A 56,825-nucleotide genomic window follows, 5' to 3' on the forward strand; every position below is an offset into this window, starting at 1 on the left:
CGCGAGGCGGACGGGGCAGGCGCGCCAAGCCCGCCGAAGGCGAGGCGCCGCGCGAGAACGCCGGCAAGCGCCGCGGCCGCGGCAATGCCGGCCCGAATGCAGGCCAGAACGCTGGCCAGAACGCCGGCCAGCAAGCCGGCGCCAGGGCCGAGGGCGCACGGCCGGAGAGCGAGGCCGGCAACAACGGCCAGCCGCGTCCGGGCGGCAAGCGCAAGGGCGGCAAGAACGCGGCCCGGCCCGCCAAGGGCGCCGGCAAGTCTGCCGCGCCGACCGCCGACAAGGGCGGCGCCAGGCCGGCCGCGAAGGGCGACAAGAGCGCCGCGGCCGAGGACCTGTTCCGCTTCGTGATCTCGGGCCAGTACGACGCCGATGGCGGCGCTGCCGGGGCGGCGCGCAAGGCCAAGCCGGTGCGCGAGCTGTCCGCCGAGGACGATGCGCCCAAGCTGCACAAGGTGCTGGCCGAAGGCGGTCTCGGTTCGCGCCGGGAAATGGAAGAACTGATCCTGCAGGGCCGCGTGTCCGTCAACGGCCTGCCCGCGCATATCGGGCAACGCATCCTGCCGACCGACCAGGTCCGCGTCAACGGCAAGCTGATCCACCGCCGCGTGACCACCAAGCCCCCCCGCGTGCTGCTATACCACAAGCCGTCGGGCGAGATCGTCAGCCAGTCGGATCCGGAAGGCCGCCCGACCGTGTTCGACAGCCTGCCGCGCCTGAAGACCGCCAAATGGGTGGCCGTGGGCCGGCTGGACTTCAACACCGAAGGCCTGCTGATCTTCACGACATCAGGCGATATCGCCAACCGCTTCATGCATCCGCGCTACGGCGTCGAGCGCGAATACGCGGTGCGCACGCTGGGCGAGCTGGCCGAGGCGGATCGGCAGCGCCTGCTGCACGGCATCCAGCTCGACGATGGCCAGGCCAACTTCCTGCGCATCGTCGACGGCGGCGGCGAGGGGGTCAACCACTGGTATCACGTGGCGCTGACCGAGGGCCGCAACCGCGAGGTGCGCCGCATGTTCGAGGCGGTCGGCCTGACCGTGTCGCGGCTGATCCGTACCCGTTATGGCCAGTTCCTGCTGCCGCGCGGCCTCAAGCGCGGCCGCTGGCAGGAGCTCGAGCCCGAGGAGGTGCGCGCGATGATGGCCGCGATCGGCCTGAAGGCGCCGGCCAAGCAGGCCGGCGCACCGAAGGGCGCGACCAAGGTGGGCGGGCGCAAGCAGCGCGAGCAGGCCGCGATCGAGGGCAAGCCGATGCCGACCGGCATGGATGGCCTGCCGCGCTTCAACAAGGAAGGCGGCCGCGGCGGCGCCAATCGCGGTCAGCCCGATCCGATGCAGACGTCGATGGGCTATATCACCGCGCCGACGCTGCTGACCTCGCACACGGGCAGGTTCGCGGCGGGCGTCAGCATGCCGCAGCAACCCGGCATGCGCGGTCCGGCCGGCGGTGGCCGCGGCGGTCCGCGTGGCGGTGCGCGCGGCGCGCAGGGGCAGGGCGGCCAGGGCCAGGGACGTCCGCAGCGGCGCGGCGGCGAGCCCAACGGCAATGTGATTCCGAAGGCTGGCAAGCCGAGCGGCCCCGGGCGGGGACGCCCGCGCGGCGGCAAGCGCTGAGGCGCACGCGCGCCCGGCCGCGAGGCGGCACGGGGCGAGGGCGGGCACAATTCGTGCCCCCTTCGCTCGGCTTTGCCTTTTGTGGCCCTAGCGCGTATAATGCGAGTCTATTCAAAAAGTCATCCTCCAGGGGATGGGCGAATGATGGGCGTTCCGCCCATTTTTTTTTGGTTCGTCCGATCGTCCGAACACGCGGAAAATCGCGATGTGGGGCTCCGCCGGAGATGACGGCAGGCAGCCGGCCATTCGCCGCGGCCTTGCCCGGTAGTTTGATGGCCATTTTTCGGAACGACAGTGCATCTGGCAGATTTGATCGAAACCACACTGACCGGCATGGGGTATGAGCTGGTCGAACTTGAACGCGCCCCAGGCGGGTTGCTGCGCGTCTATATCGATCAACCTGACACCGGCATTGCCATCGAGGATTGCGAGAAGGTCAGCCGCCAGCTGACCCACGTGCTGACCGTCGAGAACGTCGATTACGAACGGCTCGAGGTCTCCTCTCCGGGACTGGATCGTCCGCTTAAGAAACTGGCCGACTATGTTCGCTTTGCCGGCGAGGAGGCGCGCGTGACGCTGCGCCTGCCGATCGACGGCCGCAAGAACTTCGTCGGCATCCTGCAGCCGCCCACCGGGGAGCCCGGCGCCGAGAAGATCGGCCTGGAATTCGAGGGCAAGGATGGCCCCGCGCTGCTGGAATTTACCGTATCCGATGTCGACAAGGCGCGCCTGGTGCCGGTAATCGACTTCAAAGGAAATCAGAGAAAAGGGAACAAGCAATGAGCCGCGAAGTTCTGTTGCTCGTCGATGCGCTTGCGCGCGAGAAGAACGTCGACAAGGATGTGGTATTCGGTGCGCTCGAAGCGGCTCTCGCTTCGGCCACCAAGAAGCGTTTCGAGGAAGACGTCGATATCCGTGTGCACATCGATCGGGAATCCGGCGAGCACGAGACTTTCCGCCGCTGGCTGGTGGTGCCCGACGAGCAGGGCCTGCAGGAGCCGGACAAGCAGATCCTGCTGTTTGAAGCCCGCGAGCAGGACCCCAATATGGAACTCGGCGATTTCGTCGAGGAACAGATCGAGTCGGTCGAGTTCGGCCGCATCGGCGCGCAGGCCGCCAAGCAGGTGATCCTGCAGAAGATCCGCGACGCCGAGCGCGAGCAGATCCTGAACGATTACCTGGAACGCGGCGAGAAGATCATGACCGGCACGGTCAAGCGCGCCGACAAGAAGGGCCTGATCGTCGAGTCCGGCCGCGTCGAGGCGTTGCTGGGCCGCGACCAGATCATTCCGAAGGAAAATCTGCGTACCGGCGACCGCGTTCGAGCGTATATCCTGAATGTGGACCGCACCGCGCGCGGCCCGCAGATCGAGCTGTCGCGCACCTCGCCGCAGTTCCTGATCAAGCTCTTCGAGAACGAAGTGCCCGAGATGGAACAGGGCCTGCTGGAGATCAAGGCGGCCGCCCGCGACCCGGGCGTGCGCGCGAAGATCGCGGTGGTGGCGCACGACAAGCGCATCGATCCGATCGGCACCTGCGTCGGCGTGCGCGGTACCCGCGTCACCGCGGTGCGCAACGAGATCGGCGGCGAAGCGGTCGACATCGTGCTGTGGTCGGAAGACCCGGCGCAGTTCGTGATCGGCGCGCTGGCGCCCGCGCAAGTGCAGTCGATCGTCGTCGATGAAGAGAAGCACAGCATGGATGTCGTGGTCGACGAGGAAAACCTCGCCGTCGCGATCGGCCGCAGCGGACAGAACGTGCGCCTGGCGTCCGAACTGACCGGCTGGCAGATCAACATCATGACGCAGGAAGAATCGGCGCAGAAGCAGGCCGAGGAAAGCGAAGTGGTGCGGCGCCTGTTCATGTCCAAGCTGGACGTGGACCAGGAAGTGGCCGACATCCTGATCGAGGAAGGCTTCTCCTCGCTCGAGGAAGTCGCCTACGTGCCGATCAGCGAGATGATGGAGATCGAGGCCTTCGACGAGGACACCGTCAACGAGCTGCGCAATCGCGCCCGCGATGCGCTGCTGACGATGGAGCTGGCCCGCGAAGAGAAGGTCGAGTCGGTGTCGCAGGATCTGCGCTCGCTGGACGGCCTGACGCCGGAGCTGATCGGCAAGCTCGCCGAAGGCGATATCCACACGCGTGACGACCTTGCCGAACTGGCGGTCGACGAACTGGTCGAGATGACCGGGGTCAGCGAAGAAGAAGCCAAAGCGCTGATCATGAAAGCACGGGAACACTGGTTCAACTGAGGGACACGTTCGCATAGAGCGCGCTTTCCGCACAAGACTGTCCCGACGTAGAAACCGAGCATTGAAAGGGTTTGAATGGCAAGCACAACAGTTGCCCAACTGGCCGCAGAACTGAGTCGCAGCGCAGCTGCCCTGCTGGAACAATTGCAGGCAGCTGGGGTGGGCAAGTCCAAGCCTGAGGACGTGGTCACCGAGACCGACAAGGCCAGGTTGCTGGACTACCTGAAGCGTTCGCACGGTCAGGCCGATGACGGCTCGCGCAAGAAGATCACGCTGACCAAGCGCGAAACCTCGGAGATCCGCCAGGCGGATGCGACCGGGAAGACGCGCACGGTGCAGGTCGAGGTGCGCAAGAAGCGCGTGCTGATCAAGCGCGACGAGTCGCCCGCCGATGGCGCGGCCGACGGCCAGGAAGTTTCCGAGCCGGTGGTCGACCAGGCCGAGCTGGCGCGCCGCGCCGAAGAGGAACGCCGCCAGGCCGAATTGCTGGCGCGCCAGGAAGCCGAGCTGAAGGCCCGCCAGGAGGCGGCCGAACGCGAGGAGGCCGAGCGCCGCGCACGCCAGGAAGCGCTGGAGGCAGAGGAACGCCGCCAGGCCGAGCTGGCCGCCCGCAAGGCCGAGGAAGAGGCCGCGGCAACGCGCGCCGCGAGCGAGGCCAACGAGGATTCGGATCGCAAGAAGGCCGAGGACGACAAGACGCGCCTGGCGGCCGAACGCGCCGCCGCGCAGAAGGCCGCCGACGATGCCAAGGCCGCCGCCGACAAGGTGCGCGCCGAGCAGGATGCGGCCCGCAAGCGCCGCGAGGCCGCCGAGGCCGAGGCCCGCGCGATCCAGCAGATGCTCAATGCGCCGGCGCGCGTGCTGAAGGCACCGTCCGAGCGCAAGGCCGAGGAAAAGAAGGCCGAGCAGAGCGGCACGCTGCACAAGCCGGTCAAGCCGGCCGGCACGGTCGAGGCCAAGAAGGACGAGAAGAAGCCCGCGGTGGCTACCACGACGGTCGACAAGAAGACCGGCAAGGTGGTCAAGGGCTCCTCGACCTGGCAGGACGAAGGTTCGCGCAAGAAGGGCGGTGGCCTGAAGACCCGCGGCGATTCGTCGGGCGGTGTCGGCGGCTGGCGCGGCGGCCCGCGTGGCCGTGGCGGCAAGCATCAGCAGGACGATCGCAGCGGCTTCCAGGCCCCGATGGAGCCGGTGGTGCGCGAGGTCCATGTGCCCGAGACCATCTCGGTCGCGGACCTGGCCCACAAGATGGCCGTCAAGGCCTCCGAGGTCATCAAGCAGATGATGAAGCTCGGCCAGATGGTGACCATCAACCAGGTGCTGGACCAGGAGACCGCGATGATCGTGGTCGAGGAAATGGGCCACAAGGCGCTGGCGGCCAAGCTGGACGATCCGGAAGCGCTGCTGATCGAAGGCGGCGAGGACCAGTCGGACGCCGAGCAGCTGCCGCGTCCGCCGGTCGTCACCGTGATGGGTCACGTCGACCACGGCAAGACCTCGCTGCTGGACTACATCCGCCGCACCAAGGTCGCGGCCGGCGAAGCGGGCGGCATTACGCAGCATATCGGTGCCTACCATGTGGAAACCGACCGCGGCGTGATCACCTTCCTCGATACGCCGGGCCACGAGGCCTTCACGGCGATGCGTGCGCGCGGTGCCAAGGCGACCGATATCGTGATCCTGGTGGTGGCCGCCGATGACGGCGTGATGCCGCAGACAAAGGAGGCGATCGCCCACGCCAAGGCGGCCGGCGTGCCGATCGTGGTGGCGATCAACAAGGTCGACAAGCCCGAAGCCAACCCGGACCGCGTCAAGCAGGAACTGGTGGCCGAGCAGGTCGTGCCGGAAGAGTACGGCGGCGATTCGCCGTTCGTGCCGGTGTCGGCCAAGACCGGCCAGGGCGTCGAAGAGCTGCTGGAACAGGTGTCGCTGCAGGCCGAAATCCTGGAGCTGAAGGCACCGGTGGACGCGCCGGCCAAGGGCCTGGTCGTCGAAGCGCAGCTGGACAAGGGCAAGGGCCCGGTGGCGACCGTGCTGGTCAGCAGCGGCACGCTCAAGCGCGGCGACGTCGTGCTGGCGGGCAGCGCCTACGGCCGTGTCCGCGCGATGCTCGACGAGAACGGCAAGCCGACCAAGGAAGCCGGCCCCTCGATTCCGGTCGAGATCCAGGGCCTGTCCGAAGTGCCGGCGGCCGGCGAGGAAGTGCTGGTGCTGCCCGACGAGCGCAAGGCGCGCGAAATCGCGCTGTTCCGCCAGGGCAAGTTCCGCGACGTCAAGCTGGCCAAGCAGCAGGCGGCCAAGCTCGAGACCATGCTGGAACAGATGACGGAAGGCGAAGTGCAGACACTGCCGCTGATCGTCAAGGCCGACGTGCAGGGTTCGCAGGAAGCGCTGGTGCAATCGCTGCAGAAGCTGTCGACCGACGAAGTGCGCGTGCAGATCGTGCACGGCGCGGTGGGCGGCATCACGGAGTCCGACGTCAACCTGGCCACGGCCTCGAAGGCGGTCATCATCGGCTTCAACGTGCGTGCCGACGCCGGTGCGCGCAAGCTGGCCGAGAACAACGGCATCGACATCCGCTACTACAACATCATTTACGATGCGGTAGACGAGATCAAGGCGGCGATGTCGGGCATGCTGGCGCCGGAGAAGCGCGAAGTGACGATCGGCCAGGTCGAGGTGCGCCAGGTGTTCCGCGTGCCGAAGATCGGCGCGGTGGCCGGCTGTATGGTCACCGACGGTCTGGTCAAGCGGGGCGCCTTCGTGCGCGTGCTGCGCAACAACGTCGTGGTGTTCTCGGGCGAGCTCGATTCGCTCAAGCGCTTCAAGGACGATGTCAAGGAAGTCAAGCAGGGCTTCGAGTGCGGTCTGTCGATCAAGAACTTCAACGACGTTCAGGAAGGCGACCAGCTCGAAGTGTATGAAATCACCGAGGTCGCGCGCACGCTGTAAGGCGGCGCGCCGCGGCGGCGAACCTTCACCGGTTTGCCGCCGCCGGCCCATCCACGCCGTCGGACCCATCGCCTTCGCTGGCGACGCCGCTGGCAAAGTCGTATCGCATGGCCAAAAAAGGCAATATCTCTTCCCGTAATCTGCGCCTGTCCGATCAGATCCAGAAGGATCTGGCCGAGATGATCCAGCGCGAGCTGCGCGACCCGCGCCTGGGCCTGGTGACGCTGCAGTCGGTGGCGCTGACTCCGGACTACGCGCACGCCAAGGTCCACTTCACGGTGCTGGGCGCCGAACCGGCCGATGCCGAGGCGATCCTCAACGAGAAGGCCGGCTACCTCCATTCGCTGCTGTTCAAGCGGCTCCATATCCATACCGTGCCGACGCTGCGCTTCGTGCACGATACCTCGGTCGAACATGCGATCGAGATGTCGAAGCTGATCGACCAGGCCAACGCCACACGGGCCAAGGACGAGTAAGTCCGTGGCGCCGGCGCGTCCTGCGTCGTCGCCTCTCCCGAGCCGCGCAGCCGGGTGGCACGCCGATATGGCAGGCGCGCCGATATGGCAAGCGCATTGCCGCCACCGCTTCCACCGCTCTCGCCGCCGCTCCTGCCGTTTCATTCCCCATGACCGATTCCACCGCTCCACGTCCGCCTCGGCTGCCGCGCCGCGACGTGCATGGCGTGCTGCTGCTCGACAAGCCGCTCGGGCTGTCGTCCAACGATGCGCTGATCCGCGCCAAGCGGCTGCTGCGCGCGAACAAGGCCGGCCATACCGGCACGCTCGATCCGCTGGCGACCGGGCTGCTGCCGCTGTGCTTCGGCGAGGCGACCAAGTTTTCGCAGGATCTGCTCGATGCCGACAAGACCTATGAGGCAACGGTGCGACTGGGGCAGCGCACCTCGACCGGCGATGCCGAAGGCGAGGTGATCGCCGAACGTCCGGTCAGCTGCGATGCCGCGGCGCTGAACCAGGCGCTGGTGCGTTTCGTCGGCCCGATCGAGCAGGTGCCGCCGATGCATTCGGCGCTGAAGAAGGATGGCCGGCCGCTGTACGAATACGCGCGCGCGGGCCAGACGGTCGAGCGCGCGGCGCGCAGCGTGACGATCCACGAGATCGCCTTGCTGAGCTGCGAACTGCCCGGGGCGCCCGTGTTCGCGATGCGCGTGACCTGCAGCAAGGGGACGTACATCCGGACGCTGGCCGAGGACATTGGCGAGGCGCTGGGCTGTGGCGCGCATCTGACCGCGCTGCGGCGCACCGCGGTCGGCGATCTGACGCTGGACGGCGCGGTCACGCTGGAGCAGCTCGGCGAGCAGGACGACGCGGCGCGTCCGGCCCTGCTGGCGCCGGTGGACGCGCTGCTGCAGCGCTGCGCGCCGGTGACGCTCGACGCCGCGGCGACGCAGCGCTTCCTGCAGGGCCAACGCATCGCCGGACGCGATCTGCCTGCGGCGGTATTCAAAGGTGCGGGATTGCGTGAAGACGCGCTGGCGCGCGTCTATGGCGGCGAGCCGGCGCGGCTGCTGGGCGTGGCCAGATGGCGCGAGGGTGCGCTGCGGCCGGAGCGGTTGGTGCGGTTGAACGCGCCCGACTGACGACCGCCCGGGATTCCCTCTGCCCGACCCTCTCCCGCGCGCGGGAGAGGGGGAACACCTGGAGAGGAGGGGACGCAGCAGGTTTGCGCCCCTCTCCCGCATGCGGGAGAGGGGCGGGAGAGGGGCGGGGGAGAGGGCATGCAGCGGTCGCCGTTCTGCCGAGCCTGAGCGCCCGATCAACGCCTCATCGATGCGCCCTCAGTGCGCCCTCAGTGCGCCCTCAATGCGCCCCCATGGCATCCGCGGACCCGCCGCCACCGCCCTTGGGCTTTGTCAGCCAGACGAACACGATCAGCCCGAAGAACATCACCCCCGAAATCCAGAAGATATCGTTGGCGCCCAGCATCGACGCCTGCTGCGAGATGGTGCGCTCGATCACGCCGACCGCCTGCATATGGCTCATGCCCTGCTGCATCAGGTGCTCGACCTGGGCGTTGTAGATCGGGTTGTAGGGATTGACCTGTTCCACCAGGTGCGCATGGTGCATCGCCGAGCGGTTCTCCCACACGGTGGTCGACACCGAGGCACCGATCGCGCCGAAGGTGATCCGCACGAAGTTCGACAGGCCCGAGGCCGCCGGAATCTTGTCGGGCGGCTGTCCCGACAGGATGATCGACGTCAGCGGGATGAAGAACATCGCCATCGCCGCGCCCTGGATCAGCGTCGGGATCATCAGCGTGGTGGTGTCCACGTCGATCGTGAACCGCGAACGCATCAGGCTGACGATGCCGAATGTGATGAACGCCGCCGTGGCGACCCAGCGCGGGTCCATCTTCGGCAGATTGCGCCCGATCACCGGCGACAGCAGGATCGCGAAGATGCCCACCGGCGCCATCACGATGCCGGCATCGGTCGCGGTATACCCGACGATCGTCTGCAGCCATAGCGGCAGGATCACCAGATTGCCGAAGAACAGCCCGTAGGCGACCGAGATCGCCACCACGCCCGCGCTGAAGTTGCGGCCGTTGAACAGGCTGATATCGACGATCGGATGCTTCTCGTAGCGCTCCCACGCCAGGAAGAACAGAAAGCCCACCACCGCGACCACCGTCAGCGTGACGATCTCGGTCGAATGGAACCAGTCGAGCTCCTTGCCCTTGTCCAGCATCAGCTGCATCGAACCGACCCAGATCACCAGCAGCGCCAGGCCGATGGTGTCGATCGGCAGCACCCGCGTCGGCGTTTCGCGCTCGCGATAGATCGCCCAGGTCGCGTACGCGGCCAGGATGCCCACCGGGATGTTGATGTAGAAGATCCACGGCCACGTCATGTTGTCCGAGATCCAGCCGCCCAGCAGCGGACCCATGATCGGCGCGACCAGCGTGGTCATGCCCCATAGCGCCAGCGCCATCGTGCTCTTGTGCGGCGGATAGCTCGACAGCAGCAGCGACTGCGACAGCGGGATCATCGGCCCGGCCACCGCGCCCTGCAGGATCCGCGCGGCCAGCAGCACCTCCAGGTTGGGCGCCACGCCGCACAGCCACGACGACAGCACGAACAGCAGGATCGACGTGACGAACAGCCGCACCGCGCCGAAGCGCGTGGTCAGCCAGCCGGTCAGCGGCACCGAGATCGCGTTGGCGACCGCGAACGAGGTGATGACCCAGGTGCCCTGGTTCGGCGACACGCCCAGGTCGCCGGAGATCGCGGGAATCGACACGTTGGCGATCGACGAGTCGAGCACGTTCATGAACGTGGCCAGCGACAGCGCGATCGTGCCGACGATCAGCTTGGCGCCCGACAGCGGTTCCTGGTGCGCGGGGCGCGCAGGGGCCGCTGGCGATGTGGGCGCGGGTTCGGCGCCCTCGCGGGCGGTCAGGGTATCGGCCATGATCAGGCGTGCGTGGTCGCTTTCTTGGCGGTTGTCGCGGAACTGGCCGTCGACGCGCGGGCCGCCGAGGCCGGCGCCGCGGGCTCGGCGCCCTGGCGGCCGCTGTTGGTCGCGATGATGCGCGCGATCAGCGCATCGGCGTCGTGGCCGACCTTGTCATAGACGTCCGTCTGCATCGGCTTGCTGGCGGTGGTGGTTGTCATCGCCGCGCCTTCGGTCTTGCGCACGTCGACGGTGACGTTCATCGACAGGCCGATGCGCAGCGGATGGTCCTTCAGCTGTTGCGGATCGAGCGCGATGCGCACCGGCAGGCGCTGCACCACCTTGATCCAGTTGCCGGTGGCGTTCTGCGCCGGCAGCAGCGAGAACGCCGAGCCGGTGCCGGCCGAGAAGCCGGCCACCTTGCCGTGGTATTCGACGTCGGAGCCGTAGACGTCCGCATGCAGCGTGACCGGCTGGCCGATCCGCATATGCGTGATCTGGACTTCCTTGAAGTTGGCGTCGACCCAGACCTGGTCGAGCGGCACCACCGCCATCAGCGGCGCGCCGGCGGCCACCCGCTGGCCGACCTGCACCGAGCGCTTGGCGACATAGCCGGTCACCGGCGCCGGCAGCTGCGAGCGCGCGTAGTTCAGGTAGGCGGCGCGCACGTTGGCCGCGGCGCGCTGCACGTTGGGGTGCTTCTCGACGGTGGTCTGGTCGGTCAGCGCCTTGTTCGACGCGAGCTGCTCGCGCGCGGCCTGCAGCGCCGATTCGGCGGCCTGCAGCGTGGTGCGCGCATGGGCCAGTTCTTCGGAGGAAACCGCGCCCGAGCCGGCGATGGCCTGGCGGCGCTTCAGGTCTTCGCGGGCCCGCGCGACATCGGCCTGGCGCAGCGCCACGTTGGCCGCCAGCGAGCCGTTGTTGACGTACAGCGTGCGCACCTCGCGCACCGCCTGTGCCAGCTGTGCCTCGGCCTGGGCCAGCGCGACCTCGCTGTCGGCGCGGTCGAGCTGGATCAGCGGCTGGCCGGCGTTGACCAACTGCGTGTCGTCGGCGCCAATGCCCACCACCGTGCCCGGCACCAGCGGGGTCACCTGGACCACGTTGCCCGCCACGTAGGCGTCGTCGGTGCTTTCGAAATGCCGGGCATACAGGGCCCAGTAGCCGCCGTAGGCCAGGCCCGCGACCACCACCGCGGCGGTCAGCGAGAGCAGCAGGCGCTTGCGCTTGCCGTTGTTGTTGTCGGAGGGTTGCGTGCGGGTGGCCGCGTTCTGGTTCTGTTGTTGGTCGCTCATGATGTCGGTCGCTTGATGTCGGTCGCTTGAACGGTTCGACGTTGTCGTTGTTCTTCGCTGTCGTGTTGTGGCGGGGTGGTGGGGCGCGTCAGCCGTGCGCCGCGGCGCGGCGCGGCGCGGGTGCGGCCGTGGTCGTGGCCGTGGCCGGCTTTCCAGCCTGTGCCGGCTCCGGATGGGCGGACTCGCCGGGCTCCTGGTAACCGCCACCCAGCGCCTTGACCAGCGCCATCTGCAGATCCAGACGGCGCGCCTGCAGATCGGTGGCCAGGCGCCGCTGCTGCAGCACGTTGCTCTCGGCGTTCAGCACGGTCAGCTGCGTGCCCAGGCCCGCCTTGTAGCGCGTGGTCGCCAGCGCATAGGCATGCTCCGCAAGCTCCAGCGCCTCGCGTTGCGTCTGGATCTGCTGATCGACGCTGCGGATGCTGGTCACCGTATCGGCGGTCTCGCGCAGCGCATCGACCAGCGTCTGGTTGTAATTGGCCACCGCCAGGTCGTATTGCGCGTGCTTGCCCTTCAGGTTCGCGCGCAGCCGTCCGCCTTCGAAGATCGGCAGGCGCACCGCCGGGCCGAAGCCGAACTGGCGGCTGATGCCGAGCAGCAGGTTGGACGGATCGAGCGAGGCCAGGCCCGCGAAGGCGCTCAGCGTGACATTGGGCAGGAACTCCGCGCGCGCGACCTCGATGTCCTTCGATGAGGCCTCGACGCGCCAGCGCGCCGCGACCAGATCGGGCCGGCGGCCGAGCAGGTCGATCGCCAGGTTGTCCGGCAGCGTCGGCGTGGCATGCGCCAGCAGCGTCGGCCGCTGGATGGCCAGGCCCCGGTCCGGACCCTTGCCGAGCAGCGCCGCGATCTGGTTGCGCGCCAGCGCGATCTCTTCGTCGATGCGCTGCAGATCGGTGCGGGCCGACGCCACCGTGGCGCGGGCCTGCGTGGTTTCCACCTGCGTGTCGAGACCGGCCGACAGGCGCTGGCGCGACAGCTCGGTCAGGTCGCCGCGCTGGGCGATGGCGCGCTCGGCCACATCGCGCTGCGCGAACAGCGCGGCCAGCCGCGCGTAGTTGCGCGCCACCGCGGTGGTCAGCAGCAGCCGCGAAGCCTGGCTTTCGGCTTCGGCGGCACGGTCGTCGGACAGCGCCGCTTCCAGCGCCGAGCGGTTCTTGCCCCAGAAGTCGAGGTCGTAGGACAGGCCGGCCTGCAGCCGCGACAGGTTCTGCCACGAGCCGGCACGCGGCGTGCCTTCGTACAGATCGGTCTCGGAGAAGCGCTGGCGCGACAGCGAGGCGTCCAGATCCAGATGCGGATACAGCGCGCTGCGCGTGGCGTCGGCCATCGCGCGCGAGGCTTGCACCCGGGCGAGGGCCGCCTGCAGGTTGGGGCTGTTCTGCACGGCCTCGTCGACCAGCGCGCGCAGTTGCGGATCGCCAAACTGGTCGACCCAGTCCTGCGACGGCCACTGGCCATGCTGGCCCGGCAGCGTCTGCGCGGTGGCCAGCTGCGCGGGCTCGGTCATGACCTGGGTGGTGTGGGAGTTGCCGAAGGCGGCGCAGCCCGCCAGTGCGGCGGCGGCCAGCGCGCTGAGCGCGAAGGCGCCGAGACGGCGGGCCGGTTGCCGCGCCGGAGCGCGGCGGGAAATCGAAATTTGAGGGTTCATGTTGGGCGACAACGAAATGCCGAAAATGCGAGGGCGGCGGTCGGGTGCCGATGGCACGGACCGCGGCGGCGAATCTGGCCGGCTGGCGGCGGGAGGCTGGCTAGGGCGCTATCCGGTGTTGTTGGCGATCACCCGCTGCAACATGTCGCGGAACTGGGCGATCTCGGCCTCGGTGAAGCCGCGGAAGCGCCGGTTCAGCACGCGGCAGAAGATCGCGGGCAGCTGGTCGACCAGCGCGTGGCCGGCCGGCGTGACGCGCAGGTCGACGATGCGCCGGTCGGCGTCGCTGCGCTGCCGCTCGACCAGGCCGCGTTTTTCCATGCGGCTGATCAGGCGCGTGACCGAGCCCATATCGGTGTTCAGCTCCCGGCCCAGATCGGTCACCGTACGGGCGCGGCCGTGCGCCAGCATCACCAGGCAGGAGGCCTGGGCGTGCGTGATATCCAGCGCGCCGACCTCCTGCTCGACGTCGCGCGACAGATCGCCCTTGGCCCGCGCCATCAGATAGCCGACGCTGTCGCAGATCCGATAGGAGGCGGGATCGAAGGGGAAGGTGTCGTCGGTGCCCGGGGCGTTCATCATTTGCCTATGCAATCTTTGTCGTGGCAAATATATGCACGTGCTGAGAAAACCGCAAGAACGTCAATTCGTCATTTCTGATTTGGAAATAGTGCGCTGCAAGCCCTTGCAGCAACGCGATAGACAGACCGAACGGCCGCCCGCAGTTTTGCGTCGCAACATGCTAGAATGGCGGGTTGAATTTTTGATGCCCAGCTGCAAGCGAGAGCCGCAATGACCCGCGCAATCCGCAATATCGCCATCATCGCCCACGTCGATCATGGCAAGACCACCTTGGTGGACCAACTCCTGCGCCAGGCAGGCACCTTCCGTGAGAACCAGCAGGTTGCGGAGCGGGTGATGGACTCGAACGACCTGGAAAAAGAACGCGGGATCACCATCCTGGCGAAGAACTGTGCGGTCGAGTACAACGGCACCCATATCAATATCGTCGACACCCCGGGCCACGCCGACTTCGGTGGCGAGGTCGAACGCGTGCTGTCGATGGTCGACGGCGTGCTGCTGCTGGTCGACGCGGTCGAAGGCCCGATGCCGCAGACCCGTTTCGTCACGCGCAAGGCGCTGGCGCTGGGCCTTAAGCCGATCGTCGTGATCAACAAGATCGACCGTCCGGGCGCCCGTCCGGACTGGGTCATCAACCAGACCTTCGACCTGTTCGACAAGCTGGGCGCGACCGACGAGCAGCTCGACTTCCCGGTGATCTACGCCTCGGGCCTGAACGGCTACGCCGGCCTGACCGAGGATGTGCGCGACGGCGACATGAAGCCGCTGTTCGAGACCGTGCTCGACAAGGTTCCGGTCCGTAACGACGACCCGGACGGTCCGCTGCAGCTGCAGATCATCTCGCTGGACTACTCGAGCTACGTCGGCAAGATCGGCGTCGGCCGTATTTCGCGCGGCCGCGCCCGTCCGCTGCAGGACGTGGTGGTCAAGTTCGGCCCCGAGGGCAACCCGATCAAGGGCCGCATCAACCAGGTGCTGAAGTTCCGCGGCCTGGAGCGCGAGATCGTGCCCGAGGCCGAGGCCGGCGACATCGTGCTGATCAACGGCATCGAGGAACTGGGTATTGGCTGCACCGTCTGCGCGCCCGATGCGCAGGACGCGCTGCCGATGCTGAAGGTCGACGAGCCCACGCTGACGATGAACTTCTGTGTCAACACCTCGCCGCTGGCGGGCCGCGAAGGCAAGTTCGTCACCAGCCGCCAGCTGCGCGAACGCCTGGACCGCGAACTGAAGTCCAACGTGGCGCTGCGCGTGGCCGAAACCGGCGACGACACCGTGTTCGAAGTGTCGGGCCGCGGCGAACTGCACCTGACCATCCTGCTGGAAAACATGCGCCGGGAAGGCTACGAGCTGGCCGTGTCGCGCCCGCGCGTGGTGTTCAAGGAAATCGACGGCGTCAAGCACGAGCCGTACGAGCTGCTGACGGTCGACGTCGAGGACGGCCACCAGGGGGCCGTGATGGAAGAGCTGGGCCGCCGCAAGGGCGAACTGCTCGACATGGCGTCGGACGGCAAGGGCCGTACCCGCCTGGAATACCGCATCCCGGCCCGCGGCCTGATCGGCTTCCAGGGCGAGTTCCTGACGCTGACGCGCGGCACCGGCCTGATCTCGCACATCTTCGACGACTACGCGCCGGTGCGCGAGGGCGGCCTGGGCGAGCGCCACAACGGCGTGCTGATCTCGCAGGACGATGGCGAGGCCGTGGCCTACGCGCTGTGGAAGCTGCAGGATCGCGGCCGCATGTTCGTCAAGCCGGGCGACCCGCTGTACGAAGGCATGATCATCGGCATCCACAGCCGCGACAACGACCTGGTCGTGAACCCGATCAAGGGCAAGCAGCTGACCAATGTGCGCGCCTCGGGTACCGACGAAGCGGTGCGCCTGGTGCCGCCGATCCAGATGACGCTCGAATACGCGGTGGAATTCATCGCCGACGACGAGCTGGTCGAGATCACGCCGAAGAGCATCCGCCTGCGCAAGCGCTTCCTGAAGGAACACGAGCGCAAGCGCGCGTCGCGCGAAGGCGCATAAGCGCAAGCGATACGCTGCCCGCAAGGGGAAGGGCCGAGTCCTGTGGTGAACGGGACTCGGCCCTTGTCGTTTGTGGGCGCCGAGGCGGGGAGGACGCTGTCCTCAGAGGTGGCAGAGGATGTTCACCAGCCTGCCGAACGGATCGCGAACGAAGAAGCGCCGCACGCCCCAGGGCTCCTCGGCGATGCCGTATTCGATCCGCAAGCCCGCCTGCACGGCCCTGGCGTGGACCTCGTCGAGGTTGTCGACCTCGATCGACAGGTCGGGCACCGGGGTACCGGAGCCGCCCTCGGTCGCGATGCTGATCTGCGGCGTGGTGTCTTGCCCGGTCGCATAGGTCCGGATCCAGCCGTGATCCATCACGACTGCCATGCCAAGCAGGTCGCCATAGAAGGCCTGGGCCGCCTCGATGTTCGGGGCGGCGATGTTTGCGACGACTCGCTTGACGGTCATGGTGGCTCTCCGACGATGGAATCCGGCGATTCTACGGCCCATCGTCCGCTTCGATAAGCCGGCCGCGATGGGCAATGCGTGATGGGCAATGCGTGATGGGCAATGCGCGATGCGCAATGCGCGATGGGCAATGCGCGATGGGCGATCCGATTCGTGCATCCGCCGGATACACAGTCTTTCCTTTCCATGCCGTCAAGGAACGCGCCGGCGCGCCGTTGATAGCGGGGCGGCAAACATGCCGTGATCGCACGATAAGAACGGGGAGCTGGAATGTTTCGCAACACCACCATTGGCGCCAGATTGTGGAGCCTCATTGTCGTTACCAATTTGATCCTGCTGATCGTCGGCGCCTTTGGCTGGCTCGGCATGTCGCGCAGCAACGACGCGACGCGGCAGATCCATCAGCATCAGCTGGCCGCCGCGATGCATCTGTCCGAGGCGCGCGCAAACCAGTTGCTGGTGCGCGTGCTGCTCGACCAGGCGACGTTCGCCACCGATCCGGCCGATGCGCTGGCGCGTGCCGATACCGCGGCCGGATTCGCGCGGGCCTCGGAGACGGCGTGGAAGGCCTATCTGGCACTGCCGCGCGGCACGGAGGAAGACCGCGCTGCCGAGCTGGTGTCGGCACGCCGCGAGGCGCTGCACAAGCAAGGGGTCGAGCCGATGATCGCCGCGCTGAAGGCGGGCGATCGCGAGCGCGTGATGGCGCTGGTGCTCGAGACCATTCCGAAGCTCGATATCGCCTTCACGTCGGCCAATGCCGAGCTGAACAAGCTGCAGACGGCAGCGGCCGAGTCCGTCTATCAGGAGTCGCAACATCGCTATGCGAAGCTGCGCGCGTGGTCGCTGGTGCTGCTGGCGCTGGGCCTGGCGTTCAGCACCATCTTTGCGTGGCGGCTGTGCGGCTCGATCGTCGGCCCGCTCGAGACCGCGATCGCGCGTTTCGAGCGGATCGCGCGCGGGGATTTGAGCGCGGCGCGCGCCCTCGATACGCCCGGGCAGCAGGGTCATCGTGCTGCGGATAGCGGGGCCGGCATCGCACAAGAGGTGAGCCGCAACGAGGTCAGCCGCAACGAGACCGGCCGCATGCTCGCCATGCTGGCCCGGATGGAAGCGAGTCTGGCGGGCATGGTCGGCGAGGTGCGTACCGGCGCCGACGCCATCGCCGCGGCGAGCCGGCAGATCGCGCTGGGCAACGCCGATCTGTCCCAGCGCACCGAAGAGCAGGCGGCCTCGCTCGAGCAGACCGCCTCGAGCATGGAGCAACTGACCGGCACGGTACGGCAGACCGCGGACAATGCCCGCGAAGCGAATGCGCTGGCGGGCGACGCCAGCGGGCTGGCGGAGCGGGGCGGGGAAGCGGTGACGCGCGTGGTCGACACCATGCGGGCAATCGACGCCAGCGCCAACCGGATCGTCGACATCATCGACGTGATCGAGAAGATCGCCTTCCAGACCAACATCCTCGCGCTGAACGCCGCGGTCGAGGCCGCGCGTGCCGGCGAGCATGGCCGCGGCTTCGCGGTGGTGGCGGGCGACGTGCGCGATCTGGCGCAGCGTTGTGCGACCGCGTCGAAGGAAATCCGCGGGCTGATCGACGAATCGGTGCGCAATGTTCGCGCCGGCAGCGATATCGTCGCCGATGCCGGCCGCGCGATGGAGGACATCGTCGGGGCGGTGCGCCGCGTCAGCGCGATCGTCGGCGGCATCAGCGCCGCCTCGATGGAGCAGTCGCAGGGCATCGAGCAGGTGAATCAGGCGGTCACGCAGATGGACGGCATGACCCAGCAGAATGCCGCGCTGGTCGAAGAGGCGGCCGCCGCGGCGACCTCGCTGGAGGACCAGGCGCAGCGGCTGACCGGCCTGATGGCGCGTTTCCGTCTTGCCTGAATTGGCCGGCATCCCCAGACATCCCCGGGGTCCCCTGGCATACCTCGGTATCCTCCCGGCGTTACGGACTGCGGGCCGGCATGGCTGGTGTACAGTGGCGGCCTGCATTTCGTCACCACAGGAACAGGAGACATGACCGAGTTTGTTGCAACCGAAGTCGTCGGCGGTGTCGGCTATCTGACGCTGACCCGGCCCCAGGCCCTCAATGCCCTGTCGCTCGACATGGTGCGCGCCTTGACGCAGGCGCTGGACCAGTGGGCGGCCGATCCCGGCGTCGTCGCCGTGGTGGTCGCCGGTGCGGGCGGCAAGGCCTTCTGCGCGGGCGGCGACATCCGTTTCTTCCATCAGGCCGCGCTCGCCGGCGATCCGACGCTGGACCAGTTCTTTGTCGAGGAATACGCGCTCAATCACAAGATCCACCGCTATCCGAAGCCCTATATCGCGCTGATGGACGGCGTGGTGATGGGCGGCGGCATGGGCATCTCGCAGGGCGCGCGGCGGCGCCTGGTCACCGAGCGCACCAAGATGGCGATGCCCGAGACCAATATCGGGCTGTTTCCGGACGTGGGCGGCGGCTGGTTCCTGGCCCGCACCCCGGGCCGCCTGGGCGAGTACCTGGGCCTGACCGGCAACGTGATTCACGCGGCCGACGCGCTGTACGCCGGCCTGGCCGACGCCTTCGTGCCGAGCAACGCGCTGGCCGAGCTGGTGGCGTCGCTGCGCGCCGGCAACTTTGCCAGTGGCGACGAAGTGCTGGCCGCGATCGATGCCTGCAGCGCTGGGCATCGCGCCGCCTGCGATCCGGCCGCGAGCATGCTGGCGCGCCAGCGCGAGGCAATCGACGGGACCTTCGGCGCCGCCACGGTCCAGCAGATCGTTGCCATCGTCAGCGATGCCAGCGACGACTGGTCCGCTCAGACGGCCGCCGCCTTGCGTACCCGCTCCCCGCTGATGCTGTGCGTGACGCTGGAGCAGATCCGCCGCGCGCGGACCATGGCGCTCGAGGACGAGCTGCGCATGGAGCTCGACATGATGCATGACGTGTTCCGCTACGGCGACGGCGTCGAGGGCATCCGCGCGCTGGCAATCGACAAGGACCACGGGCCGAAGTGGCGGCCGGCCCGGCTCGACGAGGTCGAGCGCAACAAGGTGCTCGCCTTCTTCGACAGTCCGTGGCGCGCCGAGGCGCATCCGCTGGCCGGATTGCAGGCCTGAGCGGACGCGCGCGCCGGTGCGGGCTCCGTGCGCGCCGATGCCCTCGCGGCAGGCGCGCGCACGGCCGACGCCACATCGGGTTAGAGTGTGGTCTGGGCGCCGGCCGGAGATGGCCGGTCCCGCCGTTTTTCGGCAGTCTTTCCTTTCCCCGTCTCTCTCAGAAAAGGAAGCACGATGAGCACTCCACGCGACGTCGCGGTACTGGTGGGCAGTCTCCGCAAGGATTCCTTCAATCGCAAGCTGGCATTGGCGCTGGCGCAGCTGGCCCCGGCCGAGCTCAAGCTCGACATCGTCGAGATCGGTCAGCTGCCGCTCTACAACCAGGACGACGATGACAACCCGCCGGCGGCCTGGACCGCTTTCCGCGACCGGATCCGCCGCGCCGACGCGGTGCTGTTCGTGACCCCCGAGTACAACCGCTCGGTGCCCGCGCCGCTGAAGAATGCCATCGACGTGGGGTCGCGTCCCTATGGGCAGAGCGCCTGGGATCGCAAGCCCGGGGCGGTAATCAGCGCCTCGCCGGGCGCCATCGGCGGGTTTGGCGCCAACCACCATCTGCGCCAGTCGCTGGTGTTTCTCAATGTGCCGGTGCTCCAGATGCCGGAGGCCTATATCGGTGGTGTCGACAAGCTGTTCGATGCGCAGGGCAATATCGGCAACGAATCGACACGTGCCTTTCTGGGCAAATTCCTGACGACCTTTGCGGCCTGGGTGGAGCGCAACGCCGCAAGCTGACCGTGACGGCGCGGCCGCCGCCTCGGCCCCCTCTCTCGTAGGGGAGGTCTAAAGATGGCAAAAACCGCGCCGACAATGCTGATATGGATGCAAGCGACAATTCCTCCGACTTCCCGGAAGGTGCGGCCAACGCCGAACTGGTCGGGTGCTGGGCCACTGCCTCGCCGCAGTTGCTGGCCACCGTGCTGAACCACGCCATCGACGCCGAAGACCTGTCCGGCTTCGCGGCGCTGCTGTCCGACATCGCCCGCGACCGCGGGCTCAAGGGCAACCGCGGCGCGCACCAGTCGATCTACGACATGCCGTATTCGAGCCTGCTGCCACGCCAGCAGCACCTGCTGGCCGATGCCTTCGACCTGTTCGTCAAGCTGGGGCTGGAACTGCAGCCGCGGCAGCAGCGGCTGAACGACTGAGCGCGCTGAGCCGCTGAGCCGCTGAGCCGCTGAGCCGCTGAGGGGGCTGAGGGGGCTGAGGGGGCTGAGGGGGCTGAGGGGGCTGAGGGGCGGAGCAGCTTGTGTCACTGCGCCGACTTGCCTCCCGCCGGCGGCGCGGCGGCAGCGTCCCCGGGTGGCCGTCCGACGCCCATTGCCGCGTGAAGAAGGAGGGCGATGCGATGCGCCTCCGGGTGGTAAACTTCTGGGTTTTCCTCGTTCCCGTCGACGGACGGGATAGACGACCCAAGTCATGTCCGAATCGCTAGCCGCCAGCGCGGCGCCGGCATCGGCAGGTCCGCAGAAAGTCAATCCGCGGCGCATTTCGGTGGCGCCCATGATGGACTGGACTGACCGCCACTGCCGCACCTTCCATCGCCACCTGAGCCGCCACACCTGGTTGTACACCGAGATGGTGACGACCGGTGCGCTGCTGCATGGCGATGTCGCGCGCCATCTGGACTTCGATGCGGCCGAGCAGCCGGTCGCCCTGCAACTGGGCGGCAGCGAGCCGGCCGATCTGGCGGCCTCCGCCAGGCTGGGCGAGCGCTGGGGCTATGCCGAGATCAACCTGAATTGCGGTTGCCCGTCCGAGCGGGTCCAGCGCGGGGCGTTCGGCGCCTGCCTGATGGCCGAGCCGCAACTGGTGGCGGACTGTGTGCGCGCGATGCGCGACGCGGTGTCGGTGCCGGTCACCGTCAAGCACCGGATCGGCATCGACACGATCGAGCATTACGATTTTGTCCGCGATTTCGTCGGCACGATCGCGGAGGCGGGTTGCCAGACCTTTATCGTCCATGCGCGCAACGCGATCCTGAAAGGGCTGAGCCCGAAGGAGAACCGCGAGATTCCGCCGCTGCGCTATGAGGTGGCCTACCAGCTGAAGCGGGAATTCCCCCAGCTCGAAATCCTGATCAATGGCGGCATCACGCGCTACGACGAGATCGACGCTCACCTGCAGCATGTCGACGGCGTGATGGTCGGTCGGGAGGCCTATCACCAGCCGTTCCTGCTGGCGGAGGTGGATCGCCGCTACTACGGCGATACCGCGCCGTCGCCTTCACGTCTCGACGCCGAACTGGCGATGCAGCGTTATATCGGCGATCTGGTGGAGCGGAGCGGTTATATGGGCGCGGCGACTCGGCATATGCTCGGCCTGTATCGCGGCGTGCCCGGCGGGCGGGGCTGGCGGCGTGTGCTGTCCGACGCGCGCCGGATGAATGCAATCCGTACGCGGGACGGTGTCGATGCGCTGTTCGAGGAGGCGCGTAGCCATCTGCATGCGGAGCGGCCGCTGCAGGCGGCATGATTGGCGGCCGGGAGTCGGGAGTCGGGAGTCGGGAGTCGGGAGTCGGGAGTCGGGAGTCGGCAGTCGGTGAGGGGCCGTTGCTGGAGAGGCAGTCGCTGACAGGCAGTCGCTGACCGGTAGTCCGTGACAAGGAGCCGGTGACAAGGAGCCGGTGACCGGTACCGGTGACAGGTGATCGGCAGCCGAGCGGTCGGCGCTCGGCGGTCGAGCGGCGGTAGATGGCCGCCGCCGATTGGAGTGCAGACTCTAATTTCGAATCGGGCATGGTCCCGCACCCGCCGTGCCGCCGCGTTGCAGCCACTTTCCGCGCCAGTGCAGGCGATAGCAGGCACCAGGAAAGGGATTCCCCTAGATAGCCAAGCCGATTCCGATTTTCTTAAACTGTCTGTGCCCTCGAATACAGGGCTTTCTTCAACTGATTTTGGAGCCCGCCTAGTGCGGGCTTTTTTTGTCCTGGAGCCGGGCGTGTCCGGGGTCGGTCGCCGGTCCTTTCGTTTACCCGAATAGTGCTTGGCGGCGATGACAGTTACATTGCAATTGCCTTCAGGGCATTGAGATCGCAAGAGTTTAAGAGTCCGCCGTGTGCGGACTTTTTTTTGCACCGCATTTCCCCGCCGCTTCCGCCTTCTGCTTTCCCTTCCTCCGCCGTCCGCCCCGTTTCCCTCCCGCCTTGCCGCTGCCGGCGTGATGCCGTCGAGCAACGTCCCCGCGAATCATTCTCGTTTGCCTGCTGCAAAGAGGTGACCCCCCAACCGGGTGATGGCAAGATGTAGCCAAAAACGACAAGAAGGTCTGGCCTCGGAGGGTGGAATGGAAGAAGACGGCTTGTTTGGTGTCGCGTTCGAAGGCTTCCGCGTCGTCTGGGTGGTCGAGCGGTTGCAGAACGGTACCTGGACCGCCCGCTACTGCTGGCATCGCGGCACGGATGCGGCCGCGGCCGCGGCACTGCAGACCGATGTGCTGAACGGCAGGAGCCGAAGACTGCCTGGTACGTATCAGTCCGAGGAAGAAACGATCGAGGCGATCCGCGAGGCGATCCGCCTCGAAGCCCGCTGGTCCTGATGCGCCGTTCGACTACGCACGAAAATTTTTGTGCGTAGTACTAGCCATCGCCAAACGAAGTTTGTATAATCTTGGTTTCCGTCGAGCAGTACTGACGACGGCGCTACGGTGGCTGTAGCTCAGTTGGTAGAGTCCAGGATTGTGATTCCTGTCGTCGTGGGTTCGAGTCCCATCAGCCACCCCAAGATCCCATGCAAAACAGCCGCTCATTGAGCGGCTGTTTTGCTTTGTGGCGAGCATCATCGGGCGGGCCAGCGCCTCAAGTCGGTCCTCAAACCAGCCTTGCAGCGGCCTTGGTGATCGTCCACCCGACACCCATGCACAAGGCGATCCAACCCGCTGCGATCAGTGCCACGTCGTGCCAGTTCATGGTGCGGCGACCGGGGCGAAGCAGCTTGACGGTGTCGTCTGACGAAGGCATGGCCGTCTCCTTCGAAAAGCATGGGAACAGGCTAGGCCATGCGTTAACGAATTCACGGTCCGAGTTGTAAAGGTTTGTTGCGATGCGCGAGAGCCGTCGCTTTCGATCGGGCTGCCATATCCCGCGTCTCGCGCGGACGCGCGTGCAGGCGCTCAACGCAGTCGATCTTGTCGCTGCGATCGCACGAACGCGGCTTGCCTCGCACGTTCGAATTCACGCGCCAGACCTCCCGCGCTAGACCGCACGCGATCAACCTCACGCATTCAACTTCACCCCCGGCTGATCGAGTTCGAGCATCCGGCAGATCGCCGCCATGCTGCCGACCATGGTGCGGCGCTGCGCGCCCTGGTAGATGCGGACACCTTTGGACTGGCGGAACGGCGTGGGCTTGACGGGGTAGCGGGTCAGGGAGCGGTCGGCTTGCAGCATGGTGGTCCTCTTCGGTAAGGCGTCAGCGGAAGTCTTGCGGCAACACGGGGCCCTGCGGCTCGTGTGGCTGCATGACTGAGGTTGGCGCCAAGGCGGCGCCTGCCGGATTGCTTCGTTAGGCTAGAAGCCGGACTGGCGGATCAGTCCGACGGCGATGCCTTCAAGCGAGAATTCCTCGCGTCCGGGCCGCACGATGATGTTGGCGAAGTCCGGGTTCTCGGCGATCAGCTCGATCGCGTCGCCGCGATGCTTGAGCCGTTTCACGGTCACGTCCTCGCCGATGCGTGCCACCACGATCTTGCCGTTGGCGGCATCCTGCGCGCGTTTGACCGCGAGCAGGTCGCCATCGAAGATGCCGGCGTCGCGCATGCTCATGCCGCGTACGCGCAGCAGGTAGTCGGGGCGTTCGTCGAAGACCGAGGCGTCGACCTGGTATTGCCGGTCGATATGCTCGGCCGCCAGGATCGGGCTGCCGGCGGCGACACGGCCGACCAGTGGCAGCGTCAGCTGCATCACGCCGGCCATCGGCAGCGAGAACTGGTCCGGCATTTCGGAGTCGCTGCGATTGACCTTGAGCCGGATGCCGCGCGAGGCGCCGGGCGTCAGCTCGATCACGCCCTTGCGAGCCAGCGCGCGCAGATGTTCTTCGGCCGAGTTCGGCGACGAAAAGCCGAATTCCGCAGCGATCTCGGCGCGGGTCGGCGGAATGCCGGTCTGCCGGATGGTGTTGCGGATCAGGTCGAAGATCTGCTGCTGCCGGGGTGTCAGAGTCGCCATGGCTTGTCCGTGTTGTTGTATCCCGTGGCGGTCCGGCCGGTGGCGCGCGCTGCGAAGCGTGCAGGCCGTCGGTGGCCGCCATGTGCAACACTGTACGTTTGAACAGTGTGCTGTGATTTTATACAGTATCGATCGAAGTGCAAGAGGAATTTGCATCCTCGTCCACTTTCGGGGCCGGACGGTCGGGCCGCGGGGCAGGGCAAGACCGTAGGGGAGCGGGCCGTCGCGGCGGGTACAATCGCCGCCTGTTTACGGATATCTCGTGCCCATGACCTTGCCTCGCGTGATCGTTCTTGCCACTGGCGGCACCATCGCCGGTTCCTCGTCCAGCGCCGCCAGCAGCGCGCGTTATCAGGCGGCGACCGTGCCGGTGTCGGCGCTGCTCGAGGCTGTCCCGGCGCTGAAGGACGTCGCGCGGATCGAGGCGGAGCAGGTCGCGCAGATCGACAGCAAGGACATGTCGTTCGGCCTGTGGGCGCGGCTGGCGGCGCGGGTCCACCACTGGTCCACGCAGGACGACGTGGCCGGCATCGTGATCACGCACGGCACCGATTCGCTCGAAGAAACGGCGATGCTGCTGCATCTTGCCGGCGTGGCCAGCGTGCCGGTGGTGCTGACCGCGGCGATGCGGCCGGCGACCTCGCTGTCGGCCGATGGCCCCCTGAACCTGCTCGATGCCGTACGCGTCGCGGCGCATCCTGACGCGGCGGGCAAGGGCGTGCTGGTGGTCATCAATCAGGAGATTCATGCAGGACGCGACGCGGTCAAGGCGCACACCTCGGCCGTCGACGCGTTCGCCTCTCCGGGCACTGGGCCGATCGGGCTGGTGCAGGACGCGCTGGTGCGCTTCACGCGTGCGCCGCTGCGTCTGCCCCGGCAGGCCCTGCCGCTGCCGCAGAACTGGCCCGCGGTCGAGATCGTCGCCAGCTATGCGCAACCGGGCCGCGCGGTGGTCGATGCGCTGGTCGCCAGCGGAGTGCGGGGCCTGGTGGTCGCGGCGGCCGGCAATGGATCGATCCACGAGACGCTGGTGGCAGCGCTTGCCGACGCGGCGCGCGCCGGTGTCGCGGTGGTGCGCAGCACGCGCACCGGTGCCGGTAATGTGATCGCGCCGGCGCAACCCAATCCGTCGGCGGGCGCGTTCGTATCAGCCGGCGATCTGAATCCGTACAAGGCCCGGGTCGCGCTGCTGCTGGCGCTTGGCGCCGATCCCGCGCTGGCCGGCGATCCGGTGCGTTTGCAGCAGTTCTTCGCGCTGATCTGAGGCTGGCGGCGCAAGCCGGAGCGCCGCAGATCCAGCCGGGACCTCATGCGGCTTGCCGCCGTGGCCGTTCCGGGCTATACTCGCGGGCTATTTAACCCTTGCTGCACCGGACTTGGCGCCCGGGCGGCTTATCCCAAAAGGAGCGTCAATGCGTCATTACGAAATCGTATTCATCGTCCATCCGGACCAGAGCGAGCAAGTGCCGGCCATGATCGAGCGTTACAAGACGCTGGTCACGTCGCAGAACGGCCAGGTGCACCGCGTGGAAGACTGGGGCCGTCGTCAACTGGCCTACATGATCCAGAAGCTGGCCAAGGCTCACTACGTTTGCCTGAACATCGAGTGCGGCAAGGACACGCTGGCTGAGCTCGAGCATGCGTTCAAGTTCAACGACGCCGTGCTGCGCCACCTGATCGTCCAGACGAAGAAGGCCGAGACCGGCCCGTCGCCGATGATGAAGGAAGTCCAGCGCGAAGAAGCCCGCAAGGCTTCGCAGCAAACCAGCGAAGGCCAGGCCGCCTGAGTGCGGTCTGCTGTGTGCGGTTCGCTCCGGCATGACCGGGGCGGCATGCGAGAGGCGGTGGCGCGATGAACCAGCTGAGGCTGCACGCCACCCTCGTCGAGCGCGACGCGTTGCGCTACACGCCGGCCGGCATCCCCGTCGTCAATTGCCTTCTGCAATACGGCGGCGAGGTGGTCGAGGCGCAGACGCCGCGGCAGGTCGAGTTCGCGATCGCCGCGATGGGCGTCGGTCCGGTCGGCCAGCACTTGGAGCGCACGCCGCTCGGCACGGTGCTCGACTGCGAAGGCTTTCTCGCCCGCAGGCACCGCAACAGCAAGGCTCTCGTCTTTCACATCACTGGATGTAAAGCATTCGTAAAGGATTGAACCATGGCATTCGTCAAACGTGACAACAAGAACAAGAAGCGCTTCCAGCAGCAGAACCCGCTGTTCAAGCGCAAGCGCTTCTGCCGCTTCACCGTGGCCGGCGTCGAACAGATCGACTACAAGGATCTGGACACGCTGAAGGACTTCATCGGCGACAACGGCAAGATCACGCCGGCTCGTCTGACCGGCACCAAGGCGCACTATCAGCGTCAGCTCGACACGGCAATCAAGCGCGCCCGCTTCCTGGCGCTGCTGCCGTACACCGACCTGCACAAGAACTGATCGCCTGGTCGCTAAGGAGAAAACACGATGCAAGTCATTCTGCTGGAAAAAGTCGTCAACCTGGGCAACCTGGGTGACATCGTTCGCGTCAAGGATGGTTACGCCCGTAACTTCCTGATCCCGTCCAAGCGTGCCCGCCGCGCGACGCAGACCGCCATCGCCGAGTTCGAGGCCAAGCGCGCCGAGCTGGAAAAGGCCGCCGCCGAGAAGCTGGCCGCTGCGCAAGCCGAAGGCGAGAAGCTGAGCGGCCTGACCGTCCAGATCACGCAGAAGTCGGGCGTGGACGGCCGTCTGTTCGGCTCGGTGACCAACGCCGACATCGCCGAAGCGCTGGCTGGCCAGGGCTTCAAGGTCGAGAAGGCGCAGGTTCGTCTGCCGAACGGTCCGCTGAAGATGGTCGGCGACTATCCGATCAGCGTGTCGCTGCACACGGACGTCGCGGTCGACATCACCGTCTCGGTGCTGGGCGAGCACGTCTAAGCCTGCCGGCCGCGACCGGCGCGACATCCGTTCGCGCCGCCGCGGCCCGGCCAGGCCAGCAAAAGGCAGGAGCAGGCTGACAGCCGCTTCTGCCTTTTTTCTTTGTGGCGCCCGCACGCATGCGCGTTGTGCGCGGCGCCACCATCATCGGGTCCTCCGCCGGCCGAGATTCGCTCGGCCATGCGCGGGCGGGCCGCTATAATTGCCCCCCATGAACGCGCCCGTCGCCGATCCCCAACTCGACAATCTCAAAGTCCCGCCGCATTCCATCGAGGCCGAGCAATCGGTGCTGGGTGGCCTGCTGCTGGATAACGCGGCCTGGGACCGCATCGCCGATTTCCTGTCAGAGGCGGACTTCTATCGCTTCGACCACCGGATGATCTTCCAGAGCATCGCGCGGCTGATCTCGGACACCAAGCCGGCCGACGTGATCACGGTCTACGAGATGCTGCAGGTGGCCGGCAAGGCCGAGGAGGTCGGCGGTCTCGCCTATCTGAACTCGCTGGCGCAGAACACGCCGAGCGCGGCCAATATCCGCCGCTACGCCGAAATCGTGCGCGAGCGCTCGGTGCTGCGCAAGCTGGTCACGGTGGCCGACGACATCGCGACCTCGGCCTTTGCGCCGAAGGGCCGCGAGGTGCGCGAGCTGCTGGACGAGGCCGAATCCAAGGTCTTCGCGATCGCCGAGGAAGGCTCGCGCGGGCAGAAGGGCTTCCAGGAGATACAGCCGCTGCTGACGCAGGTGGTGGAACGGATCGACGAGCTCTATCACCGCGACACCAATACCGATGTCACCGGCGTGCCGACCGGCTTTCTCGACCTGGACCGGATGACCAGCGGCATGCAGCCGGGCGACCTGATCATCGTCGCCGGCCGTCCGTCGATGGGCAAGACCGCGTTCTCGCTGAATATCGGCGAGCACGTCGCGGTCGAGCAGGGCCTGCCGGTGGCGGTGTTCTCGATGGAAATGGCCGGCACGCAGCTGGCCATGCGTATGTTGGGCTCGGTCGGCCGCCTCGACCAGCATCGCCTGCGCACCGGCCGGCTGCTCGACGAGGACTGGCCGCGGCTGACGCATGCGATCCAGCGGATGAACGACGCGCAGCTGTTCATCGACGAGACGCCGGCGCTGAACCCGATGGAGCTGCGCGCGCGTTCGCGCCGGCTGGCGCGCCAATGCGGCCAGCTCGGCCTGATCATCATCGACTACCTGCAGCTGATGTCGGGCTCGGGCGGCGGCGAGAACCGCGCCACCGAGATCTCGGAAATCTCGCGTTCGCTCAAGGGCCTGGCCAAGGAGCTCAACTGCCCGGTGATCGCGCTGTCGCAGCTGAACCGCAGCCTGGAGCAGCGTCCCAACAAGCGTCCCGTGATGTCCGACCTGCGCGAATCGGGCGCCATCGAGCAGGACGCCGACGTGATCCTGTTCATCTATCGCGACGAGGTCTACAACCCGGACTCGCAGGACAAGGGCACCGCCGAAATCATCATCGGCAAGCAGCGTAACGGTCCGATCGGTACCGTGCGGCTGACCTTCCTGGGCCAGTTCACCAAGTTCGACAACTTCAGCGGCGGCCCCGCGTTCTTCGACAACGATACCTGACCGCGCGGGCGCGGCAGGCGGGTGGCGCGCTGTCGTGTTGCGCCACACAAAGCGTACGTCACGCGCCGACTACCCTGTAGAATATTGCTTTTCCGTGACAGCCGGCGGCAACGCCGGCTGTTGCGCAATCTCTCCCGCAATCCAGTCATTCCCAACGAGACGGCGCGCCAGCGCGCCGCGACAAGGAACAGCCATGTTCGGCCGATTCATGCCCACCGAGGGCAAGTTCTTCGAATACTTCAACCAGCACGCCGACTGCGCGGTCACCGCATCGCGCGAACTGGAAACGCTGATCAACGATCTCGGCAATGCCGAAGCCCACGCGCGGCGCGTGCAGGCCACCGAGAAGAAGGCGGACCGGATCACGCACGACACCATCGATCTGCTGCACAAGACCTTTATCACGCCGCTCGACCGGGACGAGATCCACAAGCTGATCACGACCATGGACGACATCCTCGACCTGATGGAGGACGTGGCCGAGACCATCACGCTGTACGACGTCACCAGCCTGACCGACGAGGCCCGCAAGCTCGCCTCGATCTGCGTGCAGTGCTGCGAACTGGTCAAGATCGCGGTCGGCCTGCTCGAGGACATGGGCAACGCCAGCACGATCCTGAAGACGGCCCAGCAGATCGATCAGCTCGAATCCGAGGCTGACCGGTTGATGCGCGGGGCGATTTCCAAGCTGTTCCGCGACGAGACCGACGTCAAGCGGCTGATCAAGATGAAGGCCATCTTCGAGCAGCTCGAGACGATCACGGACAAGTGCGAGGACGTGGCCAACATCATCGAAGGCATCGTGCTGGAAAACGCCTGAGCGCGCCCACCGGAACTCCGCATGCAGACTGTACAAATGAGCTTGTGGGTGATCGTCCTGCTGGTGACGCTCGCCCTGCTGTTCGATTTCATGAACGGCTTTCACGATGCCGCGAACTCGATCGCGACCGTGGTATCGACCGGCGTGCTCAAGCCCCATCACGCAGTGGCGCTGGCCGCCGTCTGCAACGTGATCGCGATCTTCGTCTTCCATCTGAAGGTGGCGGCCACGGTCGGCACGGGCACCATCGACGTCAATATCGTCGACCACTATGTGGTCTTCGGCGCCCTGGTCGGGGCGATCGCGTGGAACCTGATCACCTGGTACTACGGCATCCCGTCCTCGTCCTCGCACGCGCTGATCGGCGGCCTGGTGGGCGCGGCGGTCGCCAAGGCGGGCACCGGCGCACTGGTCGCCAGCGGCCTGCTGAAGACCGTGGCATTCATCCTGATCTCCCCGCTGGCGGGCATGCTGCTCGGCTCGCTGCTGATGCTGGTGGTCGGCTGGACCTTCTTCCGTACGCCGCCGTCGCGCGTGGACCGCTGGTTCCGCCGCCTGCAGCTGGTGTCGGCCTCGCTCTACAGCCTGGGCCACGGCGGCAATGACGCGCAGAAGACCATCGGCATCATCTGGATGCTGCTGATCGCCAGCGGCCACGTGATGCAGAGCGACAGCGCGCCGCCGACCTGGGTCATCGTCAGCTGCTACGTCGCGATCGGCATGGGCACGCTGTTCGGCGGCTGGCGCATCGTGCGGACCATGGGTCAGAAGATCACCAAGCTCAAGCCGGTGGGCGGCTTCTGCGCGGAGACGGGCGGCGCGATCTCGCTGTTCCTCGCGTCCACGCTGGGCGTGCCGGTCTCGACCACGCATACGATCACCGGCGCCATCGTCGGTGTCGGCTCGGTGCGCAAGACCTCGGCGGTGCGCTGGGGCGTGGCCGGCAACATCGTCTGGGCCTGGGTGCTGACCATTCCGGCGTCGGCCTTCATGGCGGCGATCGCCTGGTGGATCGGGCGGCATCTGCTGTGAGGCTTGCCCGCAAGGGCAGGCGATGAAAGACAAGGCCAGGCATTTGCCTGGCCTTTGTCATTGGGGCTCCGTTTTTCGGCTGGGCGCCGGTCCACCGGCTCAGTGTGCCGTGGGCCAGGCCAAGCGGCTCAGCGATTGGCGAAGGCGGCGATGGGATCGTCGTCTTCCGGGACCGGCGCCGGGGCGGGCGCCGGCGAAGGCGCTGCGGGCGGCGGCGGGGAGACGGGCACAGCCGGCACCGCCTGCGGAACCGGCGTGCTCGGCGCGACCGGTACCGCGGCGTTGGCGATGCGCCGCGCGCCGTTGTAACGCGACGCCCAATAGGACTTGGTCATGTCCTCCAGCCGCACGGTGCCGCCGCTCGACGGCGCGTGCACGAAGCGGTTCTGGCCGACGTAGATGCCGACATGCGAGTTCGCCCGCCCCGTGGTGTTGAAGAACACCAGATCGCCCGAGGCCACCTGATCGCGCGATAGCGGCGTGCCGCGCGTGCCCATCGCCTCGGTGGTGCGCGGCAGATTGACGTTGGCCGCGCGCGACACCACGTAGCGGACCAGGCCGCTGCAGTCGAAGCCGGAATCGGGCGTATTGCCGCCGTAGCGGTAGGGCGTGCCGACCAGCGACATCGCCTGGATCGAGATTTCTTCGAGGCCGGCGCTCGGCTCGACGATCGGTGCGCGCGGCGTGTTGCGGGCATGGCCGCCATAGCGCGAGGGCGGCGTGCTGGCGCAGGCCGCCAGCAGCAGGGCGAGGGCGCCCACCAGCAGCCGGCGCGTGTCAATCACGGCGGATCGAATCGACGACAGTGTCGAAGGCAGCGTCGAGGGAAGCGTCGAGGGAAGCGAAGAAGGAAGGCCGGTGCTGGTCGATCGCATGGACTGGTGGGCCAGCCGGTGCGGTCCTTCGACCGGGGCATCGCTGCGCGATGCCCGGATGGCTACCAGCGCAACTGCGCGTCGTAGGTGCCGGTGCCGACGGTCATGGACTTGGGCTGGCCGTTGTAAGTGGCGTGCACATTGTAGCGGCCCTCCGGCGCCTTGATCAGGCAGCGCGGCCCTTCGGTACGAAATCGCGCCACTTCGTGGCCTTCGCGCATCAGTCGGACCTCGACATCGGCCAGGTATTCACCGGTCGCGCCCTGCGTAAACAGCACGCCCATGTTGAACTGTTTCTGGCGTGCGGCCAGCCGCCGTTGCTCGTCCTCGCCGACGCCGCCGCAGACATAGCTGACCGCGCCGACGGTGCGGATCACCGGCTCGTTGACCGGTGGCGCGACCACTGGCGCAGGGGCTGGCGTGGGCGGCTGAACGGATGGCGGTACCGCGCCGGGCGCCGGCGCGGTCGCGCCCGGGGGCGGCGCCGCGGCCGGTTCGAAGATGGCCTGCGCACGCAGCAGCCCCGGCGCGGTGACCGCGCTGGCCGCCATCAGGCAGGGGATCAGCGCGCCGGAGGCGCGCTGCCAGCGATCGCTTCGCATCGCTTGCCTCCGTCCGCTCACAGCACGTCCGCCGCGTGGTCGGCCAGGCGCGAACGCTCGCCGCGCGCCAGCGTGATATGGCCGCTGTGGCTCCAGCCCTTGAAGCGGTCGACCACGAAGGTCAGGCCCGACGAGCCTTCGGTCAGGTACGGCGTGTCGATCTGCGCGATATTGCCGAGGCAGACGATCTTGGTGCCAGGGCCCGCGCGCGTGACCAGCGTCTTCATCTGCTTGGGCGTCAGGTTCTGCGCCTCGTCGATGATGACGAACTTGTTGACGAAGGTACGGCCGCGCATGAAGTTCATGCTCTTGACCTTGATGCGCGAGCGGATCAGTTCCTGCGTGGCGGCGCGCCCCCATTCGCCGGCGCTGTCGTCGCTCTTCTGCAGGACCTCGAGGTTGTCGTCGAACGCGCCCATCCACGGCTGCATCTTTTCTTCCTCGGTGCCCGGCAGGAAGCCGATGTCCTCGCCGACCGGCACGGTCGCCCGCGTGACGATGATCTCGTTGTACAGCTTCTGGTCCAGCACCTGCTCCAGCCCCGCGGCCAGCGCCAGCAGCGTCTTGCCGGTGCCGGCCTGGCCCAGCAGCGTGACGAAGTCGATGTCGGGGTTCATCAGCAGGTTCAGCGCGAAGTTCTGCTCGCGGTTGCGTGCGGTCACGCTCCAGACGTTGTTCTTGTGGTGCGTGTAGTCCTTCAGCGTCTGCAGCAGCGCAGTCTTGCCGTTGATCTCCTTGACCTGCGCGTACAGCGGCAGGCTGCCGTCCATCGGTTCCAGGTAGACGAACTGGTTGACGAGGAAGGAGGGCACCAGCGGGCCGGTCAGCCGGTAGAACATCGCGCCGGTCTTCGGGTCCTGCCAGCTCTCGACGCCCTTGCCGTGCCGGGTCCAGAAATCGTTGGGCAGCACCATCACGCCCGAGTACAGCAGGTCCTTGTCCTCGAGGACCTGGTCGTTGAAATAGTCCTCGGCCGGCAGGCCCAGCGCCCGGGCCTTGATCCGCATGTTGATGTCCTTGGACACCAGCACGACGTCGCGTTCCGGATGCTGCTGCCGCAGCGCGCTGACCACCGCCAGGATCTGATTGTCGGCCTTGCCCTCGGGCAGCCCTTCGGGCAGCTTGGTGTCGTTCAGCCGGGTCTGGAAGAACAGCGTCCCCTGCGCGTCGCGGTTGCCCAGCTTGGCCAGCGGCAGGCCTTCGTCGAGCACGCCGTCGGTGCCGGCCACCAGCGCATCGAGCGTGCGGCTGACCGCGCGCGCGTTGCGCGCGACTTCGCTCATGCCCTTCTTGTGGTTGTCCAGCTCCTCGAGCGTCATCATCGGCAGATAGATGTCGTGCTCCTCGAAGCGGAACAGCGAGCTGGGATCGTGCATCAGCACATTGGTGTCGAGCACGAACAGCTTGGCTGGGCCGGTGTCCTTGCGCTGCCGGCGGCTGGTGGTGCCGGTGCTGGTCTTGACCAGCGACACGGGCGAGGCCGGCGTCGTCGACACCGGGGCGGTCGGCACGTCTTTCGCGCGGGCGCGCGTGCCGGCGGCACGGGCCTCGACCGCGGGCGCGGCGGCTTCGCTGGGTCCGCTTTCAAGCAGGGCCACGCGTTCCAAGGCCGGAACGGGCTTTCTTGCCTGCGTCGCGGACTTCGGCAACCTTGCAACCGGAGCGAACTCGCTCGGGTCCAGCAGTTGTGCAGGCTTGGCGGGCATGGTCGGCAGCGGCATGCTGGGCGTTCCTTTCAGGGGGAGGGGAAAACGGGCGGGGCCGCGCACAGACGAAAAAGCCGCCGGGCCCGTTGAGCGGGCGAGGCGGCTTGTCTTGTGCGGGCGGACGGCACGGCAGTTCCGCTACCGGCCCTGGGCATCGTGCGCCTGGGCCGGAGGGGAGAAGCAGCGTGGCAACCAGAATCTGAACTCATTACGGGGCAATGTATCCGAACGATTTCCGTTTGGCAATTGCCCTGTGAAGGTCACATCGCGCGCACCAGTTCGAGCACTTCGTCGACGTGGCTGGGCACCTTGATGCCGCGCAGTTCATGGCGCAGCTTGCCCTTGCCGTCGATCACGAAGGTGCTGCGCTCGATGCCGCGCACTTCCTTGCCATAGAGTTTTTTCATCTTGATGACGTCGAACAATTGGCACAGCGCTTCGTCGGCATCGGAGATCAGTTCGAAGGGAAGCTCCAGCTTGGCCTTGAAGTTCTCGTGCGATTTCATGCTGTCGCGCGAGATGCCGAACACCACCGCGCCGGCGGCCTCGAAGGCCTCGTGCTGGTCGCGGAAGTCCATCGCCTCGTTGGTGCAGCCGGGGGTGTTGTCCTTCGGATAGAAGTACAGCACCACCGTCTTGCCGCGGTAGTCGGCGAGGCGGAAGGTGCCGCCGGTGGCCGGTGCGCTGAAATCGGGAACGGCCTGGTTGAGACTCACTGTCATTCTTATGGCTCCTGGAGGAAGCGGCGCTGGGGAAATCGGCTCGCCGGGGACCGGCCCCGCGCCGGCTCGGGCGGGGGCCGGTCGCGGCGGGCGGGGATCGCGGGCATGGCCGTGCTCACGGCAAATGAGGGCGCGTCGGCATAGTTCAAGCGTGGCGTCGGGCAGACATCGGCCGACCGCAGGGACGGCCGCTTCAGCCGCCCGCGGCCGCGTCTTCGAGCAGCAGCACCGCCGCCACCTTGCGGCCCTCGGCCATCAGGATGTTGTAGGTGCGGCAGGCCGCCGGCATGTCCATCGCATCGACGCCGATATGGCGGCGGGACAGGGCCGCGGTCAGGCGCGGATGCGGAAAGCGCAGGCGGTCGCCGGTGCCGAGCAGCACCACCTCGGGGGCATGGTCCAGCAGGCCCTCGAACTGGTCCGCGGCCAGGTCCTCGAAGCGCTGGACGGGCCAGGGCCGTACCTCGCCCTCGGGCATCACCAGCACCGACATGGTGTAGCGCACCTTGTTGATCTCGATATAGCCCGGGCCATACGCCGTGACGGTGTTCATGGCGTTGGGCTGGTCGGCATGGAGTTTCACGGGGGAACCTTGTGGGGAAACTGGTCGGGGAGTTGGGCGGAGAACTTGTCGGGGAGCTTGTCGGAGAACTTGTCGCAGAACCGGCGCCGGGAAGGCGCGGACCGGGGCGGTGGCGAGCGCGGTCCGGCCGCGCTGCATCGCAAGATCCCTGCCGAAGTCTGTCATAATCCGCTAAATTATAGCCTTTGCCTTCCTGCCGGCCGCGCTGCCCTCGCATCGCCCCGCAGTGCAGCGAAGCGCGCTCCGGACGACCCCCTGTTTTACGCAGATTTCCTGTTCGCCGCCGCACGAACCGGCGGCCCCATGCTCCCTTTGTCCCTGCCAGACTCCTGCCCGACCACGCCGTGAAACCGATCCAGAAATCCAACAAGCTGAACAACGTCTGCTACGACATCCGCGGCCCGGTGCTGGAGAAGGCCAAGCAGATGGAGGAAGAAGGGCACAAGATCATCAAGCTCAATATCGGCAACCTGGCCGTGTTCGGCTTCGATGCGCCGGAGGAGATCCAGCAGGACATGATGCGCAACCTGCCGAACTCGGCGGGCTACTCGGATTCAAAGGGCATCTTCGCCGCGCGCAAGGCGATCATGCACTACACCCAGCAGAAGAACATCCACGGCGTCGGCCTGGAAGACATCTATGTCGGCAACGGCGCGTCCGAGCTGATCGTGATGTCGATGAACGCGCTGCTGAACAACGGCGACGAGGTGCTGGTGCCCACGCCGGACTACCCGCTGTGGACGGCCGCGGTCAGCCTGTCGGGCGGCACCCCGGTGCACTACCTGTGCGACGAGGCCAACGACTGGATGCCGGACCTGGACGACATCCGCGCGAAGATCACGCCGAACACCAAGGCCATCGTCGTGATCAACCCGAACAACCCGACCGGGGCGCTGTACTCGGACGAGCTGCTGCGCGAGATCGTCGCGATCGCGCGCCAGCACGGGCTGATCATCTTCGCCGACGAGATCTACGACAAGGTGCTGTACGACGGCCATACGCACACCTCGATCGCCGCGCTGTCGACCGACGTGCTGACGGTGACCTTCAATGGCCTGTCGAAGAACTACCGCTCGTGCGGCTACCGCGCCGGCTGGATGGTGGTGTCGGGCGACAAGCGGCCCGCGCACGACTATATCGAGGGCCTGAACATGCTGTCCTCGATGCGGCTGTGCGCCAACGTGCCGGGCCAGTGGGCGATCCAGACCGCGCTCGGCGGCTACCAGAGCATCAACGACCTGGTGGCCGAGGGCGGCCGCCTGCGCCGCCAGCGCGACCTGGCCTACGAGCTGATCACGCAGATCCCGGGCATTACCTGCGTCAAGCCGAAGGCGGCGCTGTACCTGTTCCCGAAGCTCGACCTGTCGATGTATCCGATCCAGGACGACCAGGAATTCATCTACGAGCTGCTGCAGGAATCGAAGGTGCTGCTGGTGCAGGGCAGCGGCTTCAACTGGGCCAAGCCCGACCATTTCCGCATCGTGTTCCTGCCGCACGAAGAAGACCTGCGCGAGGCGATCGGCCGCGTCGGGCGCTTCCTCGAGTCCTATCGAAAACGACACGGCGCGACGGCCTGACTCCGGCCGCGGCCGGCTCCGAACGCACGCACCGTCGCGCTCCCCCATTTGCAAACTGGAATCTGATTGACCATGAACCCCATCAAAGTAGGCCTGCTCGGCATCGGTACCGTCGGTAGCGGCACGTTCGACGTGCTCAAGCGCAACCAGGAGGAGATCCGCCGCCGCGCGGGCCGCGGCATCGAGATTACGATGGTGGCCGACCTGAACACCGAGCGCGCACGCGAGCTGACCGGTGGGCAGGTCGAGGTGGTGGCCGATGCGCGCGAGGTGGTGAGCCATCCCGACATCGACATCGTGGTCGAACTGATCGGCGGCTACGGCATCGCCCGCGAACTGGTGCTGCAGGCGATCGCCAACGGCAAGCATGTGGTGACCGCCAACAAGGCGCTGCTGGCGGTGCACGGCAACGAGATCTTCGAGGCCGCGCGCAGCAAGGGCGTGATGGTCGCGTTCGAGGCCGCGGTGGCCGGCGGCATCCCCATCATCAAGGCGCTGCGCGAGGGCCTGAGCGCCAACCGCATCCAGTGGATCGCCGGCATCATCAACGGCACCACCAACTTCATCCTGTCGGAGATGCGCGACAAGGGCCTGGACTTCGACACCGTGCTGAAGGAGGCCCAGCAGCTGGGCTATGCCGAGGCCGATCCGACCTTCGACATCGAGGGCATCGACGCCGCGCACAAGATCACGCTGATGAGCGCGATCGCCTTCGGCATGCCGGTGCAGTTCGACAAGACCCACGTCGAGGGCATCACGCGCCTGTCCGCGATCGACATCCAGTACGCCGAGGAACTGGGCTACCGCATCAAGCTGCTGGGCCTGACCCGCCGCCGCGAGGACGGTATCGAGCTGCGCGTCCATCCGACGCTGGTGCCGGCCTCGCGCCTGATCGCCAACGTCGAGGGCGCGATGAACGCGGTGCTGGTGCAGGGCGATGCAGTCGGCGCCACGCTGTACTACGGCAAGGGCGCCGGCGCCGAGCCGACCGCCTCGGCGGTGATCGCCGACCTGGTCGACGTGACCCGGCTGCATACCGCAGATCCGGAGCACCGCGTGCCGCATCTGGCGTTCCAGCCGGACGAGCTGTCCAGCGTGCCGGTGCTGCCGATCGAGGAAGTCACCAGCAGCTACTATCTACGCATGCGCGTGTCGGACCAGACCGGCGTGCTGGCCGATATCACCCGCATCCTGGCCGATTCCGGCATCTCGATCGACGCGATGCTGCAGAAGGAGTCGCGCGAGGGCGAGCCGCAGACCGATATCATCATGCTGTCGCACCTGGCCCGCGAGAAGCAGGTCAATGCCGCCATCGCCAGGATCGAGGCGCTGCCGACGGTGCTTTCGGGCGTCACCCGCCTGCGCATGGAAGAACTGAACTGAAGCCTTGCCGATGGCCGCGCCGCCGCCCCACCCGGGCGCTGGCGCGGCCCGGCGGCCACCATCACGATGAACTACAAGTCGACCCGCGGCCATGACGTGCCGCAAACCTTCTCCGAGATCCTGCTGGGCGGCCTGGCGCCGGACGGCGGCCTGTACCTGCCGCAGCAATATCCGCAGGTCAGCGCCGACGAACTCGAATCGTGGCGCAAGCTGTCGTACGCGGACCTCGCCTATGAAATCCTCGCCAGGTTCTGCGACGACATCCCGGCCGAGGACCTGCGCGCGCTGACGCGCAAGACCTATACCGCCGAGGTCTATTGCAACGCGCGCGCTGGCGACAACACCGCCGACATCACGCCGCTGCGCAAGCTCGGCGACGAGGCCGGCGCGCCGCTGTACCTGCTCGGCCTGTCCAACGGCCCGACGCTGGCCTTCAAGGACATGGCGATGCAGCTGCTGGGCAACCTGTTCGAGTACGCGCTGGCGCGCGCCGGACAGGAGCTCAACATCCTGGGCGCGACCTCGGGCGACACCGGCAGCGCGGCCGAATACGCGATGCGCGGCAAGCGCGGCATCCGCGTCTTCATGCTGAGCCCGCACAAGAAGATGAGCGCGTTCCAGACCGCGCAGATGTTCAGCCTGCAGGATCCGAACATCTTCAATCTGGCAGTGCAGGGTGTGTTCGACGACTGCCAGGACATCGTCAAGGCGGTCTCCAACGACCTCGAATTCAAGTCGCGCCAGAAGATCGGCACCGTCAATTCGATCAACTGGGCGCGCGTGGTCGCGCAGGTGGTCTACTACTTCAAGGGCTGGCTGCTCGCCACCGATGGCCCCGGCCAGAAGGTCTCGTTCTGCGTGCCGTCGGGCAACTTCGGCAATGTCTGCGCCGGCCATATCGCCCGCATGATGGGTTTGCCGATCGACAAGCTGGTGGTGGCGACCAACGAGAACGACGTGCTCGACGAATTCTTCCGCACCGGCGTCTATCGCGTGCGCAAGTCGGCCGAGACCTACCACACCTCCAGCCCGAGCATGGACATCTCGAAGGCCTCCAACTTCGAGCGCTTCATCTTCGACCTGCTGGGGCAGGATGCCGGCAAGCTGGCGCAGCTGTTCCGCGATGTCGATACCAAGGGCGGCTTCGACCTGTCCGGCACGCCGGACTACGAGCGCATCCGCCAGTTCGGTTTCGTCTCGGGCCGCAGCACGCACGACGACCGGGTCGCGACGATCCGCGATCTGTCCTCGCGCTATGGCATCACCATCGACACCCACACCGCCGACGGCGTCAAGGTCGCGCGCGAGCACCTGTCGGCGGGCACGCCGATGGTGGTGCTGGAAACCGCGCTGCCGGCCAAGTTCGCCGACACGATCCGCGAGGCGCTGGGCCACGAGCCCGAACGTCCGGCCGCCTTCGAGGGCATCGAGGCGCTGCCGCAGCGCTTCGAGGTGATGCCGGCCGACGCGGCGCAGGTCAAGGCGTACATCGCCCGGCATACCGGGCTGTAATCCGGAGACCGGCCGCCTCGCCTGCCTGCGCGGCGGCCGCCGAGTCATTACAATCGGCTCGTACAATCGAGCTGGTACGAATCGAATCAGCCGCTTGCCGCCGCCGCCCGACGCCGCGGCCGCAAGCGCCGCCTCGCGCAGGCGGGGCCTGTCCGGACACTGCGTTCCCGCCTGCGCGGGCCGCGACGACAACGCACCTCGCATGGAAAATCGTCCCCCGATGCTGACCCTGGCGCAGGCGCTCGACGCGCTGCTGGCCGGCGCCCAGCCGATCGCCGAAAGCGAACGCGTCGATACGCTGCGGGCCAATGGCCGCGTGCTGGCCCAGCCGGTTACCAGCACGCTCGACGTCCCGCCCGCCGACAACACGTCGATGGACGGCTATGCGCTGCGCTGCGCCGACGTGCCGATGCCCGGCGCGCGGCTGCGGGTCGCCCAGCGCATTCCGGCCGGCCATGTCGGCGTGCCGCTCGAAGCCGGCACGGCGGCGCGCATCTTCACCGGCGGACTGATTCCGGCCGGCGCCGATGCCGTGGTGATGCAGGAGCAGTGCCAGGCCGACGGCGACTTCGTCGTGGTCAACCATGCCCCCGGACCCGGCGAGTGGATCCGCCGCGCCGGCGAGGACATCATGGCCGGCGCCGTGATCCTGCCCACCGGCACGCGGCTGACGCCGCAGGCGCTGGGACTGGCCGCCTCGGTCGGCCAGGCGCAGGTGGACGTGGTGCGGCGCCCGCGCGTGGCGGTGTTCTTCACCGGCGACGAGCTGGCAATGCCGGGCGAGCCGTTGAAGCCGGGCGCGATCTACAACTCCAACCGCTTCACGCTGCGCGGCCTGCTGGAAAACCTCGGCTGCGAGGTCACCGATTTCGGCATCGTGCCCGACACGCTGGACGCCACGCGCGACACGCTGCGGCGCGCGGCGCAGGGCCACGACCTGATCCTGACCTCGGGCGGCGTCTCGGTCGGCGAGGAAGACCATATCAAGCCGGCGGTGCAGGCCGAAGGGCGGCTGGACCTGTGGCAGATCGCGATCAAGCCGGGCAAGCCGCTGGCGTTCGGCCATGTGGCGCGCGGCGGTGCCGGCGGTACCGCCGCTACGGGAGATGCAGCGAGCGTCGCCGACAGCGCGGCCTTCCTCGGCCTGCCGGGCAATCCGGTGTCCAGCTTCGTCACCTTCCTGCTGTTCGTGCGGCCCTTCCTGCTGCGCATGCAGGGCGTGACCGACGTCGCGCCGCGGCGCATCCCGATGCGGGCCGACTTCGACCTGACCAAGTTCGATCGCCGCAACGAATTCCTGCGCGTGAAGATCAACGAAGGCGGCGGGCTGGACCTGTTCCCGAACCAGAGCTCGGGCGTGCTGACCTCGACGGTCTGGGGCGACGGCCTGGTCGACAATCCCCCCAACCAGCCGATCCGGCGCGGCGACATGGTGTCGTTCCTGCCGTTTGCCAATCTGGTGGCCTAGCCCCGGCGAGGGCGGCCGAAGCAGTCGAGAGAAGAGGGTAGCGATGCAGATCGAATTGCGGTTCTTCGCCAGCGTACGCGAGCAACTGGGGGTGGCCCAGGAGCGCGTCGAGCTGCCGGACACGGTCGCCACCGTGGGACAGGTGCGGCAGTGGCTGCGCGAGCGCGGCGGCGTCTGGCAGGAGGCGCTGGCCGAGGGCCGGGCGCTGCGCATGGCGGTGAACCATGCGGTCGCGCGCGCCGATACCGCGGTGGCCGACGGCAGCGAAGTGGCCTTCTTCCCGCCGGTGACCGGGGGCTGAGATGAGCGTCAGGGTACAGCGCGAGGATTTCGACCTCGGTGCCGAGGTGGCGGCGCTGCGCGCGGGGCGTCCGGGCATCGGCGCCGTGGCCAGCTTCATCGGCACGGTGCGGGACGTCAACGACGGCAGCCCGGTGCAGGCGATGGAGCTCGAGCACTATCCGGGCATGACCGAGAAGGCGCTGGAGCGCATCGAGGCGGTCGCGCGCGAGCGCTGGGCCCTCGAAGGCGTGACCATCATCCACCGGGTCGGCCCGCTGCAGCCGCAGGACCAGATCGTGCTGGTGGCGGTGGCCTCGGCCCATCGCGGCAATGCCTTCGCCGCCTGTGAATTCATCATGGACTACCTGAAGTCCGAGGCGCCGTTCTGGAAGAAGGAATCGACGCCCGAGGGCGCCCGCTGGGTCGATGCGCGCGTCACCGACGAGGCCGCGCTGGCGCGCTGGGGCGTGCGCTCGCTCAATGCCAGCGGCGATGCCGGGGAGGGCGAAGGCCAGCCCGGAGCCCCGGCTTGAGCCCGCTCGGCTTCGTCGCGGTTGGGGTCGGCGCGGCGATGGGCGCCTGGCTGCGCTGGCTGTTCTCGCTGCTGTGGAATGCCGCCAACCCGGCGCTGCCCTACGGCACGCTGGCGGCCAATCTGCTCGGCGGCTTCCTGATCGGCGTCGCGGTGGGCTTCTTCGATACCCATGCCTCGCTGCCCCCGGCCTGGCGCCTGCTGGTGATCACCGGCTTTCTCGGCGGGCTGACCACCTTCTCGACCTTCTCCAGCGAGCTGACCGCCAATCTGCTGGCCGGCGACTACGGCGCCGCGGCGCTGCACGTGCTGCTGCACCTGGGCGGCTCGCTGCTGCTGACGCTGTTCGGGCTGTGGAGCTATCGGGCGCTGGCCTGAGCCGGGTCGTTCTCGATCCTTCGAGGACCATCTGCCGATGTTTCGACGATCCTGCGCCGCCGATGCTTCGACGGTCATCTGCCGACCCTTCGTCGATCCTGCGCGAATGATCCGCCGACCCTACGCCGAATCACCCACCGATCATGCGCAATAGCGCCTCGTTGAAATCCTGTGGCCGCTCCAGATGCGGACTGTGGCCGGCCGCCGGGATTGTCGCCACCCGCGGCGCCGGTTGCAGCGCGGCCATGGCCGCCGCCAGCGCGGGCCGGTAAAGCCGGCTTCGTTCCCCATACAGGCAGAACAGCGGCAGGGTCGCCTCGCGCAGGGTCTGCCGGTAGTCCTGCCGCGCCATGTCGAGCCACAGCTCGGCCAGCACGCCGGCGTCGCAGCCGGCCATCCATTCCCGCACCCGTGCCGCCTCGTGCGCCGGCGGCTCGACGCCGTCGGCCCATAGCCCCGCGCCGACCAGCGGCACCATGCCGTGCCAATGGCGCCGGACCTGCGCCGCCATCTGCTCGGCCTGGGCAGCGGTGTAGCCGCCATGCAGGCCATGCGGCCAGTCCGGCGCGGTCAGCAGCCGGGGCGTCATGTCGATCGCGCCGATCGCGGCGACGCGCGACTCCAGCCATTGCCGGGGACGGCCGCGCGCCAGCTCCCAGGCGACCATCGCCCCCATCGACCAGCCCACCACGATGGCATCGCGCAGAGCGAGCGCGTCGATCAGCCCGGCCACGCCGTCGGCCAGCCCGGCGATGGTGCCGCCGGCTGCGGGGCGCCACCGCACCGACAGCCCATGGCCCGCATGGTCGGGTGCAATCACCCGATATCCCCGCTGCGCCAGCGCCGCCTGGCCCGTGAAGGCCTGGCCGGGCACCGACCAGCCGTGCAGCAGCAGCAAGGGCCTGCCGGTGCCGGCTTCGCGCCAGCCGGGCAGGTTGGCGTCGCCGGGGTGTTCCGTGAAGCCAAAGGCGGTGTGGAGCGGCGCGGTGGAGAGGCTCGCAGTAGATGGCGGCGCTATGGAGGGCGGCGGGGCGGAGGGCGGCGCTATGGAGGGCGGCGGGGCGGAGGCTGGCGCGGTGGAGAGCGGCCCCGTAGAGGGCGGTGCGGCTGGACCGGGCAGGGCGGAGGGATTGGCGGCGTCCAAACGGTGTCTCCGTGGCGGCGTGGCGCGTCCCGAGGAGCGGCGAAGCCGCGTGCCGCCGCCGTGCCGGCCGGGGCCTCTTGGGACAGCCATCTATTGACATTCCGATTCGCTGCTTTATACCATGAAACATGAATCACTTATCAGGTTTCATGGCTTGATGCGCGATTCCGGAACATGCTCCGGCGATGCTGCACGGCGCCATGCGTTTCCGTTGCTCCCAACCGTATTCCCGCTTGAACGAAGGCGCCGATGCCACCGACCGAAGCCTGTGTGATCCCGAAAACCGCGCGCGGCCAGAAGACGCGCGAGGCGCTGCTGCGGGCCGCCGAGAAGGTGTTCGGCGAGAAGGGCTACTACGCCGCGTCGATCTCCGAGATCACGCAGGAGGCGCAGGTGGCGATGGGCACCTTCTACCTGTACTTCAAGGACAAGGAAGACGTGTTCCGCGCGCTGGTCCAGCACATGCTGGAACTGGTGCGCGCGCATCTGCGCAAGCATGTGGCGCCGGCCACCACGCAGATCGAGGCCGAGCGCCTGGGCCTGAAGGCCTTCCTGTCCTTCGTCTCGCGCCACAAGAACCTGTACCGGATCGTGCTCGACTCGTATTCGGTCGACGAGACCATCTACAGCCAGTACTTCCAGGTCTTCGCCGAGCTCTACAGCCGCCGGCTGACCCGCGCGCAGGAGCTGGGCGAGATCGTGCCGGGCGACGCCGAGGTACGGGCCTGGTGCCTGATCGGCATCAGCAACTTCCTCGGCATGCGCTATGCGCGCTGGAAGCGGCCGGCGTCGATGGAGAAGGTGGTCGACACCGCCTTCGACCTGATCACGCACGGGCTGGCGCCGCGATGAGCGCGCGTTGAGGGCGCGATGAGCCGGACATAAGCAAGGACACCAGCGGTACCAGCCAGGCCACGACAAAACAAGAAGGACCGAGGAGACAACGATGGGACCCCACCGCACCACCTGCCGCACCACCTGCCGCACTACCTGCCGCACTACCTGCCGCACCAGCGGCGGCACCAGCCACCGCATTACCGGCCGCATCACCCGCCGCACCGCCGCACTGGCCGCGGCCCTGGCCGTCGCGCTGCTGGCCGCCACCGGCACGGCCGCCGCCAAGGACATCCGCATCGCCCACGTCTACGACAAGACCGGGGCGCTCGAGGCCTATGCCAAGCAGACCCAGATCGGGCTGATGATGGGACTCGAATACGCGACCGGCGGCACCATGGCCGTCAACGGCCGCAAGCTGGTGGTGATCGAGAAGGACACGCAGGGCAAGCCCGACGTCGCCAAGGCGCAGTTGGCCGCCGCCTACAGCGACGACGGCGCCGATATCGCGGTCGGGCCGACCTCGTCCGGCACTGCGCTGGCGATGCTGCCGGTCGCCGAGGAATACCGCAAGGTGCTGCTGGTCGAGCCCGCCGTGGCCGATTCGATCACCGGCGACAAGTGGAACCGCTACATCTTCCGCACCGGCCGCAACTCGTCGCAGGATGCGATCGCCAACGCGGTCGCGCTCGATAAGCCCGGCGTGCAGATCGCCACGCTGGCGCAGGACTACGCGTTCGGCCGCGACGGCGTCAAGGCGTTCAAGGACGCGCTGAAGCAGGCGAAGGTCGTGCACGAGGAATACCTGCCGACCAATACCACCGATTTCACCGCCGGCGCGCAGCGGCTGTTCGACGCGCTGAAGGACAAGCCCGGCCGCAAGGTGATCTTCATCATCTGGGCCGGCGCCGGCAATCCGTTCAAGATCGCGGATCTCGATCCGAAGCGCTACGGCATCGAGATCGCCACCGGCGGCAACATCCTGCCGGCCATGGCCAGCTACAAGAACTTCCCCGGCATGGAAGGCGCGACCTACTACTACTTCGGCATCCCGAAGAATCCCGCCAACCAGTGGCTGGTGGCCAACCACTACAACAAGTACAAGACCCCGCCCGACTTCTTCACCGCCGGCGGCATGGCCTCGGGCATCGCGCTGGTCGAGGCGCTGAAGAAGACCGGCGGCGCCACCGGCACCGAGAAGCTGATCGCGGCGATGGAGGGCATGTCGTTCGATACGCCCAAGGGCCGGATGACCTTCCGCAAGGAGGACCATCAAGCGATGCAGTCGATGTACCACTTCAAGATCAAGGTCGACCCGGCGTTTGCCTGGGGCGTTCCCGAGCTGGTCCGCGAGATCAAGCCCGAGGAGATGCAGGTGCCGATCCGCAACAAGCGGCAATAAGCGGGGGATAACCCGGTGCAAGCCAGCCCTGCCACCCTCGACGCCGCCCGCTTGGTCACGGCCGCCCGCCCGGCCACGCCCGCGGGCCCACACATGGTCGCCCAAACGGTCGCGCATACGGTCGCCCACACGGCCGCCCACACGGCCGCGCGCACCGCGGCCGTCGACGGCGCCGCGCCGCTGCCCGGCGGCGATGCACAGCGCGGACCCACCGGCGCCGCATCGCCGGCCGGACAGCCGGCGCTCGAAACGCGCGACCTGACGATCCGCTTCGGCGGCCATGTGGCCGTCAACGCGGTGTCGTGCGCCTTCCGCGCCGGCGAGCTGACCTGCATCGTCGGCCCGAACGGCGCCGGCAAGACCACCTACTTCAACCTGATCTCGGGCCAGCTGGCGCCGACCAGCGGCCGCATCGCGCTGTACGGCCGCGACATCACCGGCCTGAGCGCGTCGGGCAAGGCGCGCCGCGGCATCGGCCGCGCCTTCCAGCTGACCAGCCTGTTTCCCAATCTGACGGTGCTGGAGAACGTGCGGCTGGCGGTGCAGGCGCGGGCCCGCATCGGACTCGATCTGCTGACGGTCTGGAGCAGTCACCGCGGCATCAATGCCGAGGCCGAGCGCTGCCTGGAGCGGGTCGCGCTGGCGGCCAAGCGCGACCTGACCGTCGCCGCGCTGCCGCACGGCGACCAGCGCAAGCTCGAGGTCGCGATCCTGCTGGCGCTGCGCCCGCGCGTGTTCATGTTCGACGAGCCGACCGCCGGCATGAGCGTCGACGAGGTGCCGGTGATCCTGGACCTGATCCGCGAGATCAAGCAGGACCGCGCGCACACCGTGCTGCTGGTCGAACACAAGATGGACGTGGTGCGCTCGCTGGCCGACCGCATCGTGGTGCTGCACAACGGCAGCCTGATGGCCGATGGCGATCCGGCCGAGGTGATCGCCTCGCCGATCGTGCAGCAGGCCTATCTGGGCCTGCCCGCCGAAGGGGAGGGCCTTGATGTCTGAACGCACGGCCCCGCCATCCGCCCCGCACGGCGCATCGGACCCCGCCCCGCACGCAGCCCCGCATGCCGCGCCGCCGCTGCTGCGCCTCGCCGACGTGCAGACGCATATCGGCCCGTATCACATCCTGCACGGCGTCACGCTCGACGTGCCGCGCGGCGGCGTGACGATGCTGCTCGGGCGCAACGGCGCCGGCAAGACCACCACGCTGCGCACGGTGATGGGCCTGTGGCGCGCGAGTGCAGGGCGGATCGAATTCGACGGCAGGGACATCACCGCGCTCGATACGCCGGCGATCGCGCAGGCCGGCATCGGCTACGTGCCCGAGAACATGGGCGTGTTCTCCGACCTGACCGTGGCGGAGAACCTGCGGCTGGCCGCGCGCCAGGGCCCGGCCGATCCGCGGCGGCTCGACTGGGTGCTGCGCATGTTCCCGGCGCTGAAGGTGTTCTGGCATCAGCGCGCCGGCGTGCTGTCCGGCGGGCAGAAGCAGATGCTGTCGGTCGCGCGCGCCATCGTCGAACCGCGCCGGCTGTTGATCGTCGACGAACCGACCAAGGGGCTGGCGCCGGCCATCATCCAGAACATGATCGCGGTGTTCCGCGAGCTGAAGCAGACCGAGGTGTCGATGCTGCTGGTCGAGCAGAACTTCCAGATGGCGCGCGCGGTGGGCGACACGGTGGCGGTGATGGACGACGGCCGCGTGGTGCACGCCGGCTCCATGGCGCGGCTCGCCGCCGACGAGGGCCTGCAGCAGCGCCTGCTGGGGCTGTCGCTGGCCGCGCATCAGTGACCGGTGATCCATGACGACGCCGAACCCGCTTTACACGCTCCCATGCGCGCCACCGTGCGTGCCATCGTGCGAGGAAACGAAACCATGACCGCTGGCAGGACCGTGTCCGAATCCGCCGCAGCGCATCCCGCAGCATCAGCAACAGCGTCGGCAACAGCGCCGGCCACTGGGTCGACCACTGGGTCGGCCACTGCCGCCCCGGCAAGCGCCGCCGATCTGCCGGCCGCCCGCCTGGACTGGCTGCCGCTGGCGCTGGCGCCGCTGCTGATGCTGCTGGCCTGGCCGCTGATCGGCAGCGGCTCGACCTGGCTGACGCTGACCATCGCCGGGCTGGCGATGGGCATGATCATCTTCGTGGTGTCGTCGGGCCTGACGCTGGTGTTCGGCCTGATGGACGTGCTGAACTTCGGCCACGGCGCCTTCATCGCGCTGGGCGCCTATATCGCGGCTTCGGTGCTGCTGCCGCTGGCGCCCTGGGTCGAGGCCGACAGCCTGGCGCTGAACCTGGCGGTGTTCGCGCTGGCGATCTTCGCCGCGATGGCGGTGGCCGGCGTGCTGGGCCTGGCCTTCGAGCGCGTGATGGTGCGCCCGGTCTACGGCCAGCACCTGAAGCAGATCCTGATCACGATGGGCGGCATGATCGTCGCCGAGCAGCTGATCAAGGCGATCTGGGGACCGGAGACCATCGCGTTGACGCTGCCCGCCAGCTTCCGCGGCGCGGTGCTGCTGGGCGACGCCGCGATCGAGAAATACCGGCTGATCGCGGTGGTGCTCGGGCTGGTGGTCTTCCTCGCGATGCTGCTCGTATTGAACCGCACGCGCATCGGCCTGCTGATCCGCGCCGGCGTCGAGAACCGCGAGATGGTCGAGGCGCTGGGCTATCGCGTGCGCCGGCTGTTCGTCGGCGTGTTCGCCGTCGGGGCAGGGCTGGCCGGCATGGGCGGCGTGTTGTGGGGCCTCTATCAGCAGAACATCACCGCGTCGATCGGCGCGCAGGTCAATGTGCTGATCTTCATCGTGATCATCATCGGCGGGCTCGGCTCCACCGCCGGCTGCTTCGTCGGCGCGCTGCTGGTCGGGCTGATGGCCAACTACACCGGCTTCCTGTTTCCCAAGGTGGCGCTGTTCTCGAACATCCTGCTGATGGTGCTGATCCTGCTGTGGCGGCCGCAGGGCCTGTATCCGGTGGCCCGGCGCTGAAGCGGCCGCCAGAGCCGCCCATCGCATCGTTGCCAGGCCATCCGTGCATCGCCGTCATTGCTTCCTCTTCGAGAAACCGACCGCATCATGATCCGACTGCTCTCCGGCGATACCCCGCGCAGCCGCACGCTGACGGTGCTGCTGCTCCTGCTGCTGCTGGCGCTGGTCTGCACGCCGTTCCTGATTCCGGGCGCGCGGGCGCTGAACATGGCCGCCAAGATCTGCATCTTCGTGGTGCTGGTGGCCAGCTACGACCTGCTGCTGGGCTACACCGGCATCGTCTCGTTCGCGCACACCATGTTCTTCGGCATCGGCGGCTACGGCGTGGCCATCGCGATGACGCGTTTCGAGCCCGGCTGGGGCGCGCTGCTGGCGGGCATCGTCGGCGCGCTGGCGGTGTCGATGCTGCTGGCGCTGGTGATCGGCCTGTTCTCGCTGCGCGTGCGCGCGATCTTCTTCGCGATGATCACGCTGGCAGTGGCGACCGCCTTTGCCACGCTGGTGTCGCAGCTGTCGGCCTGGACCGGCGGCGAGGACGGGCTGTCGTTCAAGGTGCCGGCGCTGCTGACGCCCGGCTTCGCGCTGGAGGACGCCGACGGCGAGGTGCGCGAATGGCTCGGCGTGCCGCTCAATGGCAAGCTGTTTTCGTATTACCTGGTGCTGGCCGGCGCCGCGGTGCTGTTCCTGCTGCTGCTGCGCGTGGTCAACTCGCCGTTCGGTCGCGTGCTGCAGGCCATCCGCGAGAACGACTTCCGCGCCGAGGCGATCGGCTACCGCACCGTGGTCTACCGCACCGTGTCGACCGTGCTGTCGGCGGCGTTCGCCACGCTGGCCGGCGTGCTGATGGCGATCTGGCTGCGCTACAACGGCCCGGATACCTCGCTGTCGTTCGAGATCATGGTCGACATCCTGCTGATCGTCGTGATCGGCGGCATGGGCACGATGTATGGCGCGGTGATCGGCACCGTGCTGTTCCTGCTGGCGCAGACCTATCTGCAGGACGTGATGAAGCTCGCCAGCGAGGCCACCGCGGCGCTGCCGCTGCTGTCGTCGCTGCTGCATCCGGATCGCTGGCTGCTGTGGCTGGGCCTGCTGTTCGTGCTCAGCGTCTATTATTTCCCGCAGGGCATCGTCGGGCGCCTGCGAGCCTTGCGATGAACACCGGCGCAGTGAACACCGGCGCAATGAACACCGGCGCAATGAACACCGGCACGATCGACACCGGCGCGATCGACACCGGCGCGATCGACACCGGCGCGATCGGCATCCGCGCGATGCACTCCATCACCGGCACCATGCCGATCCCAGGCCAAGCGGGGCGCCCATGTACGTAGTCGACTGGCTGCACAAGCACGCACAGCACCGCCCGGACAAGATCGCGCTGGTCGACGTCGACAGTGGCCGGCAGATCAGCTACCGCCAGTTCGACGAGCGCGCCAGCCGCTTCGCCGAATACCTGAGCGAGACGCTCGCGCTCTCACCCGGCAGCCGCGTCGCCGTGCTGGCGCACAACAGCTCGGACTATCTCGAGATGCTGTACGGCTGCGCCAAGGCCGGCATGGTGATGGTGTGCCTGAACTGGCGGCTGGCGCCGGCCGAGTTGAAGCCGATTCTGGACGACTGCACGCCGCAGGTGCTGGTCGCCGGCGACGGATTCCTGCACGTGGTCGCCGAACTGGCACGCGGACGCGCGTTGCGCGCGGTGCTGCATCTGGCGGACGACGAGGCGGCCGATGTGCCGGCCGGCTGGACCGAGTACGAGGCAGTGCTGGCCGCGGCGTCCGGGCGCATCGTCGAGATGCCCTGCCGCGACGAGCACGAGGTCTGGCACTTGCTGTACACCTCCGGCACCACCGGCCGACCCAAGGGCGTGATCCAGACCTACGGCATGGTGTTCTTCAACGCCGTCAACGCGACGATCGCCAACCGCATCACCCGCGACGACGTGATGCTGGCGGTGCTGCCGTTCTTCCATACCGGCGGATTGAACCTGTATGCCAATCCGGTGCTGCACGCCGGCGGCACCGTGCATGTCGCGCGCCAGTTCGACGCGGGCGCCACGCTGGCGCGGCTCGATGCGCGGTCCGGCGCCGGCATCACGATGTTCTTCGCGGTGCCGTCGATCTACCAGTTCCTCAGCCAGCATCCGGACTTCGAACGGGCCGACCTGTCGGGTCTGCGCAGCTGCGCGGCCGGCGGCTCGCCGGTACCGCTGCCGCTGCTGCAGGCGTACCAGGCCAAGGGCGTGACGATCTGCTTCGGCTTCGGCATGACCGAGACCGGCCCGACCGTGTTCGTCGCCGACGAGGACACCGCGCGCCGCAAGCCCGGCACGATCGGCAAGCCGGTCGGCTCGATGCTGACGCGCGTGGTCGATCCGCTCGGCAACGATGTCGCGCCCGGCGAGCGCGGCGAGCTGCTGATCAAGGGGCCGGGCGTGACGCCGGGCTACTGGAACCTGCCCGAGGCGACCGCGGCCGCGCTGCGCGACGGCTGGCTGCATTCGGGCGACATCGCCTATGTCGACGCCGACGGCGACTACTACATCGTCGATCGCGCCAAGGACATGTTCATTTCCGGGGGCGAGAACGTCTATCCGGCCGAGGTCGAGCAGGCGCTGTTCGCGCTGCCGCAGGTGGCCGAGGCGGCGGTGATCGGCGTCGCCGACGAACGCTGGGGCGAGGTCGGCATGGCCCTGCTGGTGCTGAAACCCGGCGCCAGCCTGGACCCGCAGGACGTCATCGCGCACTGCCGGCAACGGCTGGCTGGCTACAAGGTACCGCGCCATGTGCGCGTGGTCGACGCCCTGCCGCGCACGCCGTCCGGAAAGATCGAGAAACACAAGCTGCGCATGCAATACCGGCAGCATTGATGCGGCGCTCGCATGCGGCGTTGCCACGCAAGGAGACCACGATGCAGCACAGACACGGAAGCGATGTGGCAGGACAGGGGGCGGGGCAGGCGGCAAGGCAGGAAGTGGGGCGAGCGGCCGGGCAAGGGGCAAGGCAAGACGCAGGGCACGGCGCAGGGCAAGGACGCCGCGGCGCCGCCAGGGCCATGCCAACGGCGGCAGGCGCGGCGCCATCGATGTCGCGGCCGGCCGTGCGCCGGGAAGGGCGGCCCGCCTGTGCGGGACCGGCGCGTCCCGCCGCCACCCGCCTGCTCGCGGTGCCGCTGGCCTGCATGGCGCTGGTCGCATGCGGCTCCGACGATGACGACGACCGTGGCGCTCCGGTCAACCAGCGCCCGGCCTATATCGGTTCGCTGACCGTGCATGAGTACGACGGCAGCGCCGACGACCTGCTGACCGCCGGGCTCGGCAAGGACGGACTGGCAGGCACCGCGCCGCTGCCGGCCGATCCGAATGCGCCGACGCGCACCGAACTGCGCCGCTATGCGATCTGGAGCAACTACACGGCGCTGGTCGATGTCAGCGCCGCCGGCGGCTACGGCACGCTGTACGGGCCCAATGTCGATGCGCAGGGCACCGTGACCGGCGGCCAGGGCAAGATCCCCGGCGTCGAGTACCTGGCCTATGCCGACGACGGCAGCGGCCGGCAGAACGTCACGATGATGGTGCAGATCCCGGCCAGCTTCGATCCCGCGCGGCCCTGCCTGATCACCGCCACGTCCTCCGGCTCGCGCGGCGTCTACGGCGGCATCTCGACCGGCGAATGGGGCCTGAAGCGCGGCTGCGCGGTCGCCTATACCGACAAGGGCACCGGCGCGGCGCCGCACGATCTGGGCAACGACACCGTCGCGCTGATCGACGGCACCCGCACCAGCCGCGCCGCGGCAGGCCGCGAGGCGCATTTCGCCGCGCCGATCGACGACAACGCGCGCGCCGCCTTCAACGCCGCGGCGCCGCATCGGCTGGCCTTCAAGCATGCGCATTCGCAGCGCAATCCCGAGAAGGACTGGGGCCTGTTCACGCTGCAGGCGATCGAATTCGGCATCTGGGCAATCAACGACCGCCATGGCGAGGTGCGCGACGGCCAGCGCCGCCGCACCATCGACAAGGACAAGCTGCTGGTGATCGCCTCGAGCCTGTCCAATGGCGGCGGCGCGGCGGTCGCCGCGGCCGAGGCCGACGTGCAGGGCCTGATCGACGGCGTCGCGGTCAGCGAGCCGAACCTGAACATGCCGCAGGATGCCGGCATCACGGTGCGGCGCGGCGGCACGCCGGTCGCGGTGAACGGCCGCACGCTGTACGACTACACGACGATGGCCAACCTGCTGCAGCTGTGCGCGGCGCAGGACCCGGCCAACGCGCAGGCGCCGGCGGTCGGTTTCTACGCGACGCTGGGCGCCATTCCGGCCAACCGCTGCGCCGCGCTCGCCAGCGCCGGCATCGTCAAGGGCGCGACGCTGGCGGAACAGGCGGCCAGCGCCCAGCAGGCGCTGCGCGACTATGGCTGGGAGCCCGAATCGTCGGTGCTGCACGCCTCGCTGGGCTTCTTTGAGGTGGCCAGCGCGGTGTCGGTGACCTATGCCAATGCGCTGTCGCGCGCCAGCGTGACCGACCGGCTGTGCGGCTACAGCTTCAGCGGCATCAACGCGGCGTTCGAACCCGCGCCGGTGACCCAGGCGCAGATGGCCAACATGTTCTCCACCGGCAATGGCGTGCCGCCGTCGTCGGGCGTGCAGCTGATCAACGACCTGGACCCGCGCGGTCCGCGCCGCGACCTGCTGTCGCGCTCGCCCGGCTCGCCGGTAGACGACGCCAACACCGCCGGCGCGCGCTGCCTGCGCGACCTGGTGACCGGCAACTCGCCGCAGGCCCTCGCGCTGCAGGTGGGCCAGCGCCTGACGCTGCGCAACGGCAACCTGCGCGGCAAGCCGGCGCTGATCGTGCACGGCCGCGACGATGCGCTGCTGCCGGTCAACCACACCTCGCGCCCGTACCTGGGCCTGAACCGGCAGCGCGAGGGCGCGGCCAGCCGGCTGTCGTATGTCGAGGTGACCAACGCCCAGCACTTCGACGCCTTCAATGCGCTGGTGCCCGGCTATGGCAATCGCTACGTGCCGCTGCATCTGTACCTGAACCGCGCGCTCGACGCGATGTACGACCATCTGCGCAGCGGCACGCCGCTGCCGCCGTCGCAGGTGGTGCGCACGGTGCCGCGCGGGGGCACGCCGAACTCGCCGGCGCCGGCGATCCAGCCGTCCAACGTGCCCGGCTTTGCCGCCAACCCCGCCGCCGGCGACCGCATCGAGGTCGTCGGGGGCATCGTCGAGGTACCGCAGTGACGACGGCCATCCAGCAGACCGCCGGGCCCGCGGTGGGCGCCGCACCTACCACGCCCGCCGCGGCCGCCCCGATCCGCGTGCTGACGCAGCACGACTTCGACCGCTTCGCGCGCCTGTCGCGCGACGACAATCCGATCCACTGCGATCCCGCGTTTGCGCGCGGCACGCATTTCGGTGCGACCGTCGCGCACGGCATGCTGCTGTTCTCGCTGCTGTGCGCGCAGATGCAGCGAGGGCGAGCGGGGCCGGTGCTGCCGCTGGCGCAGACGCTGATGTTTCCGCAGCCCACCTACGTCGGCGACGGCGTGGTGGCGGAACTGGTGCCGGGGGAGGGCGCGGCCGGACGGATCGCGCTGCGCACCGCGATCCGCTGCGTGCAGCGCGGCGGCCGCGCGCTGGGGGCTCCGCCGTCGGCCACACTTTCGGCCCCGCTGTCGGCCCCGCTGTCAGCCCCACTTTCCGCCCCAGTTTCGGCCGCACTTCCGGCCCGGGAATCGGCACCGTTGTCGGCCACCTTTTCGGCCACCTTTTCGGCCTCGCTGCCTGCTCATGAGGCGCCGGTCACGGCCAGCGGCGAGGCGGAACTGCTGCTCGATCCCGATGCCGCCGCGCTGGCCGGGCCGCTGGTGGCGGGTGCCGACGCGGCGATCGCCGGCGACGCGGCGCTGTACCACCTGCGGCCCGGGCAGCAGGCCGACGCGGTGCGCGCCTTCGAGGCAGCGGACATCGACGAGTACGTGGCGCTGAGCGAGGACGCCAATCCGCTCTACACGGACGCGGCGCTGGCCCGGCGCCGCGGCTTCGACGGCCCGGTGGTGCCGCTGCCGCTGCTGGCCGGCATGTTCTCCGACCTGCTCGGCACCCGCCTGCCGGGGCGCGGCACCGGCTGGATGAAGCAGTCGCTGCGGCTGCGGTCGGCGGCCCGGCTGGGCGAGCCGCTGCGGGCCACGGTGCGGATCGTGCGGCTGCGCGCCGACAAGGAGCTGGTCAATCTGGCCACCGACATCACGGGCGAGGGCGGCCGGCTGGTGCTGCAGGGCGAGGCGCTGGTGCTGGTGCGCAACCTGGAGCGCAAGCTCGCGGGCAGCGCCGCCGACCCTGCCTGCCCGGGGGAGGGCCGGCAGGCCGCGGCGTCGTCCTGATCCCTCCGCCGGCGCATCGCTTCCGCGTGCTCGTGCGCCGCTTGCGCGCCGCTTGCGCGCTGCTTGCGCCACATCAAGCGACATCAAATACGCATCGTTTCGTCTTGAAATGTCACGGCAAAGCCCTATCTTCGGCAGTGACATCCGGTGTCCTGCCGGCCGACGACGCGGTGCGTACCGACTGCGCCGCCGGGGCCGCCTCGGGACACGTATCCCAGAGAGGGTTTCCCCATGCGTCTTGACAAACTGACTACCCGATTCCAGGAAGCGCTGGCCGATGCCCAGACCCTGGCGATCGGCAACGACAACCAATACATCGAACCGCAGCACCTGCTGCGCGCGCTGCTGGCGCAGAACGACGGCTCGGCGCGCGCGCTGCTGTCGCGCGCCGGCGTCAACATCAACGGCCTGGCCAGCGCGCTCGACGCCGCCATCAAGCGGCTGCCGCAGGTGCAGGGCACCAGCGAGGTCCAGCTCGGCCGCGAGCTGGCGGCGCTGTTCAACGCCACCGAGAAGGAAGCGATCAAGCGCGGCGACCAGTTCGTCGCCAGCGAGCTGTTCCTGCTCGCGGTCGCCGACGACAAGGGCGAGACCGGCCGCATCGCGCGCGAGCACGGCATGAGCCGCAAGTCGCTGGAGGCGGCGATCGACGCCGTGCGCGGCGGCGAGTCCGTCAACAGCGCGGACGCCGAGGCCCAGCGCGAGGCGCTGAAGAAATACACGATCGACCTGACCGAGCGCGCCCGCCTGGGCAAGCTCGACCCGGTGATCGGCCGCGACGACGAGATCCGCCGCGCGATCCAGATCCTGCAGCGCCGCACCAAGAACAACCCGGTGCTGATCGGCGAGCCCGGCGTCGGCAAGACCGCGATCGTCGAAGGTCTGGCGCAGCGCATCGTCAACGGCGAGGTGCCCGAGTCGCTGAAGAACAAGCGCGTGCTGGTGCTCGACATGGCGGGCCTGCTGGCCGGCGCCAAGTATCGCGGCGAGTTCGAGGAACGGTTGAAGGCGGTGCTGTCCGATATCGCCAAGGACGAGGGCCAGACCATCGTCTTCATCGACGAAATCCACACGATGGTCGGCGCCGGCAAGGCCGAGGGCGCGATCGACGCGGGCAACATGCTCAAGCCCGCGCTGGCGCGCGGCGAGCTGCACTGCATCGGCGCGACCACGCTGGACGAGTACCGCAAGTACATCGAGAAGGACGCCGCGCTGGAGCGCCGCTTCCAGAAGGTGCTGGTCGACGAGCCGACGGTCGAGGCGACCATCGCGATCCTGCGCGGCCTGCAGGAAAAATACGAGCTGCACCATGGTGTCGAGATTACCGACCCGGCCATCGTCGCCGCGGCCGAGCTGTCGCACCGCTATATCACCGACCGATTCCTGCCCGACAAGGCGATCGACCTGATCGACGAGGCGGCCGCGCGCATCAAGATGGAAATCGACTCCAAGCCGGAGGAGATGGACAAGCTCGAGCGCCGCACGATCCAGCTGAAGATCGAGCGCGAGGCGGTCAAGAAGGAAACGGACGAGGCCTCGCGCAAGCGGCTCGATC

At 68.0% G+C, this 56,825-nt stretch carries 53 protein-coding genes and 1 tRNA gene (1 of these 54 running past the window's edge); 40 read left to right on the forward strand and 14 right to left on the reverse strand.

Going from position 1 to position 56,825, the window contains the following annotated elements; genetic code table 11:
* The 6 genes from rluB to truB form a co-directional block, all read left to right on the forward strand.
* The coding region (gene rluB, locus F1599_RS22430; RefSeq protein WP_223819825.1) for a 23S rRNA pseudouridine(2605) synthase RluB at positions 1-1,616 on the forward strand (1,616 nt) is incomplete at its 5' end.
* Between the two features lie 294 nt (positions 1,617-1,910).
* Positions 1,911-2,399 carry a ribosome maturation factor RimP gene (gene rimP, locus F1599_RS22435; protein ID WP_053822015.1) on the forward strand — a complete coding sequence of 163 codons (489 nt, stop codon included), beginning with the start codon at positions 1,911-1,913 and terminating at the stop codon, positions 2,397-2,399.
* On the forward strand, positions 2,396-3,871 hold the full coding sequence (gene nusA / locus F1599_RS22440; RefSeq protein ID WP_149319112.1) for a transcription termination factor NusA: 1,476 nt from the start codon (positions 2,396-2,398) through the stop codon (positions 3,869-3,871). The genes rimP and nusA overlap by 4 nt, the downstream gene beginning before the upstream one ends.
* Positions 3,872-3,946: 75 nt before the next feature.
* A complete protein-coding gene (gene infB / locus F1599_RS22445; protein ID WP_149319111.1) occupies positions 3,947-6,823 on the forward strand; it encodes a translation initiation factor IF-2 in 2,877 nt (958 codons plus the stop codon).
* A gap of 107 nt (positions 6,824-6,930) precedes the next feature.
* Positions 6,931-7,299 (forward strand): 30S ribosome-binding factor RbfA, encoded by a 369-nt coding sequence (rbfA, locus tag F1599_RS22450; protein WP_149319110.1) that lies wholly within the window; start codon positions 6,931-6,933, stop codon positions 7,297-7,299.
* 149 nt (positions 7,300-7,448) lie between these two features.
* The gene (truB, locus tag F1599_RS22455) at positions 7,449-8,420 is read left to right on the forward strand and encodes a tRNA pseudouridine(55) synthase TruB (RefSeq protein ID WP_150084636.1); all 972 of its coding nucleotides are present in this window, start codon (positions 7,449-7,451) and stop codon (positions 8,418-8,420) included.
* 220 nt (positions 8,421-8,640) lie between these two features.
* Here the strand turns inward: truB and F1599_RS22460 are convergent, their stop codons facing one another.
* The 4 genes from F1599_RS22460 to F1599_RS22475 form a co-directional block, all read right to left on the reverse strand.
* On the reverse strand, positions 8,641-10,251 hold the full coding sequence (locus F1599_RS22460; protein ID WP_149319108.1) for a DHA2 family efflux MFS transporter permease subunit: 1,611 nt from the start codon (positions 10,249-10,251) through the stop codon (positions 8,641-8,643).
* 2 nt (positions 10,252-10,253) lie between these two features.
* Positions 10,254-11,528: an HlyD family secretion protein gene (locus F1599_RS22465; protein ID WP_149319107.1), complete on the reverse strand. Its 1,275-nt coding sequence runs from the start codon at positions 11,526-11,528 to the stop codon at positions 10,254-10,256.
* Positions 11,529-11,616: 88 nt separating this feature from the next.
* Positions 11,617-13,179: an AdeC/AdeK/OprM family multidrug efflux complex outer membrane factor gene (locus F1599_RS22470; RefSeq protein ID WP_150084637.1), complete on the reverse strand. Its 1,563-nt coding sequence runs from the start codon at positions 13,177-13,179 to the stop codon at positions 11,617-11,619.
* 108 nt (positions 13,180-13,287) lie between these two features.
* Positions 13,288-13,761, reverse strand: a complete 474-nt coding sequence (locus F1599_RS22475) for a MarR family winged helix-turn-helix transcriptional regulator (RefSeq protein WP_150084638.1) — start codon at positions 13,759-13,761, stop codon at positions 13,288-13,290.
* A 210-nt stretch (positions 13,762-13,971) separates the two neighbouring features.
* On the opposite strand from F1599_RS22475, the gene typA reads away from it, so the two are divergent.
* A complete protein-coding gene (gene typA / locus F1599_RS22480; RefSeq protein WP_023264592.1) occupies positions 13,972-15,792 on the forward strand; it encodes a translational GTPase TypA in 1,821 nt (606 codons plus the stop codon).
* Positions 15,793-15,894: 102 nt separating this feature from the next.
* On the opposite strand, the gene F1599_RS22485 is transcribed toward typA, so the two are convergent.
* On the reverse strand, positions 15,895-16,245 hold the full coding sequence (locus tag F1599_RS22485; RefSeq protein WP_149319104.1) for a VOC family protein: 351 nt from the start codon (positions 16,243-16,245) through the stop codon (positions 15,895-15,897).
* A 270-nt stretch (positions 16,246-16,515) separates the two neighbouring features.
* On the opposite strand from F1599_RS22485, the gene F1599_RS22490 reads away from it, so the two are divergent.
* The 7 genes from F1599_RS22490 to F1599_RS22525 all read left to right on the forward strand — a co-directional run bounded on the left by F1599_RS22490 (position 16,516) and on the right by F1599_RS22525 (position 23,071).
* Positions 16,516-18,135: a methyl-accepting chemotaxis protein gene (locus F1599_RS22490; protein ID WP_150084639.1), complete on the forward strand. Its 1,620-nt coding sequence runs from the start codon at positions 16,516-16,518 to the stop codon at positions 18,133-18,135.
* A 132-nt stretch (positions 18,136-18,267) separates the two neighbouring features.
* Complete coding sequence (locus F1599_RS22495) at positions 18,268-19,350, forward strand: enoyl-CoA hydratase/isomerase family protein (protein ID WP_150084640.1); 1,083 nt, start codon at positions 18,268-18,270, stop codon at positions 19,348-19,350.
* Between the two features lie 174 nt (positions 19,351-19,524).
* Complete coding sequence (locus tag F1599_RS22500; protein WP_149319101.1) at positions 19,525-20,085, forward strand: NADPH-dependent FMN reductase; 561 nt, start codon at positions 19,525-19,527, stop codon at positions 20,083-20,085.
* Positions 20,086-20,168: 83 nt separating this feature from the next.
* Complete coding sequence (locus F1599_RS22505) at positions 20,169-20,498, forward strand: hypothetical protein (protein WP_149319100.1); 330 nt, start codon at positions 20,169-20,171, stop codon at positions 20,496-20,498.
* A 271-nt stretch (positions 20,499-20,769) separates the two neighbouring features.
* Positions 20,770-21,825, forward strand: a complete 1,056-nt coding sequence (gene dusA / locus F1599_RS22515; protein WP_150084641.1) for a tRNA dihydrouridine(20/20a) synthase DusA — start codon at positions 20,770-20,772, stop codon at positions 21,823-21,825.
* 810 nt (positions 21,826-22,635) lie between these two features.
* Positions 22,636-22,887, forward strand: coding sequence for a hypothetical protein (locus F1599_RS22520; RefSeq protein WP_149319098.1), 252 nt, complete (start codon positions 22,636-22,638; stop codon positions 22,885-22,887).
* A gap of 108 nt (positions 22,888-22,995) precedes the next feature.
* Positions 22,996-23,071: transfer RNA gene (locus tag F1599_RS22525), tRNA-His, on the forward strand.
* Positions 23,072-23,158: 87 nt separating this feature from the next.
* Here F1599_RS22525 and F1599_RS26020 read toward each other — a convergent pair.
* The 3 genes from F1599_RS26020 to lexA form a co-directional block, all read right to left on the reverse strand.
* Positions 23,159-23,308, reverse strand: coding sequence for a hypothetical protein (locus F1599_RS26020; RefSeq protein ID WP_190286435.1), 150 nt, complete (start codon positions 23,306-23,308; stop codon positions 23,159-23,161).
* A 255-nt stretch (positions 23,309-23,563) separates the two neighbouring features.
* Positions 23,564-23,737: a hypothetical protein gene (locus F1599_RS26025; protein ID WP_023265037.1), complete on the reverse strand. Its 174-nt coding sequence runs from the start codon at positions 23,735-23,737 to the stop codon at positions 23,564-23,566.
* A gap of 120 nt (positions 23,738-23,857) precedes the next feature.
* Positions 23,858-24,514: a transcriptional repressor LexA gene (gene lexA / locus F1599_RS22530; protein WP_149319097.1), complete on the reverse strand. Its 657-nt coding sequence runs from the start codon at positions 24,512-24,514 to the stop codon at positions 23,858-23,860.
* A 268-nt stretch (positions 24,515-24,782) separates the two neighbouring features.
* Here lexA and F1599_RS22535 point away from each other — a divergent pair, with 268 nt between their 5' ends.
* The 8 genes from F1599_RS22535 to F1599_RS22570 all read left to right on the forward strand — a co-directional run bounded on the left by F1599_RS22535 (position 24,783) and on the right by F1599_RS22570 (position 30,883).
* Positions 24,783-25,778 (forward strand): asparaginase, encoded by a 996-nt coding sequence (locus F1599_RS22535; RefSeq protein ID WP_150084642.1) that lies wholly within the window; start codon positions 24,783-24,785, stop codon positions 25,776-25,778.
* Positions 25,779-25,926: 148 nt separating this feature from the next.
* Positions 25,927-26,301: a 30S ribosomal protein S6 gene (rpsF, locus tag F1599_RS22540; RefSeq protein WP_149319095.1), complete on the forward strand. Its 375-nt coding sequence runs from the start codon at positions 25,927-25,929 to the stop codon at positions 26,299-26,301.
* A gap of 65 nt (positions 26,302-26,366) precedes the next feature.
* Positions 26,367-26,666 carry a primosomal replication protein N gene (gene priB / locus F1599_RS22545; RefSeq protein ID WP_149319094.1) on the forward strand — a complete coding sequence of 100 codons (300 nt, stop codon included), beginning with the start codon at positions 26,367-26,369 and terminating at the stop codon, positions 26,664-26,666.
* 3 nt (positions 26,667-26,669) lie between these two features.
* Positions 26,670-26,948, forward strand: coding sequence for a 30S ribosomal protein S18 (gene rpsR, locus F1599_RS22550; protein ID WP_006575387.1), 279 nt, complete (start codon positions 26,670-26,672; stop codon positions 26,946-26,948).
* A gap of 27 nt (positions 26,949-26,975) precedes the next feature.
* Complete coding sequence (gene rplI, locus F1599_RS22555) at positions 26,976-27,428, forward strand: 50S ribosomal protein L9 (protein WP_149319093.1); 453 nt, start codon at positions 26,976-26,978, stop codon at positions 27,426-27,428.
* A gap of 211 nt (positions 27,429-27,639) precedes the next feature.
* Positions 27,640-29,031 (forward strand): replicative DNA helicase, encoded by a 1,392-nt coding sequence (locus F1599_RS22560; protein ID WP_149319092.1) that lies wholly within the window; start codon positions 27,640-27,642, stop codon positions 29,029-29,031.
* A 193-nt stretch (positions 29,032-29,224) separates the two neighbouring features.
* Positions 29,225-29,851, forward strand: coding sequence for a DUF47 domain-containing protein (locus F1599_RS22565; RefSeq protein WP_006575384.1), 627 nt, complete (start codon positions 29,225-29,227; stop codon positions 29,849-29,851).
* Between the two features lie 21 nt (positions 29,852-29,872).
* The gene (locus tag F1599_RS22570) at positions 29,873-30,883 is read left to right on the forward strand and encodes an inorganic phosphate transporter (protein WP_149319091.1); all 1,011 of its coding nucleotides are present in this window, start codon (positions 29,873-29,875) and stop codon (positions 30,881-30,883) included.
* 128 nt (positions 30,884-31,011) lie between these two features.
* On the opposite strand, the gene F1599_RS22575 is transcribed toward F1599_RS22570, so the two are convergent.
* From F1599_RS22575 to F1599_RS22595, 5 genes are all read right to left on the reverse strand, one after another.
* The gene (locus tag F1599_RS22575) at positions 31,012-31,758 is read right to left on the reverse strand and encodes a C40 family peptidase (RefSeq protein ID WP_150084643.1); all 747 of its coding nucleotides are present in this window, start codon (positions 31,756-31,758) and stop codon (positions 31,012-31,014) included.
* 62 nt (positions 31,759-31,820) lie between these two features.
* Entirely contained in the window at positions 31,821-32,360 is a 540-nt protein-coding gene (locus F1599_RS26030; protein ID WP_190286436.1) for a hypothetical protein, read from the reverse strand.
* 17 nt (positions 32,361-32,377) lie between these two features.
* The gene (locus F1599_RS22585) at positions 32,378-34,081 is read right to left on the reverse strand and encodes a PhoH family protein (protein ID WP_150084644.1); all 1,704 of its coding nucleotides are present in this window, start codon (positions 34,079-34,081) and stop codon (positions 32,378-32,380) included.
* Positions 34,082-34,326: 245 nt separating this feature from the next.
* The gene (locus tag F1599_RS22590) at positions 34,327-34,788 is read right to left on the reverse strand and encodes a peroxiredoxin (protein WP_150084645.1); all 462 of its coding nucleotides are present in this window, start codon (positions 34,786-34,788) and stop codon (positions 34,327-34,329) included.
* Positions 34,789-34,981: 193 nt separating this feature from the next.
* On the reverse strand, positions 34,982-35,371 hold the full coding sequence (locus F1599_RS22595) for an Mth938-like domain-containing protein (RefSeq protein WP_149319087.1): 390 nt from the start codon (positions 35,369-35,371) through the stop codon (positions 34,982-34,984).
* 344 nt (positions 35,372-35,715) lie between these two features.
* Here F1599_RS22595 and F1599_RS22600 point away from each other — a divergent pair, with 344 nt between their 5' ends.
* From F1599_RS22600 to crcB, 7 genes are all read left to right on the forward strand, one after another.
* A complete protein-coding gene (locus tag F1599_RS22600) occupies positions 35,716-36,948 on the forward strand; it encodes a pyridoxal phosphate-dependent aminotransferase (protein WP_149319086.1) in 1,233 nt (410 codons plus the stop codon).
* Between the two features lie 72 nt (positions 36,949-37,020).
* Positions 37,021-38,331 carry a homoserine dehydrogenase gene (locus F1599_RS22605; protein WP_149319085.1) on the forward strand — a complete coding sequence of 437 codons (1,311 nt, stop codon included), beginning with the start codon at positions 37,021-37,023 and terminating at the stop codon, positions 38,329-38,331.
* Positions 38,332-38,397: 66 nt separating this feature from the next.
* The gene (thrC, locus tag F1599_RS22610) at positions 38,398-39,843 is read left to right on the forward strand and encodes a threonine synthase (RefSeq protein WP_150084646.1); all 1,446 of its coding nucleotides are present in this window, start codon (positions 38,398-38,400) and stop codon (positions 39,841-39,843) included.
* Between the two features lie 220 nt (positions 39,844-40,063).
* Complete coding sequence (locus F1599_RS22615) at positions 40,064-41,311, forward strand: molybdopterin molybdotransferase MoeA (protein ID WP_150084665.1); 1,248 nt, start codon at positions 40,064-40,066, stop codon at positions 41,309-41,311.
* Between the two features lie 43 nt (positions 41,312-41,354).
* Positions 41,355-41,612 (forward strand): molybdopterin converting factor subunit 1, encoded by a 258-nt coding sequence (gene moaD / locus F1599_RS22620; RefSeq protein ID WP_053821618.1) that lies wholly within the window; start codon positions 41,355-41,357, stop codon positions 41,610-41,612.
* A gap of 1 nt (position 41,613) precedes the next feature.
* The gene (moaE, locus tag F1599_RS22625) at positions 41,614-42,126 is read left to right on the forward strand and encodes a molybdopterin synthase catalytic subunit MoaE (protein ID WP_149319083.1); all 513 of its coding nucleotides are present in this window, start codon (positions 41,614-41,616) and stop codon (positions 42,124-42,126) included.
* Positions 42,123-42,503, forward strand: a complete 381-nt coding sequence (gene crcB, locus F1599_RS22630) for a fluoride efflux transporter CrcB (protein WP_150084647.1) — start codon at positions 42,123-42,125, stop codon at positions 42,501-42,503. The genes moaE and crcB overlap by 4 nt, the downstream gene beginning before the upstream one ends.
* Positions 42,504-42,633: 130 nt before the next feature.
* On the opposite strand, the gene F1599_RS22635 is transcribed toward crcB, so the two are convergent.
* Positions 42,634-43,401: an alpha/beta fold hydrolase gene (locus F1599_RS22635; RefSeq protein ID WP_223819826.1), complete on the reverse strand. Its 768-nt coding sequence runs from the start codon at positions 43,399-43,401 to the stop codon at positions 42,634-42,636.
* A 495-nt stretch (positions 43,402-43,896) separates the two neighbouring features.
* Between F1599_RS22635 and F1599_RS22640 the strand changes: the two genes are divergently transcribed.
* From F1599_RS22640 to clpB, 11 genes are all read left to right on the forward strand, one after another.
* The gene (locus F1599_RS22640) at positions 43,897-44,499 is read left to right on the forward strand and encodes a TetR/AcrR family transcriptional regulator (protein ID WP_006577456.1); all 603 of its coding nucleotides are present in this window, start codon (positions 43,897-43,899) and stop codon (positions 44,497-44,499) included.
* Between the two features lie 193 nt (positions 44,500-44,692).
* Complete coding sequence (locus tag F1599_RS22645; protein ID WP_150084666.1) at positions 44,693-45,883, forward strand: substrate-binding domain-containing protein; 1,191 nt, start codon at positions 44,693-44,695, stop codon at positions 45,881-45,883.
* Positions 45,884-45,976: 93 nt separating this feature from the next.
* A complete protein-coding gene (locus F1599_RS22650) occupies positions 45,977-46,888 on the forward strand; it encodes an ABC transporter ATP-binding protein (protein ID WP_150084649.1) in 912 nt (303 codons plus the stop codon).
* The gene (locus F1599_RS22655; protein ID WP_150084650.1) at positions 46,881-47,678 is read left to right on the forward strand and encodes an ABC transporter ATP-binding protein; all 798 of its coding nucleotides are present in this window, start codon (positions 46,881-46,883) and stop codon (positions 47,676-47,678) included. The genes F1599_RS22650 and F1599_RS22655 overlap by 8 nt, the downstream gene beginning before the upstream one ends.
* Positions 47,679-47,945: 267 nt before the next feature.
* Complete coding sequence (locus F1599_RS22660; RefSeq protein WP_223819827.1) at positions 47,946-48,878, forward strand: branched-chain amino acid ABC transporter permease; 933 nt, start codon at positions 47,946-47,948, stop codon at positions 48,876-48,878.
* An 87-nt stretch (positions 48,879-48,965) separates the two neighbouring features.
* The gene (locus F1599_RS22665; protein WP_150084651.1) at positions 48,966-50,036 is read left to right on the forward strand and encodes a branched-chain amino acid ABC transporter permease; all 1,071 of its coding nucleotides are present in this window, start codon (positions 48,966-48,968) and stop codon (positions 50,034-50,036) included.
* A complete protein-coding gene (locus tag F1599_RS22670) occupies positions 50,033-50,212 on the forward strand; it encodes a hypothetical protein (RefSeq protein WP_150084652.1) in 180 nt (59 codons plus the stop codon). The genes F1599_RS22665 and F1599_RS22670 overlap by 4 nt, the downstream gene beginning before the upstream one ends.
* Positions 50,203-51,750, forward strand: a complete 1,548-nt coding sequence (locus F1599_RS22675; protein ID WP_150084653.1) for an acyl-CoA synthetase — start codon at positions 50,203-50,205, stop codon at positions 51,748-51,750. The genes F1599_RS22670 and F1599_RS22675 overlap by 10 nt, the downstream gene beginning before the upstream one ends.
* A 215-nt stretch (positions 51,751-51,965) precedes the next feature.
* Positions 51,966-54,128 carry a D-(-)-3-hydroxybutyrate oligomer hydrolase gene (locus F1599_RS22685; RefSeq protein ID WP_395896927.1) on the forward strand — a complete coding sequence of 721 codons (2,163 nt, stop codon included), beginning with the start codon at positions 51,966-51,968 and terminating at the stop codon, positions 54,126-54,128.
* Positions 54,129-54,160: 32 nt separating this feature from the next.
* The gene (locus F1599_RS26350) at positions 54,161-55,270 is read left to right on the forward strand and encodes a MaoC/PaaZ C-terminal domain-containing protein (RefSeq protein WP_223819828.1); all 1,110 of its coding nucleotides are present in this window, start codon (positions 54,161-54,163) and stop codon (positions 55,268-55,270) included.
* A 231-nt stretch (positions 55,271-55,501) separates the two neighbouring features.
* A protein-coding gene (gene clpB / locus F1599_RS22700) for an ATP-dependent chaperone ClpB (RefSeq protein WP_150084655.1) crosses the window boundary here: on the forward strand, positions 55,502-56,825 show its 5' portion. The gene runs 1,265 nt beyond the window's last position; only the first 1,324 of its 2,589 coding nucleotides appear in the window; it begins with the start codon at positions 55,502-55,504; the stop codon falls past the right edge of the window.

The organism is Cupriavidus cauae (assembly GCF_008632125.1).
Lineage (GTDB): Bacteria > Pseudomonadota > Gammaproteobacteria > Burkholderiales > Burkholderiaceae > Cupriavidus > Cupriavidus cauae.

What these genes read in the sequence shown, in the direction of transcription:
- F1599_RS22460 (WP_149319108.1), bottom strand. Translation starts at nt 10,251, where the DNA reads ATGGCCGATACCCTGACCGCCCGCGAGGGCGCCGAACCCGCGCCCACA.
- F1599_RS26030 (WP_190286436.1), bottom strand. Translation starts at nt 32,360, where the DNA reads ATGCGAAGCGATCGCTGGCAGCGCGCCTCCGGCGCGCTGATCCCCTGC.
- F1599_RS22615 (WP_150084665.1), top strand. Translation starts at nt 40,064, where the DNA reads ATGCTGACCCTGGCGCAGGCGCTCGACGCGCTGCTGGCCGGCGCCCAG.
- F1599_RS22650 (WP_150084649.1), top strand. Translation starts at nt 45,977, where the DNA reads ATGGTCGCCCAAACGGTCGCGCATACGGTCGCCCACACGGCCGCCCAC.
- F1599_RS22495 (WP_150084640.1), top strand. Translation starts at nt 18,268, where the DNA reads ATGACCGAGTTTGTTGCAACCGAAGTCGTCGGCGGTGTCGGCTATCTG.
- F1599_RS22465 (WP_149319107.1), bottom strand. Translation starts at nt 11,528, where the DNA reads ATGAGCGACCAACAACAGAACCAGAACGCGGCCACCCGCACGCAACCC.
- moaE (WP_149319083.1), top strand. Translation starts at nt 41,614, where the DNA reads ATGAGCGTCAGGGTACAGCGCGAGGATTTCGACCTCGGTGCCGAGGTG.
- F1599_RS22500 (WP_149319101.1), top strand. Translation starts at nt 19,525, where the DNA reads ATGAGCACTCCACGCGACGTCGCGGTACTGGTGGGCAGTCTCCGCAAG.
- F1599_RS22470 (WP_150084637.1), bottom strand. Translation starts at nt 13,179, where the DNA reads ATGAACCCTCAAATTTCGATTTCCCGCCGCGCTCCGGCGCGGCAACCG.
- F1599_RS26025 (WP_023265037.1), bottom strand. Translation starts at nt 23,737, where the DNA reads ATGCTGCAAGCCGACCGCTCCCTGACCCGCTACCCCGTCAAGCCCACG.
- F1599_RS22490 (WP_150084639.1), top strand. Translation starts at nt 16,516, where the DNA reads ATGTTTCGCAACACCACCATTGGCGCCAGATTGTGGAGCCTCATTGTC.
- rpsR (WP_006575387.1), top strand. Translation starts at nt 26,670, where the DNA reads ATGGCATTCGTCAAACGTGACAACAAGAACAAGAAGCGCTTCCAGCAG.
- lexA (WP_149319097.1), bottom strand. Translation starts at nt 24,514, where the DNA reads ATGGCGACTCTGACACCCCGGCAGCAGCAGATCTTCGACCTGATCCGC.
- F1599_RS26020 (WP_190286435.1), bottom strand. Translation starts at nt 23,308, where the DNA reads ATGCCTTCGTCAGACGACACCGTCAAGCTGCTTCGCCCCGGTCGCCGC.
- F1599_RS22665 (WP_150084651.1), top strand. Translation starts at nt 48,966, where the DNA reads ATGATCCGACTGCTCTCCGGCGATACCCCGCGCAGCCGCACGCTGACG.
- F1599_RS22570 (WP_149319091.1), top strand. Translation starts at nt 29,873, where the DNA reads ATGCAGACTGTACAAATGAGCTTGTGGGTGATCGTCCTGCTGGTGACG.
- nusA (WP_149319112.1), top strand. Translation starts at nt 2,396, where the DNA reads ATGAGCCGCGAAGTTCTGTTGCTCGTCGATGCGCTTGCGCGCGAGAAG.
- F1599_RS22605 (WP_149319085.1), top strand. Translation starts at nt 37,021, where the DNA reads ATGAACCCCATCAAAGTAGGCCTGCTCGGCATCGGTACCGTCGGTAGC.
- F1599_RS22585 (WP_150084644.1), bottom strand. Translation starts at nt 34,081, where the DNA reads ATGCCGCTGCCGACCATGCCCGCCAAGCCTGCACAACTGCTGGACCCG.
- infB (WP_149319111.1), top strand. Translation starts at nt 3,947, where the DNA reads ATGGCAAGCACAACAGTTGCCCAACTGGCCGCAGAACTGAGTCGCAGC.
- F1599_RS22640 (WP_006577456.1), top strand. Translation starts at nt 43,897, where the DNA reads ATGCCACCGACCGAAGCCTGTGTGATCCCGAAAACCGCGCGCGGCCAG.
- rbfA (WP_149319110.1), top strand. Translation starts at nt 6,931, where the DNA reads ATGGCCAAAAAAGGCAATATCTCTTCCCGTAATCTGCGCCTGTCCGAT.
- rpsF (WP_149319095.1), top strand. Translation starts at nt 25,927, where the DNA reads ATGCGTCATTACGAAATCGTATTCATCGTCCATCCGGACCAGAGCGAG.
- typA (WP_023264592.1), top strand. Translation starts at nt 13,972, where the DNA reads ATGACCCGCGCAATCCGCAATATCGCCATCATCGCCCACGTCGATCAT.
- F1599_RS22675 (WP_150084653.1), top strand. Translation starts at nt 50,203, where the DNA reads ATGTACGTAGTCGACTGGCTGCACAAGCACGCACAGCACCGCCCGGAC.
- F1599_RS22670 (WP_150084652.1), top strand. Translation starts at nt 50,033, where the DNA reads ATGAACACCGGCGCAGTGAACACCGGCGCAATGAACACCGGCGCAATG.
- moaD (WP_053821618.1), top strand. Translation starts at nt 41,355, where the DNA reads ATGCAGATCGAATTGCGGTTCTTCGCCAGCGTACGCGAGCAACTGGGG.
- rplI (WP_149319093.1), top strand. Translation starts at nt 26,976, where the DNA reads ATGCAAGTCATTCTGCTGGAAAAAGTCGTCAACCTGGGCAACCTGGGT.
- F1599_RS22590 (WP_150084645.1), bottom strand. Translation starts at nt 34,788, where the DNA reads ATGACAGTGAGTCTCAACCAGGCCGTTCCCGATTTCAGCGCACCGGCC.
- F1599_RS22655 (WP_150084650.1), top strand. Translation starts at nt 46,881, where the DNA reads ATGTCTGAACGCACGGCCCCGCCATCCGCCCCGCACGGCGCATCGGAC.
- F1599_RS22565 (WP_006575384.1), top strand. Translation starts at nt 29,225, where the DNA reads ATGTTCGGCCGATTCATGCCCACCGAGGGCAAGTTCTTCGAATACTTC.
- thrC (WP_150084646.1), top strand. Translation starts at nt 38,398, where the DNA reads ATGAACTACAAGTCGACCCGCGGCCATGACGTGCCGCAAACCTTCTCC.
- F1599_RS22520 (WP_149319098.1), top strand. Translation starts at nt 22,636, where the DNA reads ATGGAAGAAGACGGCTTGTTTGGTGTCGCGTTCGAAGGCTTCCGCGTC.
- F1599_RS22505 (WP_149319100.1), top strand. Translation starts at nt 20,169, where the DNA reads ATGGATGCAAGCGACAATTCCTCCGACTTCCCGGAAGGTGCGGCCAAC.
- F1599_RS22560 (WP_149319092.1), top strand. Translation starts at nt 27,640, where the DNA reads ATGAACGCGCCCGTCGCCGATCCCCAACTCGACAATCTCAAAGTCCCG.
- F1599_RS22685 (WP_395896927.1), top strand. Translation starts at nt 51,966, where the DNA reads ATGTCGCGGCCGGCCGTGCGCCGGGAAGGGCGGCCCGCCTGTGCGGGA.
- priB (WP_149319094.1), top strand. Translation starts at nt 26,367, where the DNA reads ATGAACCAGCTGAGGCTGCACGCCACCCTCGTCGAGCGCGACGCGTTG.
- truB (WP_150084636.1), top strand. Translation starts at nt 7,449, where the DNA reads ATGACCGATTCCACCGCTCCACGTCCGCCTCGGCTGCCGCGCCGCGAC.
- F1599_RS22575 (WP_150084643.1), bottom strand. Translation starts at nt 31,758, where the DNA reads ATGCGATCGACCAGCACCGGCCTTCCTTCTTCGCTTCCCTCGACGCTT.
- F1599_RS22485 (WP_149319104.1), bottom strand. Translation starts at nt 16,245, where the DNA reads ATGACCGTCAAGCGAGTCGTCGCAAACATCGCCGCCCCGAACATCGAG.
- dusA (WP_150084641.1), top strand. Translation starts at nt 20,770, where the DNA reads ATGTCCGAATCGCTAGCCGCCAGCGCGGCGCCGGCATCGGCAGGTCCG.
- F1599_RS22660 (WP_223819827.1), top strand. Translation starts at nt 47,946, where the DNA reads ATGCTGCTGGCCTGGCCGCTGATCGGCAGCGGCTCGACCTGGCTGACG.
- F1599_RS22535 (WP_150084642.1), top strand. Translation starts at nt 24,783, where the DNA reads ATGACCTTGCCTCGCGTGATCGTTCTTGCCACTGGCGGCACCATCGCC.
- F1599_RS22475 (WP_150084638.1), bottom strand. Translation starts at nt 13,761, where the DNA reads ATGATGAACGCCCCGGGCACCGACGACACCTTCCCCTTCGATCCCGCC.